Origin of the sequence: Hyphomonas sp. (assembly GCF_036964145.1) — a bacterium.
In the GTDB taxonomy this organism is placed as follows: Bacteria; Pseudomonadota; Alphaproteobacteria; order Caulobacterales; family Hyphomonadaceae; genus Hyphomonas.
This window is the reverse complement of record NZ_JBALUC010000003.1, coordinates 113,829-165,999: the sequence shown is the minus strand read 5'-3', so window position 1 is coordinate 165,999 and position 52,171 is coordinate 113,829. Positions and strand designations below refer to the sequence as shown.

Genomic DNA, 52,171 nt, shown 5'->3' with positions numbered 1-52,171 from the left:
GCGCGGGAATAGGCTTCCGTGCCGATCCCGACGCCCTGGTTGGCCAATTGCGTGCGCAGGCCCTCCATGTCCCGGTCGCGCTGCTCGTTGATCTGGCCCATCAGGGCCTTCTGGACTTCATCCTTCTGGGCGCCGAAATCATTTTCATAGCCGGTCGCTAGGTCCGTGACCTGCGGCATGGCCGTGCCTTGCGTGGAGTATTGCGGGGCATTCGGGCCGGCGCTGTAATTGACCGGGGCCATGCCGCTGCGATCCGCCGCTGCGGGCAGGCCGTTCAGGCTCATCGGGGAGGACAGCAAGTCATCTGCCCGGCCGGACTGGTTCGAAGCCAGCGTGGCAAGGTTGAGGTCGGCCTGGTTGGTCTGGTCGCGGATTGCCTGCGCTTCCGGGGACAGCGTCGTCGTCGCGGTGTATTGCGGCACCGTGTAATATTGCCCGGTCGAGGGATCGCGCCAGCTATGGCTTCCGCTCTGGCTGTAGGTCAGGGAGCCGTCAGGGCCTTGCTGGTTGACCATGCCCATTTGCGAGTTTGCAATGGCCGTGGACACATTGGTCCCGGTCTGCGCCGCCGCTGTGGCTTGGGGATCAGGCGGCTTCGGCGCTTTTGGTTTCGACATGCTTTGCCTCTTTCGTGTAGAATTTCCCCGACCGCCATTGCTCTTCGGTCAGGGTCCAGACCACCGCGTCTTCATCCCGGCCAAACAGGCGGGGAATGTCGAAACGGTCGAACCCGAACACTTTGAGTTGCCTGTGAAGGCGGGTGTTGTGGATGCTGTTGCGGGTGACGATCATCTGGCAGCCAGCGACCTCGAACGCATATGCGAACAGCTCGTGCAGGATATGACGGGTCATCCAGCGGGGGGTAATCGCGGCCCCGCTGAACTCGATAATTCCGGCAGGCCGGTCCCAATTGTGCCAGACCCAGCCCGCTACCAGCTGGCCATCGCCGGTGATGACCCCGATCGCCTGACAGGGGCCGAACCCTTCAGCGCAGCGCGGCACCTGCCGGGCCACGAACCGCTCGACCTCCGCCGAATGGCCATACAGCAGTTTCACACCACCACCTCGCCAATCTCATACATCACATCGATGCTCATCAGTTCCGCATCCGGCTTGGGCGTCACACCGCTGGTGATCTGGACCTGTGGGGCGACCACGAACCCGGCCGTTGCAACCGCGCGCCACTGACTGCGGATGACTGTTGAGCCTGTTGCGTCCCAAACCGCTTCATCCCAAAGCCCGCTATCCCATTCATCATCGCTGGAATCCGCAACGGAGGACGGCGCAGGGGGAAGGCTGATTGTGTAGTTCACCGACATGGACACCTTGTCGATGAACGCCTTTGCGCCGCGATAGGTCGGGCGCACGAGATTGACCGATTTGATGGGGCCGCGCACGCCGAGATGAGAGAAATGCGGAACGCAGACGCTCGTATAGTTTGAGCCATTGTCGGAGCCTGTGCTTTCGGTCTGGTAGATCACGCCATCGGCCCCGCCGACATAATGCACCCCTTCCAGAACGGTCTGGCTGCGCACATCCCATGTCGCGCCGGTGAACCGGCACCATCCCCCGGTCTCCAGATTGGCAACGAAGGTCCGCGACTCGATGCCGGGGCCGGGAGACGGCATGCCCACGACAAGCATGTTCTGCCGGGGCCATTTCTTGAGGGTCCACGGCAGGGTGCGCCGGTCGCGCACCTCGTCCAGCCAGTCCGGTTCGATGGTACGTGTCACAGCCGACAGGGACAGCGCCGCCGGGTCCTTCGAGACCGCCATCGAAATCGGGATGATCCCCTCTTCCGTGGCAATCAGCAGGTCCCCGCCCGCCTTTTCCACAGCGCGCTTGCCCAGTGGCGGGGCAATGTCATAGCGGCCCACAAGCGACCATGTGCTGGCATTCGAGGGATCGGTGCCCTGATAGACGGCAACTTCGCCGAGCGTGCTGACAAGGACGCAGAGATCATCCACGCCGTCCCCGGCATCGAGCGACCATGTGCCGCCAAACATCAGCGAGCCGCCCTTGTTGAAGACGCCCGCCAGGGAAAACTCTACCGGCGTTCCGGTGATCGCGCCGGTGCTCAGATACCAGAACGACATGGTGCCGTCCTCGACAAAGTAGAGGCGCTCCTTGAACGTCCAGACATGGCTGAGATTGGAGGTCGTGAGCCCGGAGGCTGACATGGTGGATGAAGCCCAGCTTGATCCGTCATATTGCCGGGGCGTGTCCATTCCGTTGACGCCGACAAGATAATCCCCGCCTGCCGTCTCGAACTGCACGAAGGTCCAGTCTCCGCCGCTCAGGCCGGTCACATCCGCCGTGGGCGCCACTTCGGGGTCCGCCGGGGCCGTCACATCGAAGATGTTGCCCGCATCCGCCGCAAACAGCTTGTCGACATTGCCGGAGACATAATTCCACATCGACAGGACCGGGTCCGTGCCAATCGTGGCATGCCTCAAGGTGCCGCCCCGCAGGCGAATGCCTGTCTGTGTCGGGAACCAGTTGTCGAGAACCAGCGCCGCCTGATCGAGCCCGACAGACAAATTCTGATTGGTGACAAGGCCCCGGACAGGCGCTGCAAACGTCTTGGCCCGTGCCCGCCGGGGCCGGGGGTCCATTGCGCCTCTCGATTTCGGCTGCAGGGCAACCCTCATCCGGTGATGCTCTGCGGATAGGCGACTGTCAGGTCCTGCGAGAAGCGGCTTCTCCCGATCCGGATCATGCGGCTGCCCTTGTCGTCGGAGGCCAGTTGCTCAAGCCGCCGTCCATAGGTCGCAAGGTCTTCGGCATAAGGCAGGCCCTTCATGGACCGCCAGCGCCAGATCAGGCCGTATTTCAGCAATTGCTCATCGAGGCGGAACACGTCCGAATCCGCCGTGAAACTTGCCTTGGTGGTCGTGCCGTCGGTCGCAACCACCTTCTTGTTCGACTGATACCAGTATTTCGCGGTCACTCCGGTGGCAAGCGCAGGCTTTACATGGATCTGGCCGCCATAGATGATCCACGCATTGATGACGAAATCGAAGCTCTGAACGTCCAGACCCAGCCATTTGTCCCGGCCACTGATCGGGCTCAGCGGGGTCTCCAGAGACGAGGACCAGAGCTGTGACTTCTTCAGCATCCGGTCATAGTCTGCCGGCAGGTCAAAATCCTCGGTCGCGCCATCTCCCGTGATCGTCGCAATCGCATTCAGCTCCTGCCACTCGAAACTCCGGGCGATCATGTCCGCCACATCCTGCACGAGCCCGGCCAGCTCCACCACTTCGCGCGTGGTGGAGCCGATCAGCAAGGTGGGCTGCTCAAGGGCGATGCCCTGAGTGCAGGCCTCGCGCGTGACGGACAGGACGGTCATGCGTCAACCCGGCCCTTGGCGTCCGAGACTTCCTGAGCCATACCCAGAAGGGTCTGGAGGGACGGATTGCCTTTCGGGGGCTGGTCATTCTCCTTCAGGTATTGTCGCAGCATGGCCCGGTCGAAGCCGTCGAACTCGCCGCCCTGAACGGTGTCTTCCTCCTTGGCAGGAGCATCCGGCTTGCCGGTCGACAGGGCGTCCAGCTTTGCCTTCATCTCTTCAAGCCGGGCCTTCAGGTCGGCGTTCTCCTTTGCCGCCTGTCCGGGTGCGCCGGAGCGGGCATTGTCGAGCCATGCCTGAGCCTGGTTCTTCATTTCACGGGCGCCCATGCCGAGCCCTTTCAGGGCTTCACCATCCAGCATGGCGAGAGATTCGATGGAGTGGACATTGCGGGCCTTGAAATTGGCGATGCGGGAGGCCGTGATGCCCGGCAATTCAGCCAGCGGCGTACCGTCAATCGTCTCCTGACCGGCCTTGAACGCCTCGTAATGGCGCGGGAACCGATCCTTGTAGGTCATGCGCTGGCGGGTTTCCGGATCGGTCGTCGGGTCATTGGCCGGGGCGACCAGTTCGGTCTTCGGGTCTCCCACGATCTTGATCCGGACGAACTCGACGTCCTTGAAGATCGGGATGCCGTCCCATGCTCCGGCTTCCTGAGCGGCGGTCATGGCGGCGGGGTCTTCCTGCTCTTTCGAGAAGAAGGTGACGTGCAAATGAGGGCGATGGTCGTCTGACATTGAGGTCTCCGTCTGAGGGAATGTGAAAGGGGAACCGGGGCGAGATCAGTCCCGCCCCGGTCAGTGCGGCTAGTTATCCTTGCCGTCAGCGACCTGGGGCCGCCACAATTCGACTTCCGCGAGCCCTGTGGACGGCGTGTCGATGGCAGAGGCGCCTTTCATGCCGCGGATGTAATCCCCGGCGACGTCTGCATCATCAATGGAGCCAGCCGTGGCCGTCAGGTAGCAGTCCGCATTGTCAGCGAAGCTGGCGAGCACCTTGGCCACGCCCTTGCCGCCAATCTGATACCACCCGTAGGAGTCGGTCACATTGGCGGACATGGAAGTCGCCACCGGCCCGACCGCATTGGCAACCGCCAGCGTGGTCGAATAGTCGTCGGAATTGTAGGTGACAACCGAGCCGACCGCCGTTGTGTCGAGCCCCTTGAGATAGATGAACTCACCCACCCCATAGGTCGCGTGCTTCATTTTCACGATGTCGCCCAGCACGTGCTTTTGCGTGGTCGACGTCTCATCGATGTTCTGTCCGATAAGGATGTTATCGGCAGGGGTCCAATCAGCCATGATCAAATCTCCTTATGAGCCAGTGTTGGAGTCATAGAGTTTGGCCATGTGCAGCGGATTGTTCAGCGTCAGGTTTCCGTAGAAACCGATGTGCTGGACCATTGCATCCTGGTTGATCGGGCGTTGCTTCCCGCCAAACTTCACGAAATTGCGATCCGGGTGATACCGGAACCGGAGCGCGGACGTGTCGATGAAGTAGGACACATTGTCCGGCATGGCCGATCCGATCCCGCCCTCAAGCACAACGTCCACAGACTTGCCGCCGCCATAGTATTTGAGCGACGTGAAGCCCAGCTTGCCCATGCCGTTCTCGTCATTGATCCGCTGGATCGAGTCGAGGGCGCCGGTATAGGCAATGTAGTGCTGCTGGGACGCACAGATCAGGTTCGGCCCCTTGTTGCCGCGAGACCGTTCGATCATGATGTTGTCGAAGATGGTCTTCACGGTCGAGGACGTGACCTGCGTGATGCCGCTGAACGCAGAATGGGCATCATAGCTCGACGTCTGCCACACGGCATTTGCAGAACGGTCAATGCCGCCATAAATGCCGGAGTTTACCGTCGTCGGAATGGCCAGCTGGAGCCCGCCAATCTGGTTGGACGCCGTACCATCGGAGTGCAGATCTTCGACAAACCGGTCGACCAGTTCGGTCTCGGCTGCGGAGATATGCTCCTCCATGATGTCCTTGAGCTGGTTCTTGCCGGAGTTCTTGAGGATGTCCTCACCCGAGAGCGTGACCGAAACGGCGGCCAGCTTTGCGGTGAACTCGGCGTCGTTGAACAGCTCGGCCGGCGCAGGGTTGAGGTACTGATATCCGCTATAGCGGGTGTAAGTCCCTCCTTCATTGTACAGCAGGCGCTCACGAATGCTCGGCCCGGAAAAGGGCTTGAACTGGTTGCGCTGACGCATGGTGTACAGGATGGCGTTCGAGTTCGATACGAGGTCTGCATACCCCTTTGACCGATCCTCAAGCGCCAGGGAAAAGGCTTCCTGGAGCCTTTCGTCTGATACGAGTGCCATCTAGTGGACTCCCTGATTTGTGTGGATGTCAGAGACCCGCCACATCGAACGCACGGTCCAATGCATCACGGGTCGAAGCGGCCGGCTTGCGGGTGGCAGGGTTTGAGCCTGCACCGGGCGCGCCGGTTACGGAAAGGTTGCCAATGGTGGTCTGAGCACTCTTGGCGGGGGTGGGAACGTCCGGAGCTTTCGGCGCGGGGTTGAGCCGGTCCGCCTTCTCATAGGCGTCTTTCAGACGCGCTTCCGGTGTGTCGCCCTTTGCAAACCCGGTCTGGATCATCTCCGCGATGACCGGCTGCAATTCTGTGAACCTCGGGTTTTCCGAGGCAAATCCTGTGACCATGCTGTCAATGCTGGTCCGCTGATGGGTGGCAAAATTCTCGTTGACGCCGGAGACCTGCTGCTTCAGCTGCCCTATCTCGGCGCGAAGCTCCCGGATCACCTGATCCTGCTGGCCTTGCTGCTGGTCAACGGGCTGGCCCAGAACATGTTCGGCAATCTGCCGCAGGGAATAGCCGTATTGCTGGGCGATGTGATCGAGACCGCCAACCAGATCCTTCCCCAGCCGCTGATCGGCCGTGACATAATTGGTCATCATGTCCTTCATGTTCACGCCATGCTGGTCGGCAAGCGTCTTGAACTCGGAAATCTCGTTCCAGTTGTCGGAATCGGCCTTGTACTTGTCGAGGCCCTGCTGAAGCTCGGTGACGGCGCGGTGAACTTCGGCGCGGACCGTTTCCGGGGCCTGCGCCCATGCCTCCTTCGCGGCCGGGGAAAAGCGCTCTGGCGGGGCTTCATGGCCCTGCACGGCGGCTGGCTCCGCTTCCGGCTTGTCGGCGTCCTCCGCGACTTCCGGCGCGTTATCTGCGGTCTCCTTCGCCTTGAACCTGCCTTGCGCGTCCCGGCCATCCTCACGGGGCGCAGCGGCTTCTGTTAATTCAGCCGCCTCTCCCTCCGGGGCAGGCGTGTCTTCATCGCCTTCGCTGCCAAAAACACTATCAAAGGCGCTGTCGATCGATCCGCGTGCCGTGGATGGCTCCGCGACTTCAATCGTTTCGGCAATGGGCTCGGCATCCGCCGTGGCGGTTTCATCAGTCATGCGTGTCTCCGTCTGAGGGAATGTGGATTCTAGGCGCCGAGACCGGCCCGGCTGAGCGCTTTGCCAACAGCGGCTTCGCGGTCTTTCTTGATGGCCTGTTTCAAGGCCTTCTCACTGGCAGCCGTGCGCGGTTTGATCGCGTCGGGCTGGGTGTAGGAGCTGTCATTGCCCACCTCGACCACGCCTGCCTGCTTGTAGGTGGCGCGAAGGGTGGATTTGGAATCGTAGAGCTGGCCGTCGAGCATCGACCGCACAGGCTCGATATTGTCACGGATCAGCATCGGGGCCGCGAGATCAGACCGCTGGCCAAGCCGCTCCGGCATGCAGTTGTGCGGCCAGGCGTCGAGTTCATGCCAGCCCTTGCAGCACTTGCAGAAGCGTTCACGCACGCCCATCCCCTCCACGCGCCTTGCGGGCGACTTCCACAATCGCCTCCCGTGCGCCCTTGAGATCAGACGGCGTGGCCGCAGCCAGACGCATTTCCTGCTTCATGGCCTCACCCCACGGATAATCGAGCAGGCCCATGCGTTTGCGCTCTTCCTCGTCAATCACGAGATTGATGCCCGCAACGGTCAGGCCGCACCGGAAACGAAGCAAGGCAGGCTCTGTGACCGGCACATCCTCCACCGGCAACACACCCTCCGCATTCACGTCCTCGATGGGCACAACTTCGTCCGGGTTGAAATCATCAGTCTCAGGTTCGTCGCTCATGGCTCGCACTCCCATTCGGTTTCGGTTTGGCCCTGGCGGCCTCTACGGCCAGTTCCTTGATGGTAATGTCCATTTCCTTCAGGCGCTCGGTCATCCCGGCCATCTGCTGCTCATGCGCCATCCGCATCTGGTCCATTGCGCCCTGCATCTGCATTTCACGCTGCTTGTTGGCGGCTTCCATCTGCGCGGTCTTGGCCTCCATCATCATCTTCTGGCCCTCAACCTGCGCCTTCTGGCCGTCGATCTGCTGCTGCATTTCCATGCGCTTCGTCTCGGCCTGCGCCTTGATCTGCTCCGGGCTCGGCCCTTCATCCTTCGGTGCTTTCGCCATCTCCATCATCTGGTCGGTGAAGTCGTCGATGACGCTCTCCATCTCCCGACCGGCCCGATAGGCACCGGATACGAATTTCAGCATTTCGCCAAACAGGGCGCCGGCTGGCGGGAAGGACTGAACCACAGGCCCGGCCTGCGCGAACAGGCCGCCAACCGCTTGCGCGTACTCGTTGCGGCGTTGCTTCTCGGCGTCCTCATTCGGCTGCACCGTGGAATCCGAAGCCGTCTGGAGGATGAACGGACGCATCTTCTCGTTACGCAGCAGCGCAAACACTTCCTCCTGGCTCACAGCGTCGCGTGGAAGCGGCGGAGGGGGCGGCGGCACCTGCGGGGCTGGCTGAGGCGGCTGGCCCGGCTGTGGGGGCTGCTGCTGGCCTTGCTGCGCCATCTGTGCGGCCTGCTGGTGCTGCATGGTCATCTGCTTGTGCTGCTCAAGCACCTGCATCGGCAAGACGTTCTCCATCTGCGACATGGACATCAGCGTCTCGGGCTGGAAGTTCTCCGACATGATCTCGCCGTCGATGCGCATCATCTGGTCCGCCAGCCGGATCATCTCGTTCTGGCGTTCCTTGACCCGGACCGAGCCATATTGCGCCTTGATGTTCTGCGCCGTGGCCGTCTCGCTGGCCTGCGTTTCTCCGCGCATGATGTCGGAAATGCCGCTGATTTGGTAAATGTCCTCGATCACCTGCTTGCGCAACTGGATCAGGGAGGTGATTGTCTCGGCCACCTCACGGATCGGCATCCAGACAATCGAGTCCTTCATGCCCTGACCCATCGCCGCAACGCTCGGCACCGGGATCATGACCGCATTATTGTCCGTCTGCTGTAGCGCCGTCTCGACCGCGTTGCCTATGTCTTCGCCGCCTGCCGAGTAGAAGCCCTTGAGCCGCAGCCCCTCTGCCAGGGCAGAAATCCGCTCGGTATACTCGTTTACTTCCTCGATCTGGTCCTTGTAGAACAGGAAGTCCGGAACCGGGATCAGGCTTTCAGGCTCTCGCGTCGCATAGGCAGGCTTCGGGCACGGGAAGAAGCCCTCAAGGTTCAGCCACGGCTCGCGCTCGTCCAGCACATGATCGCAGCCCTCATGCACCCAGACCACCGTATTGCGGCCCTTGTGCCAGATCTCCCAGACCTTCGCCTTCTTGTCGACCTTGTACTCTTCGGCCGTGTCCTTGTTGTCCTTGGTGTAGGTGATGCCCGTCCACTGCTTGCCGAACCGGCGCTTGCCTTCCTTTGCCGTCAGCCAGCTTGCCCGTGCCACCCAGCCGACTTCCCGCCATGTCCTGACAGGCTCGTGCAGGAACTCCTTGCGGTTCACATGATCGTAGCAGGTGTATTCCTCGAAGCCCTCGACTTCCGGCTCGTCCTGCCCTTCCCCGTCCTGCAATGTGTTCGGATCAGGCTCAACGACCTGTCCTTCGGTCTTGTAGCGCACCCATGTTGCGCCCCGTCCGAACAGGGCCAGATCATCCCGCGCCTCCAGCAGGGTCGAGTGAATGTCCCGCAGGTCGAAATTGGTTGCCAGGCAGCGCTCGACCATGATCGCAGCAGCACGGGGCACAGGCTTGCGGATCGAATGGCGCACCTTCACCACAGGCTGCGGCGGACGGGCGTAGATCGTGGGCTTCAGCACCTCGACATTCGCCCAGAACAGCTTCATTTCCCGCTCGGTCGTCTCTCCGGCAAGCCGCTTCAGGTCCGCATACAGCTTGGCGATGTTGTCGCACTTGTCATGCCAGGTCGAAAACGACTTCTCGGCATCCTTGAGCATGTCGCACCAATCCTTGGCACTCGCTTCAAGTTCGCCGGTCGGTTCTTCCGCCTTGTTCATATCGCCGTGGTCTTGTTGCATTACACCCTTATGCGCTTGCGGCTCGGCGGCTTCGGTGCACCCTCAAGCACAACCGTTCCCCGTGGCTGTTTCGGCTTCTCTTCCGGCTTGGCGACGATGTGGGCACCGCGATTGACCGCGTATTCCCCAAAAGCGTCCGCACCGTGCGAATTGTCATCATGCAGCGGCCCCATATAGATCGGGGTCACGCCGGTTTCGTTCAGTTTGCGCGCGTAACGGCGCAGTCTTTGCACCCCCAGCATCACGCGGCTCGTCCGGTTGAAGCGCAGGAACGGCAACAAGGCCCGCGTCGCATTGATCCGCTCTTCCGGCCCGACCGCCGCGCCCTTCTGGATCGGCTTCACGCCAAGGCCGGCAAGGATTTCCACCCGCGACCTTGCACCAGCGCCCCATTCCCGGTTCTTCACATCATGCGGCAGGTAATGCACCGCGTACTTGTAAGGATCAGCCCGGCCCAGCGCCATGCGTGTCTCGACCCGCTCCTGAAGGTCAGGCACAAGCTCCGGCATCGAATTGCGCACTATGTCCTCAGCCCCCAATCCGCTCACCTCGTAATAGTCCACGACCGTGTGCCAGAGTCCGTCATCCTGAATGAACCAGATCGCCGTGTAGTCATCGACGCCAATGTCCCACGCCGTCCGGACGGGAAGCTTCGGATCATGCGGGAAGTCGCCAATCCGCCCTTCATCGTCTGCCTTGGCCAGCAGGCGCGCATAATAGGCGCCCTCACTGACGATCTCGTAATCACCGCCCCAGACATGCCGCGCCATTTCGGGATCACGAGCAAAGTCCTCATCCCGCTCATCTCGCAGCACCTTTGTGGCCCAGGGATTGTCATCCAGTCCGACGCTGACGAGAATGCTGTCCTTCGGAGGCATGGCGCCCCGGAACAGCGCATCCACAGGATCTGTCTCGTAGCGCGGGTTCCATGTGAACCAGAGTTCAGAGCCTTCCTTGCGAAGCGTCGGGCGCAACAGCCTGAGCGATTTCTCACTGAGTGTCTGCGCCTCTTCCACCCATGCCACATCGAAGTCTTCAAGGGATTTGATGTTCTCCGCATTGTAGGCCTGCATGCCCCGGAACACGATCAGCGATCCATTGGCGCCGCGGATCTCCGTGTTGGTGACCTCAAAGAAATTGCCGAGGTGGAATTTCCGTATCTTGTCGATCAGGAGCTGGCGGACCGAATCCCGGATCGAGTTCTGAACCTCACGAATACACACGGCGCGCGTCCGCTTGGCACGGCAGACGAGGATAAGTGCCTCGGCCCTGTCATGGCTCTTGCCGCCACCGCGTCCACCATGCGCGGCCTTGTAACGAGCGGGCTGGTAAAGCGGGCGGAAAGCCTCAGCTAGGGTTACTTCCAGAACCGACAAAGCTGACCCTGATCTCCTGGTAATTGCCTTCGTCGTCTTCCGGGCCAGTCACCTGCATTGGCATCACCCTGCCGAGCATGCTCATGAAAGCCACCGGCTGGTCCTTGGCACGCTCAGTCAGATAGCCCACGAGCTTGCCCTTGCCTTTGTCATCGCTCCCGACAGCTGCGGCCGCCTCGAGAATGGCGTCCTTCAAAAGCTTGGTGGCAGGTGCAACAGATCCCTTCTTGCGGCCTGCGCCTTCACGTTTTCCGCCTCTAGGCATGAGGCCGCCATGCATTTTGAATGGTTTGATTATTATTCATTGAGAATCCTCCCCGGTTTGAGCGGTGTTGGATGATAATCATTACTTGGGGTTGTGTTTTGCAGGGCGCGAAAGTCTCCGCCCGTGAATATCGCTATTCGTTTCTAGTGTGAGTTGTGTTTCAGGCTTTGGACGAACCCGCTGCGCTATGCATCTACCTGAAATCCTCCCACGCCCACCTGATGGCAGACAGGGCAATACAAAGCGCTTCAGCGGCAATGAGGGTTAGAGCGGTGTGTTGGGCGATGCTAGTCACCGATATTGCCCCTTGAGAGGACAAGCCACATGGCGAGGCAGAGGAAGGCCGTGAAGGCCAGACCGACAACGCCCCAGAGCATCAGTCCCAGCCTTCAGCGAGGCGCTGCATTCGCGCAGCAGCCTTAGCCGAGCGGATCATGGATCTACAGCCAACGGCGTTCATGACCACATGAGCCCCGCAGATGAGGATGCCTACAATTAGCCAGAGCATCAGTTCAGCTTCTTGGCCTGCTTGTAGCCATAGAGCGCGACGCCGGCAAAGATGACGAAGCCGACAAAGCCGACCACCACATCAGGGAGCGCACTGGTGACAACGCCATCAAGAGCGATGTTGTCTACCAGGAAAGCGGCCGCGAGGCCGAACAGGACATTGCCCACGCCAGTGAGCGAAATGTCGGGGGTTTTGATTTCAGCCATTAGTCAGTCTCCTGTGGGGCGTGTCCGTTGGTGAGGGTGATTTCCTCAAGCGTCGTGTAGGAGGCATTCAGATCAGCCTGGGCTTGTACGCGATCCGGGTTCGAGGCGGCGTTGCCCAGACACCATGCCGGGTCGGAAGCTTTGGCCCCCAAAGGGGGACGTGGCGTGTGATCCACACCGGGAACGCGCTCGGGCTCCACGCTGCGATATGCGGACAATACCGCCTCATCCACGCGCCCCGCCTCTTCATTCAGCGCCTCAGCGACAAGCGTGGCCGTCTTTTCGTTTTCATAGGTCGTGAGCAGACGGTCGCCATCGTAGACGCCGTAGCTGGTCAGGCCTTTGACTTCGTATTTCATGAGGGGCCACCCAGCACACGACCGGCCCTTGGGCCAGCATATCCGCCACCGAGACCCGCATAGCGTTCGAGACCGCTTTCACTCGATCCACGAAGCAGGCCGATCACTACGGCCTGGGCGGCCATGTAGTCACGGTTCGCTTGATCGTATTTTTCCGTTGCGGCCTTCAGCGCATCGTAAAGGGCGCGGGCCTTAGTGACCGCCTCCAGAATCTCCGCATCAGCGGGGACGCTTTGGCCATCCAGTTCCATATCATCTGTCATGTCGACTTCCTTTCATTTCCGCATGGGAATCCAGCCAGTATGCCGCCTCATTTGAACGTACATTGCTAAGCAGTGTGTCGGCTGTCCGGCTGGATACCAATGGGGAAAAAGAGCCTGCGACACAGGGTATGGTCTGGAAGTGCCGCAGGCAGTTTATGGTAAGACGCCACGAGAGTAACGCCTCACCCTATGAGAAAGCCCGCCACTCGTGAAAGTGACGGGCCGTGCTCCAAACACCTGATGGTCTCACATTCGAACTCAAGTACCGTCAGGCGCAACCGCCGAAGCAACTGGATTCTACTCTACGCGACTTCCACGAGCAAGGCCCGCCAAATCGGCAGAGTGATCGACGACGCGGGATGTTTCTGGGTGCATCGGGTACTGGAAGTTCGGATCATCCGGCGGCGTACCAGCTCGTCCGTGTTCTTCCTTGCAGAGGGCATAAGCCACGTCATATGCTGTCTGCTCGTTGTCGTAGGTGCCCTTGGATTCAACGCTACCCACATCCTCTATCTCGTGATAGCGGGTAATGATGAAGCGCTTGATCTCGCGCACTCTGTATTCGACCTTCATGATAGTCTCCTTGGTCAAAAGCGACCGCCGCAGCGGCCTATCTGCACCATGCAGATTCAGGTCAGAGACGCCCCCGACACAATCAAGGAGATCAGCGCCGGGGGCTCGCTTGCAACGGGCATGGAATCGGGGGGACGAACCGGAGGCGCCGCTGCTTGCTCTGATTTCAGGAATGGCTTCGCACTTGGGGTCTGGTGATCGCGCTCGCGGTGTTCCAGCCCCTCGCACCGGGCGAAGCATCTAGCACGTCCTCGGTGAACTGGTTCCCTTATCAGGTGATTTGGTGTGGCTGTCAACGCTTGGCCCGGCGACGTTTCCGCATCCTCGACCGGCGCCCCATCCCATCGTCAGGCCACTCAAAGAACCGCTTGCCGAGGTAAGGGCGGTCTCGCAAAGTCATGCGGTAGATGACGCTGTTTTGCTCCTGCACGAGCCGTAGCAGTTCCATCGAGTATTCGTCCGGAAAATTCACGCCACCCTCCGCAAAGCCAACTGCGCATCCTCTGCCCGCATTATCACCGGACGGCCCAGCAACCGCAAGGCAAGACGCAGATGATTGCCGTCAACGGATTCAACCTCGACCTGACCGATGTTCTCCACCTCGACATGATCGCCCGCGGTCCATGTGTGCTGGCCTCTCAGGCGGGGAATGTCGTAGTGGCGATGCAAGGGCTTCGGAAGCTGGCCCGTGATCCATTTCAGATCCGCCATGCCATTCAGCGGCTTGATTGCGCCGGCAAAGCTGATCGGGTAAATTCGGGGGCCGGGCATGTGCTCGATCGCCAGGAAGTTCGGCGCTTCGTCAAAGCCTGCGAAGATGTAGGACTTCAACACGCACTCTGTCACCGTGCGGGCTGGCTTGCGAGGGGGGCGCTTGCGAAGCGTCTGGCACACAGCGAAGGCGTCACAGTCCATGAGTTCCCCGAGACGATTGGCAGCCGCTTCTGTGCGGTCGGCGCGGCAAGAAAATGCATACCAATGTTTCATTGGGGATTCTCCATTCCAAGTTTTGCGCGCAGTTCACGGATATGGGCGATCATTTGCTCTGGAATCTCCGGCTGATGTCCGTCGTAGATGAGCGGCGCGAATGCGTCCGACGCCTGCTGGCGAGCCATCGAAACGGAGAAGTTCTCTCCGTCTAGAACCCCGCTTCTTGCTCGGCTCAACAGCGCTTCAATTTTGGCAAGTTCATCAACTGTCATGCTGCAGTCTCCATCAGCTTAAGCAGGGGGGCCTGTGCGGCAGAGCGGATTTCTGCGAGGGTGAACTTCATGTCCGTCCCTAGCGCTTCAGCGGCATACCGGCGAAGGCCGTACAGAACCGTCGTGTGATCGTACTTCACCCGCCGGGCAGCACGCGGAAGGCTCCAGCCCTCAACAATCACCAGGTGATACCAGAACGCCCAGCGCGCCCGGACCCAAGGCTTACGCTTGCACGGCGTCATGATGGTCTCCAGCGGTACGCCAGCGAACTCGCAGGCCCTTGTGATCGGTGTTGATAGGATCGTCATGGTTTAGTCCCCCTGTTGGTTCAGGCGCTCCTGCACCCGGTCGATGATCTGCGGGCGGATGCCCTCCAGACGCTCAATTTCAGATTTCAGCTCCGCCCACGTCGGAAACCACTTGTTCTTGTCCGGCCACATCGCCAGCACATGGCGCACAATGTCGCCGGGATACTTGGCAAGTTGGGCCTCAAAGGCTTTCAGCTTCAGGTCGCTGGTCATGTCGTCATCACGCGGGCTGGCTGTCAGGACAGCGCACACGGTCAGCCATTCAGTGATCTTTCCAGCCGGCGCCGGACCAGACAGGCCAGCAAGGATGGACTTGGCGCGGTCGCTGTCGATCTGGTCAGCTAGCTTCACGGTCAATGACATAACCGGCTCCCATCCCCCGTTCTTCGGAAAGCGGCTCCCCGTAACCTCGTGACTCACCGACACGCCGCAGGCCTGCAGCCGCGAGACCGCCGCCGCGAGATTGTCCTGCGGTGTGCGGGCGATGATTTCCTTTGGCTGCACGCTCAGCCCGCCATTTGACGGTGTTTCGGATCCAGGTGCGCCACGCGGCTGACCAGTCTCGCTTGGCAGAATTTTTGCCAGTGGCCGAAACCCAGTGGTCCCGGAATTGTCCATGCTCATGATTGATCTCCTGACGATCAAGGCCCTGCCCGGAGGCAAAGGCGTAGTCTGCGGGGGATGGTGCCCAGTTTTCAGAAATGCGTTGTCCACGAGCCGCGCCCCTAGGGGCAGCTTTGCGTTTTGGCTGTTCGGGTGTGTCGATGGGGAGCGCACCTTGCGCGCCAACAACGGTGTTAGAAACGGTGTTAGAGAACGGTGTTCCTATTGGATTTGCCGTCTCAGCAACTGTGATTTGCTCATCTGGCAACTGTGATTTGCTCTCTTGGCAATCAATGTGATTTGCCGTCTCAGCAAAACACTCTTCATCCGGCATCGGAATTGCTACATCAATTTTCCGGTCCATGATGACCTGGTAGACGTTCGCCTTCATCTTCCCGATGCGCTTCTTGTTCACCCATCCCCATTTGGCCAGATCAGAGATCGAGCTGGACACGCGCGCCTTGTTTGTCCGGGCCCTGAGTGCGATCTTGTCTTGCCCGACCCGACACCAGCCATCCTTGTCTGCAAAGCTGCAAAGCGAGGTCAGGACGCGAATATGCATGGCCTCGATGCGCGGATCATCGAGAGCCGCTGTTGGTACTGCTGCAAAACGGCTCATCCCTGCCCCCTTTCCAGCTCTGCCTGCATGTCAGCGAGGGCGCGCTTTGGGTTGGATGGGAGGCGGAGATTGCCTTCACCGAACTTCACAGCATCGACCAGAGGGGCGTATGTTTTCTCGTGCCAGGTAATCCCGCGCATAATGTCCAGTCGGGCTTCCCAGACTTCGTCTTCGTGGTTTTTGGCCCAGTTATGGATCGCGACACCCGACACGCCCTCCAGCCGCGCTACTGAGGCCATTGTGCGCTTGAATATCTTCGCCTCAGCGATGCGATATGCGCGCCGCATGGCCTTTTCTTCCGGCAAGGAGCGCTTGTGCGGAACAGAGAGGAATGCCGCGTGCAGATCTGGGTATTCTTTCAGCCAGACAGATGCGCGAGCCTGTGAGATACCCTCAGAGCGGGCAAAGGCGCGGATCGTGTTGCCGGCCTCCGCAGACGCCCAAGCTCGGCGGACGCGGGCGCGCTTTTCTTCGATGCTGTGATAGGCCATCAGCAATATACCCCCTGTTTGTTTTTGAGAGTTGGGTGGCGATGGTTGGGGCGGGTGCAGCGGGTCATGAGAGGCCTCGCTCAGATTCCCATTTCGCATAGACAGCGCGCTTGTCGTCGGGCTCAGGCATGGCGCAACCGCGCTTGACCATGATATTCCCGCACCAATTGCCACCACCGTCAGGGTCAATGCGGTTGTTGCAGATCGTGCAGACCGGGGCGGGCGGATACCGCATATGCTGCTGCCAATGGTAGCTCAGCACCCATAGGCGCAGGAACGCAAACTGGATTTTCCCGCTGCCATTGAGATGTTCGTCTCGATAAAAGGCAAACCATCGCCGCCGGAAATACCTGTATTTTTGCGGCTCAATCTGAGTGAAGCGCCTCCAGGTGATCGACCACGGCTCATGGTGTGAAAACAGGCTAAGCCGCCGCCCGCGCTCGTCTCTGAAAATGCTGGGCCCGCGCCAGCCTCTGCCCTTTGGTGGCGTCCAGTCCTCAACATTGAACGTTTCTTTGAACGTACTCATGCCGCTTCTCCTTGTTGCTGAGTGACGGCCGGTGATGCTGTGTGCTCGCAGTTAGGGCGGGTGCAGCGGGTCATGGGTTACTCCGACAGGTCGAGCGAAGTGGTTCCGGGCGGCATATCGGGCGCGACTTTCGGGTTTCCACTATTGCAAAGCTTGCAAGGGGCGCCAGCACCACATGTGCAGCCATCCTCATCACGCCACGGTTTGCGGGGGTGGTTTTCACAAACCCAGCCCTCACCTCGACAAATTGGGCAATTCGTATCTATCACGCTACTTCTCCTTCTATCGTCTGAGTGACGGCCCGCCCGGCTGGGGTCAGGCCGTAATAATGGGCTGAGTTCTTGAGCTTGGATTTCGCGTCAGCGGCCAGTTTCTCGACATGGCCACGCGCCTTGCACCGGCTGAAAATCGGGCGGGCATTCAGGACGTCGAGACCCTTGATCTTGGCGTAATCATCTGGCGCGACAGGGCCATTTGCGCTAAGGTACAGGAGCAGTTGATAGTCCAGCGTTTGGGCAAACCGCTCCATCTTGCGGGCCGCCTCAGCAGACGCGCCGCCGGTCTTTGATCCGGGAACGTCTGGATATCGGGTCGGGGCATTCAACCGCGCACAGCACGCCTTGCACGCGCACTGCTTTCCATTGAACCGCTGGCGGAGAATGCCCCACTGGTCAGATCCTATCGGATAGATCGCAGGACAGGCCGGGCAACGGCGCTCGTCAGCAGAAGGTATCCGGTCTGTCTCTGTCCCCCGGTTCATGTCAGTGGCCTGCCGTTTCGAGGGGCGGGACGGACTCATCGAACAGGGACGCCGGGGAAACGCGGGTCTCCCCAAGCACGGCGACATCGGTTACAATAATCTCGATTGCAGCGAGCTTGCTGATGTCGAAATTCGCGTACCGCTTGAAGCCATACACGTCTTCATCATCAGCCCACGGGCCATCACTGTACGACGTTTCGCCCCTGTATTCGCTGCCAAGGCGAAGGAGGTTTTTCTTGATGCCGTCGATGGTTTGCCAATAGCGGGGAGTGCCGGACCAATAGTGCCGACCATTCCAGTCATCGCCCTTGTAGAACTTCTGAAGTTCTGTGTGCCAGATCGAATAAAGCCGCATCACGCCCCTCCCATGAACCGCAGGACGGCCCAGCACAGGGCGGAAATCCCGATCCAGAGCGCAACCATCAGATCCCAGCCATCGCCAAGCAGCTCCGTCACGTCGCCCTGGTGGTGGGGTCCGGCAACTTCGGTTGGCAGAAGGTCACAGGACAGGGCGTCATGGCCGGCGCGAATGAAGGCATCCCGCACGCGCCCGGAATACTCGCAGGCAACCAGGACTCTCAGCGGTGTCTCTGTCCCCCGGTTCATGTCAGTGGCCTGCCGTTTCGAGCCAGTCTTCCAGATCGATCTGATCGGACTTCCGGCGGCGGGTTTTGGCGGCATTCTTCTGACGCTGAGGCGCATCCCACTTATTGTGGCAGCGCTGGCAGAGGGCCTTCAGATTGTCGTGATCGTTATTGGTTTCGTCCCAGTCCATGTGCGCTATGGTGAGAATGACCTTGGAGCCGGTCTCAGGATGCGGCTCGTAGTTCACGGCTTCGCAATCCGGATGCTGCGGTGTTCCCTCACAGGCGTGATCAGCGCGGTCGAGAATGTCCTCCCTGATAGCCTTCCATTCCTTCGAGTGAATGGAGCCACCGGGATAGAGCTTCATGCGTTCGGGATTGATCGGCATCACGCCCCTCCCATGAACCGCAGGACGGCCCAGCACAGGGCGGAAATCCCGATCCAGAGCGCCGCTGACAGGACCAGGATCAAGAGAGACTTGCGCAGCTGTTCAGAGGGGAAGGTGAAGCGGAGGAAATGGAGGAGGGTCATCGGTTCGACACCCCGCATTTCCGGCATATCTCTTTCTCGATCACTGAGCCGTTTGAGTATTCACCCTTCCACCTTCCCCACTCATGATCGCAGCGTTCGATGATCTTGCGCTTGTGCCAGAGCGTGGCGGTCACACAGATGCAGAGCAGCGCGAGAACCGCACAGACCCCAAGGCCAACGATGACAGCTGCCGTATACGGTCCCATCACCCCCTCCCCCGCATACGTAGTTTCCCGTATTGACGGGCGGGATTGAGAGTGCGTGTCAGTACGGCGAATTTCGCGTACCAATGGTATGTCAAGCCTTGAACTTGGTTAATTATTACGGTTTCGTGACGGCTCGCCACGGGGGCGATGGGAAACTTCCGATTTACAAAATAGGAAACTACTCCTAAAGAACAAATACGGAACAAGAAGTGAGGGACGCAATGGAGTACATCGAAACGGCTGGGAACGTTAGGGCTGAGCGTGGTATGGTGCGCGTCAGCACTACGGCTTACGGATCGGATGGCATGACCATCGTGGAGACGGGGAAAAGCTACGCTCTCACACCCGCTGCGGCGAAGGTTGTTGCGCTGCGAATCCTTCAGGCAGTTGCTGATATCGAAGAGGCCGCCCAAGATGTGAGCAATGCGGACCCCTGTCCCAATGTGACACGCTTGAGGGCCTGACATTATGCGACCCCCTTCTCTTCTTCTGGCCTGACGGTAACTGTCGCCAGCAAGTCCTTCAGGGTTGCGTCTGGATGAGCATCAGCAACCGGCTGCAGCCACTCGCGGGGAATGCCTTTGCGGCGCACCCAATCGCGGACCTGATGGTCTTTGCACCCAAAGCCAATAGCGGTAGCCTGTTCGGCATAGGTCTTGCCTAAATCGGCGAGTATCTCTGCATGTGTCCGGTGTGTCATAATCATTGCATAGCAAATAGCTATCTTTGAGGCAATAGCGCACCGCTATGTTTTTTGGTGGTAATGGGGCGGCATGGCAGAGAAAGAGTTCGACCGCATCATTGGCGCGCGCTTGAGAGAGGCGCGTATTGCCGCCGGGTATGAGTCCGCGCAAAGCGCAGCAGACGCACGGCCCAAGGTGCACGTCCAGAGCGTGCGGGATCAGGAAGCCGGAAGAAGGGGCGTCAACCCAGAGCAGTTGCTGCTATACTCTAAAAAGTACGCAGTAAGCGTTCAGTGGCTCCTGACCGGCGAAGGCCCGATGACTTCCATCGAAGGCATTGTCGATGACGTCACCTTGAAGCGCCTCACCCCAGAGAAGCGGCGCGAGGTTGCCGACTTCGCCAGGTTCGTAGCCGAGCGCAAGTAACACCCGCAATCTGTACAATTTGCTATGAAAGCGCACTCTTACGCAAAAAAATAGCAATTCGCTATGGACAGCATAATAGCAATTCGCTATGGTCTCCTCATCGAACAGAGGAAGACGCACATGATCAACTCCATCGCCCCAGCCACCGCCCAGCCCGGAGACTACGTCCTGAAGGACATCACGGGCCGGGTCATTCGCATCTCCAAAAGCTACATGAGTGCAGGTCCCGCCAAACTTTACCGCGTCAACAATGACCGGACGCTTGAGCGTCTGTTTTGGGCATAGGGGGGGCAGCAATGCGCACGAAGACTGCGACAACCGACGCCCTGCAAAGCGCGCAAGAGGCATTTGCCGACGCATTCGCGGAGCTTTTGCTTCTAGCTGGTGTGCCGACTTCGCAAGAGTCGTTTCTGGTGGAGGCCGCCTGCAAGGTCATTGACCCGTACGACCCGGAAGACGCCATACGGCAGGCACTCTGGCGCAGCGTTTCGCACGTCCATGATGCGCGCGGCAACGATCCGGATACCTGCCAGCGCTGCGGGTGCAACTTCCGCCATTTAATGCACCGGAGGGCCGCCTGATGCCCTCCCACGCCCACGACACCCTTATGGCTCACGCTCGGAGAGAGCCCAGCGAGCAAGAGCGGTTCAACGAGATTGCAGACGGTGAGCTTCGGATGGTCCTTGATGGGCTGTTCAGAAGCTACTCGAAGCGCGGGGTCCTGCATCTGCTGTACCCGAACCTTCAGGTCATGCTGGGCGACGATCTCGGCGCGGTCATTCCCGACGCAACCGACATGCTGACAGAGGACGCCCGGAAGGTGCGCGAAATCCTCCGGCTGACAGAAGCATACCACGACCAACACTATCGGAAAGGGGAAGCGGCATGAGCTACGACGTCAAGGCCGACCTGAAGAAAAAGCCGTCTGACTGGCTCGCATACTTTCCAGAGGACGGCGAGACCAAGGACGATGCGCGCCCAATCTATCTGCACAAGTGGGAGCGAATTTTTGACGCCGAGACCGCCGCCGACTTCGTCTGTCAGTACGACTACCATGAACGGGACGGCTGGGAGCGTGGCGAAGACGAGTTTGAAATCGTCATCATCAGTCCTGAGGGCGAAGAGTCAAAATTCCTTGGCTGCCACGAGCCGTCAATTCATCACAGTGTTCGGGAGGCTGACGATGCTTGAGCTCTCCCGCCACATAGCCCGCCACCCCATGCGCTGCCCTGTCCAGACACGGGCCATAGAGGGCGCCTTTGCCGCTGAGCGCCTTGAGGGCGTCAAGCAAGCCTTCGAGAGCTACCGGCCTTACTGGCAGGACCTGGAACGCGAATATGCCGAGGCAGGCGACAATTACCGATCCGCTCTTGAACCGGAAATGCAACTCGCACGGACGATCATGGAGGGGCTGTTCAGGGCCTATGAGGGGCCGGTCACCGCAGAACACATCAGCATAGATCTGGAAAGGAACGCAGCATGAGTGAGAAGAAAAACACTGACGAGACCAAGGCTGACAAGGCGCCGACGCGAGTTTTCCTGCGCAGCGTCGAGCAGCTCAAGGGCGCGGTCATTGATAGGCAGCCCGTCTCTGCTGAAGCCAACGCCATTACGATTGTGGCTGAAGCGCTGGACGCGCTGGACGCCGGAGGGAAGCAACGTGTCCTGAACTATATGCGCGAGCGTGTGCAGGATGAGCGGCCGACCCGTGAGCAACTTGAGGCGCTTCTGAAGGACGCCCCCAATGACTAACCCAGAGAAGACAGACCTCGTGGAAAGACTGAGGGAATTGCGCGCAAAGGCGACGCAGGGGAAGTGGAAGACGCACAGGGATTACCCTGAGTGTATCATTGCTCCCGACGATGCCAACAACTGGGCAGTTGCGCGATGCGATGATGATGCTGGCTTCAATGTGCTTGGTGATGACGTCAGCGATAAGTCAAACGCCGCCCTGATCGTTGAAGCCATCAACGCCCTCCCCGCCCTACTGGAGGCAGTGGAGGCGCTGGCGAAGATCAAGGCGCTGTCTGACAAAGAGGGGGCCTGCAGGATGACCGCTACCGACCGCTCAGACATGAACACCCGCACACTTGATTGGATGAACATCTTGGAGCGCACGTTGCACGAGTGTGACCGCACCGCCACCGCCGCCCTCGCTACCCTGAAAGGAGAAGGATGATGGTCGCCTCCTTCTCCGAATACGAACACCTGAAAGCCCTGTGCCACAGCGACCCTGACTATTGCGCCGCACGGGAACGGTTCAGGGCTTCCGAGACAGGCTCTCGGGAAGAAGCAATCGCAAGCAACGACATGTGCAAGGCGGCCTCCAGGATTCATTTTCCTGACCTGTCTGCCCGTGTCCGGGAGAAAGTGAAAGGACTGAACGATGGCTGATGGCGTTGACACAAAGATCAACCGTGAGATCGAGGCCGCCCGCGCACTGAAGCTGGCACTTGGTGCCGATGCGGATGATGAGGAATTGCTGGCTGGGATGGTCGAGGGGGAAACCTCCCTCTTCGAGATGGCGAGCGTTGTCGTGGACAGCATCGCCAGGGACCAGGAACTCATCGACGGCATCGTCAGCCGGGAGGGCCAACTGAAAGAGCGCAAGGAAAGAATACGCCACCGCCAGAACGGCCGCAAGGCAAAACTGGAGCAGGCGCTCATGGTCTTTGGTCAGCGGAAAATGGAGTTGGCAGAAGCCACCCTTTCCTTGTCCGCCCGCGCCGACAAGATGGTGATCACGGACGAGTCCCAGATCCCCTCACAATTCTGGAAGCGCGGCGATCCTGTCCTCGATAAGGCGGGCCTGAAGGCGCACCTTAAGGCGCTCGGCCCAGACGATGGCGATGTTCCCGGCGTGATGCTGGAACCGTCCCCAGACACAATCACCATTCGGAGAAAGTGACATGACTGCCCTTGTTCAACACCACCAAGGCTTCACCCCAGCGCAGTTGGATATCATCCGCAAGACCTGCGCGCCTGAGACCAACAATGACGAGTTCAACCTGTTTATCGAATCCGCCAAGGGCTATGGCCTGAACCCAATGAAGCGCCAGATCATGGCGATGGTCTTCAGCCCGAAGGACCCGAAAAAGCGCCGCATGTCACTGATCGTTGAGATTGGCGGCCTGCGAGCCATTGCTTCCCGGTCCGGTCGATACCGCCCGGCGGGCGATCCAACTGCGTTCGAGATGGACGCGGAGAAAACAGCCACCAATCCGCTTGGCATCAGCCGCGCGGTCGTCACCGTCTTCAAGCAGGATGATCGTGGGCAATGGCACCCTGTTGTTGGGGAGGCATGGTGGGATGAGCACGCAGACGTTACGGATGAATGGGCGTGGAACGATCAGGCCGGCAAGCGGCAACCTACGGGAAAGAAGACTCTGTCCAATACCTGGGGAAAGATGCCCCGCCTGATGATCGCCAAGTGCGCCGAGGCACAAGCTTTGCGCAAGGGTTGGCCGGAGGATATTGGTGGCCTTTACGAGCAAGCCGAAAGCGGCGGGGTGTGGGATGAGAACATGCTGCCGACCGAAGCCATTGAGGCCCATGCAACCGAAGTCCGTCAGCAGATGATCGGAAAACGTGCGGGTGAGTATGCCATCCAGTTTGCGATGGGTGAGCCGATCCAGATGATCGCCCCCGGACAGATTTATGACCGGATTGCAGAATATGTGCGAGGTCTGGATACCACGATGGAGGTGAGGGACTTCCGGGCGCGCAATAAGGAGGCGCTACGCCGCTTGTGGGGCGACGACAAGGATGCCGGACTCTCCATTAGCGAGATGATGGATGCGCGCACAGAGGAACTTGAGCGTGAGGCGGAGAATGAGGCTGCCTGATGAGCACCTACCGCGTCACCTCCGAAGCCCAACGCCAGACCGCCCTGCACGATATTCGCCGGGCTCCGCTGGGCTTCACCCTGACGGCCAAGCGCAACAAGCGCAGCATACCCCAGAACGCAAGGATGTGGGCCATGCTGACCATCGTGGCGCGGGAGGTGAAATGGCACGGGCTGACGCTCTCACCGGAGGACTGGAAACTGATGTTCCTGGAGGCGCTTGGCCACGAAATGCGGATGGTGCCGAACATCAACGGAAACGGGCTGGTGAATCTCGGCCGGTCCTCGTCAGCGCTCAGCAAGGAACAGATGACGGCGCTGATGGATCTGATCGACGCATTTGCCGCAGAGCGCGGCGTAACCCTTAACACGAAGGATGAAGTGGGATGAGTGACAGCGAACAAGAACTTTTCGACGACATGGAAAAGCGCATCAGGAAGTTGGAGTTCAATCTCCGCCACGCTGCCAAGCAACTTGATTCATGCGCAGAGTACATGCCGACCTTTGAGGCCACAATTATCCGATCAGAGGCCAGAATGATGAGGGGTATCGCCAACTGGAAGCAGGACATGGCCGAACTCGCCAACAAAGGACCCGACCAATGAGCGTTGATAAAGTAGACTGGGAGTTGCTGAGTAAGCTGGATGCGGATTGGAGGGAAAGCTTCGCCGCCCGTCGTGACTACTGTGGAGCGGGGTTTAAGCTAAGCACATTCCTATCAACACCCGAAGGCGTGGCGTTTGTTGGTAACCGTCAACGGTTCAGCCAAGCCCTTCGTCTCGCCTTCCCCGCCATAAAGGCAGAGCGGGAGGCTTTGGTGGCGGAGAATGAGCGGCTTCTGGACGGCATCAACGCGATTTGCGCCTGTCTGTACCGCGCAGAGGGGCTGGCCCCAAAGGATATGGCTGATCTGCGTATTGAGATCAAGGAAGCCATCCACCGCGCCAGAAGAGCTTACAAGTTCGGCCCAGCCCTCAAGGAGCAAAGCCATGACGGATAGGGTGGAAGACACGTTACGGGCGCAGTGGGGCGCCATCGAAACCGAAGCCTACGAGAGGCATCGCAAAGCCAACTCAGGCGCAATAGGGCAGATTCTGGAGCCATCAAACTCTGTTGAGTATTGGTTTGTTGTTGTAGCCCTGGAGCGCTTCTTTCCAGAGCGCGGTGCAAAGGACGCCACCATCCGCGCCCTACAGGCAGAGGTGGGGGAGCTGAGGGAACGCTTGGCGGGTCAAGCAAAACTCGTGGCTGCGGGCGCTCACCTTGGTCTGGCAGGATCGGATATTCGCAACGACGATATGTCTCCCTCACCAGAGACCAACGACTGGCACATGAGCGAGGCCAAGCGCTTAGCTTCCGAGGCATTCAATGAGAGCGAGCAGGCAGAAATGGACCGGATGCTTCGTGATCTGGAAACCACCCCGGAGGCCCAGTCTCATGACCTATAGTGCCCTCATAGAGAGATTAGAGAAAGAAGGCGGGTCAAGGGAGTTGGTGGACAAAAACGGTAGGCCAATCTGTGTCGGTGATATCCTCAAGGTTTTCCATTTCTTCGGTCCACGCCGCAAACGCTACTACATGTATAAGCAGGTTGTGGAAATCGTACAGCTCGGCTGCGTTCCGTATGACTACCTGAAGATCAGCCACCTGAATATGGGCTCAAGCGACTACTATACCGAGTTGCTGGATGGTCGACAACTTTTGGATGTGGAGATCGTACAGTCCATCGATGCCGCTTTCGAGAACCGCCCCATCCGCGCTCTACAGGAGACCGGGGAGGACGGGAAGTGAGCAGACAGACAACCATTACTGCGGATCAGCTTGCCTTGATCGCTGAAGCCCTCAGTGCGTGGCAGGCTACATGGCTGGCGAGAAATCCAGACCTATCGCACATGAACGAAGAGGAGTTCTTCCGGGCACGCAGGCAAGCGTATGAGAAGGGCTTACCCGCGCTAGATCTTCTCACCGAGTTGCATTCTCTATGCTTCAGGATTTCGGAGGACGGGAAGTGAGCAGGCCGCAAGAGATTATTCGAGTTTGTGACGAGTTCGGCCTGCGCATCGAGGACGTGCAAATCCTGCCGAACGGCGCTGTCAGCGTGAAGGTGAAGGACGGCTATATGCCGGACGACCTGCACGACCAGATGGATGCTTTCGGCGTTCCTCCTGTCGGCCAGAAGCGCCAATGCGTCTATTTCCTGAAAGGATTGACCACGGGCAATATCAAGATTGGATATTCGCACGACCTCCGCAACCGGATGGTCAGCATCAGAACTTCATGCGCCGAACGCCTCCAGCTGCTGCTCATCATCGACGGCGATCAATCCACAGAGGCGGCCATCCATCGCATCCTGCACCCTTGGCGGCAGACTGGCGAATGGTTTTCCGATAGTGAAGATGTGCTGCACCTGATCGATCGGTGCCGCCAGACGCCCGGTCAATTCATCCAGTATATGGACGAGACGAGGCACTGATGAAGTCCCGCCCACTCATCCCACGGCTCCTGAAAGCCTCTGATGCCGCCTACTATGTCGGCATGGGTGAAACCAAGTTTCGCCAGCTTGTCGGCGAGGGGCGTATTGCCCCGCCGCGGGAAGAGGACGGGCTTGTCCTTTGGGATGTGAGGGACCTGGACGACTATGCCGATGGGTTGCCCTATCGCGGCGAGCGCGCCAATGATGCGTGGGATGGAGCCGCGGCATGAGGGACGACATGGCTGACATCCACTTGGAGTACACCTGCTCGGACACCGATGCCCGCGGCAATACGCGCTGGTACTTCCGCCGCGGAGGACAGAAGATTCGTCTTAATCCCCGCGGCGTAGAGATCGGATCGGCCGAGTTTTTCGATAGATACAACCGGGCGCTGTCCGGCGCACTGAAGGCCAAGCCGAAACGCACGGGCCTTCAGGAGGGCACGCTTGGCCACCTGATCGAGCAGTACCTTGCGTCGCCTGAGTTCAATACACTGGCGATCCGGACGCAGGCAGCGCGCCGCGGCGTCCTCCTGGACCTGCAGGCCGAGCATGGGTCAAAGCCCGCCCTCATGTCCGCAGAGGCGGTCCGGGCCGGACGCGACAAGCGCAGCGCCACACCCGCGGCGGCAAACAACCGGGTCAAGGTGATTTCAGCGCTCTATGGCTGGGCAATGGGCCGCAAGCTGGCGGATAGCAACCCGGCCAAAGGCATAGGGCGGCTCAGAGAGGGCGACGGCTTCCAGTGCTGGACGCATGAAGAGATCAAGCAATACCGCGACCACTGGCCGCTGGGGACGCGTCAAAGGCTTGCAATGGAGCTTTTGTACTGCACAGCCCAGCGCCGCGGAGACGTCGCCCGTATGGGCCCTCAGCACGTCCGCGGCCCAAAGATGCATATTCAGCAGGAAAAGACCGGCACTCGCCTTGTTCTTCCGATCATTCAGGAGCTTGCCGCGGCGATGCGGGCAACACCGACCAACGGCCTGACCTTCCTTGGCTTCAAGAATGGCGACAGTTTCGGCAACCAGTTTGCTCTCTGGTGTGACAAGGCCGGGCTCCCGAAGGAATGCCGCGCTCACGGGCTCAGGAAGGCCCGCGCAACGCACATGGCAGAGGCAGGCAGGTCTGTGCACGAGATTCGCGCGGTGACAGGTCACAAGACGCTGGAAGAGATCGAACGCTACACCGAAGCCGCCAACCAGGAGCGGCTTGCCGAGAGGGCATTCGGGGAACAAAGCGTCCCATCCGTGCAGTCCCATTCCAGAACTGGGACAATGGGCGCTCCCGGTCCTGCAACAGATACTACAGAAGGAGAATAGCGATGGCAGTCCCTAGGGGAATCGAACCCCTCTTTCCAGGTTGAAAACCTGGCGTCCTAACCGATAGACGAAGGGACCGCACCGGCTCGAAGACAGGCGATATAGCTGCTCATCTTGGACTCGTAAAGCGGTTTAAACGGGGTTTCTGCAGATAAATCATGCTTCAGCTGCATCACTTACATCCAGTTGCACCCGGCGCCGGCCATTCCACTCATCCGCTTTCAATTTTCCAATCACATGCAGCCGCGCATTGGGACGGATCACCTCGCCCAGAGGCTGGTCGGCGCTGCGCCAGGCGATGCAATCCAGACGGCCGCTGGAATCCTCGGCAGTGAACTTCAAATGGTTTGCGCCCACCTGCCGAACGCCGGTGACGTGCACGGATTGCAGCGCGAAGACAGGTTCGGGAGAGCCAACCCCAAACGGCCCGATACCGGCGATCTGGTCCACCAGCGCCGGAGACGCCGCACCCGGCGACAGAACCGCATCCACCGGCAGCTCCAGCGCCGCAGCACGCTCCGCTGTAAACTGCGCCATATGGCTGACCATCCACTCGTCGAACGCCGGGATCTGTTCGGGTTCGAGACTCAGTCCGCCCGCCATTGCATGGCCCCCGCCGGAGAGAATGATTCCTTCGCGCGCGGCCGCGGAAATCGCGTCGCCAATATTCACCCCGGTCACCGACCGGCCGGACCCCTTGGCGACGGGGCCCAGCCCCTGCCCCCAGCCAATGACTATGCAGGGCAGGTGGAACCGTTCCTTCAGGCGTCCGGCCACAATGCCGATTACGCCGGGATGCCAGCCTTCGCCACCCGCGACCAGGATACCGCGATCCGGGTTACGCTGCAGGGCCTGTTCGGCCTGTGCGGTGGCCTGATCAAGGATCGCCGCCTCGACGGCCTTGCGCTCATCATTGAGGGCATGCAGGCGCTCTGCGAGGGCAATCGCTTCGGCGCGATCATCCGTAGCCAGAAGTTTCGCCGCAATCCATGGATCGCCGACCCGCCCGCCCGCATTTAGGCGGGGGCCAAGCATGAACGTCGCATGATAGACGCTATCCACCTTGCTGATACCGGAGACTTCCGCCAGTGCGCGCAGGCCTTCATTCTGGCCGCGCGACAGAATGCTGAGTCCCTGCCTGACAAAGGCGCGGTTCACGCCGCGCAAGGGAGACATGTCGCACAAGGTTCCGAGCGCGGCGAGGTCCAGAAAGGACATGATGTCCGGCAGGCCATCTGGAGGCGCGATGCCGCGCTCCCGTGCCAGACGGTTCAGCGCCGCCGCAAACACAAACACGACGCCTGCCGCAGCAAGATGTCCGCACCCGGAATTACAGTCCGGCCGGTTTGGGTTGACGAGCGCCGCTGCGGGCGGATGGTGCCCGGCCATCAAATGGTGATCGATCACGACAATGGGCAGACCAATCGTTTCGGCCTCTTCCAGCGCGCTGACTGCCGCCGCGCCACAATCCACCGTGATGACGAGTTCGGCGCCCTTATCCTTCAAGTGCCGGAACGCTGCGGGCGACGGGCCATAGCCCTCCTCCAGCCGGTCAGGCACGTAGAGGCCGAGATCTTCGCCCCATGCGCGGAAGTATCGCGCAAGGATGGCGGAGCTCGTGCCGCCATCGACATCGTAATCTGCAAAGACCGTGACGCGCTTCTTCTCAAGGATGGCGTCGAGGACAATTTTCGCCGCCTTGTCCATGTCGGAAAAGCTGGAAGGGTCCGGGAATGTCTCCCGCAGGGTGGGAGACAGATAGGCAGGGGCCTCTTCCGGGGCGACATCGCGCGTGGCCAGCAAGCGGGCCAGCAAGTCCGATCCACCCACACTGGGCTGAAGGCGGCGCACCAGGGCCTCATCCACAGACGCAAGCGTCCAGAACCGGCCCGTGGCCGATCTCTGCACGTCGAACAGCGTATTGTCTTGCTTGAGGGCAGGATCAGCCATGAGGTCTCCGGGAATCGCTTCCCGGAGATTCTAACGCATCTGCGCTGTCACGGGAAACGCCCGGCTCAGACTTTCCGGTCGGACCGCACATAGCGGACCATGCCGTCGATCGACGTCATCACGAGCGTATGCGTGTGCACACGGCCATCGGAAGACTTCACACCGCTCAACATGGATCCATCCGTCACACCGGTGGCACAGAACACCGTGTCCCCGGAGGCCAGTTCATTCAGTGCGTAGGTGCGGCCGAAATCGGTAATGCCTGTTTTCTCGGCGCGCTTGCGTTCGTCATCATTGCGGAACACGAGGCGTCCAAGCATCTGGCCACCGACGCACTTCAAGGCTGCCGCTGCGAGCACGCCTTCAGGGGCGCCGCCTTGGCCAACATAGAGATCGATGCCGGTGTGCGGGTTCGTGGTGGCGATCACGCCAGCCACGTCACCATCCGTGATCAGGGCAACCCGGGCGCCAACGGAACGCAGGCTCTCGATGATCCCCTCATGGCGCGGGCGGTCCAGTACGCAAGCGGTCATGTCGGTGACATCCACGCCCTTGTGCCTGGCCAGCGCCTGAATGTTCTCAGCGGGCGTTGCATCGAGACTGATGATGCCTTCCGGATACCCCGGCCCAACGGCAATCTTGTCCATATAGGTGTCGGGCGCATACAGCAGGCCCCCGCGCGGCGCGATGGCCAGAACCGCGAGCGCATTCGACATGGCTTTTGCGGTGAGGGTTGTGCCTTCAAGAGGATCGAGTGCAATGTCGATTTCCGCGCCTTTGCCGGTCCCGACTTCCTCGCCAATATATAGCATGGGCGCTTCATCGCGCTCACCTTCGCCGATCACGACACGGCCCTTGAAATCAACTTCGTTGAACGCCGTGCGCATCGCATCAACTGCGGCAGCATCGGCCTTCTTTTCATCTCCGCGACCAACCAGTTTGGCAGCCGCGATGGCAGCAGACTCCGTAACACGGACCATGGAATCGGCGAGGCTGGGCGTCAGAACGCTATTTTTCATGAATTCTCAATTCTCCGAACGCGCAAAACTTAAGGGCTCTGCGCCAGACTAAAGCAATTAGCTTGCCGACTCGATCCTGATCAGGCGCGGCGGATCGACAGCAATTGCAAATTTTTCCAATCGCGCCAAGGCCGCGTCCATATTTGACCGTTCGCACCGGTGTGTGACAATGGCAATCGGGCTGGCGCCAGTCTCATCTGCTGAATCCTGAAGCAGCTTATCGACAGATACACCCTCGGCTGCGAGAGACTCTGAAAGTGCGGCCAGCGCGCCAGGCTTGTCGGCCAGTCGTACCCGCAGGAAGAAGTGGGCCACCTCATCCTTGCGCCCGGTCGTGAACGGCCGTGCCATATGGTGTTCTGCGCGCCCGAAGGCCGGGCGGATCGCCGGCCGGAAAAGCTTTGCGACATCTCCCATAACGGCGCTCGCAGTGGGTCCCGCGCCTGCACCGGGGCCTGTCAGCGTCACGGCGCCCACTGGGTCACCTTCGATGCGGACCGTATTCAGGGACCCGTCAATGCGGGCCAGCGGGTGCGCGATGGGCAACGCCATCGGCTCAACCCGGCACACAACCCCGTCATCGGTCAGGACGCCTTCTGCGATCAGCTTGATGCGCAGGCCGAGCCGGTCGGCCAGGCGCAGATCGAGCAACTCGATCCCGTCCACGCCCGAGACTTCAACCTTCGAGAAGTCGAGATCCGCGGAGAACGCAATGGCAGAAAGAATGGCGGCCTTGTGCGCCGCGTCCATGCCGGACACGTCCAGCGTCGGGTCCGCCTCGGCATAACCGAGCTTCTGGGCCTCGGCGAGCACCTCTTCATAAGCCCGGCCTGTGGCGAGCATTTCGGTCGTCAGGAAGTTGCAGGTTCCGTTCAGGATGCCGGCAACGCGCTTGATCTCGACGCCGGCAAGACTGTCGCGCAACACGCGCACAACCGGGATGCCACCCGCGACGGCCGCTTCGAACAGCAGGTCGACCTGTTTCTCTTCCGCCAGCTTGGCCAGCGCCATACCGTGCTTCGCCATCAGCGCCTTGTTGGCCGTGACGACCGGCTTGCCGGCTTTCAGGGCTTCCTCGACGGCAAATTTCGCCGGGCCGTCGGAGCCGCCGATCAATTCCACGAAGACGTCGACATCCGGGTCTTCAGCCAGAGTCGCCGCGTCGTCGAACCAGCGATATTTGCTGGTGTCGACGGGCCGGTTGCGAGACTGGCTGCGAGCGCTCACGCCGGTAATCTCAATCTGCCCTGGAATGCGCAGGCGCTCCTGCCGCTCAACCAGTTCGATGAGACCACATCCGACGTGGCCCAAACCTGCAATACCTATTCTCAACGGCCCCAATTGGTTACCCTCTCAGCTTGAGTGTCTGACGTTCAGGGGCAGCGCATAGCGGGTTTGGACGTATGCGTCGAGAGCGCGCGCTACTCTGCCGCGGCGGACTGTATATCCTTGATCCCGCGAGTCTGCAGGAATTTGCGGATATTACGTGCAGCCTGTCGAATACGTTGCTCATTCTCGACCAGCGCGATGCGGACATGCCCATCGCCCTGCTCACCAAAGCCCGCGCCCGGCGCGACGGCCACATGCGCCTCATTGATCAGCTGCAGCGAGAATTCGAGGCTGCCCATGTCCTTGAGCGGTTCCGGAATGGGGGCCCAGGCAAACATCGAAGCTTTGGGAGATGGGATGGGCCAGCCCGCGCGGGTGAAGCTCTCGACCAGCACGTCGCGCCGCGAGCGGTAGATCTGACGGAATTCATCAACGCAATCCTGTGGGCCGTCCAGCGCTGCGGCAGCCGCGACCTGGATTGGCGTGTAGGCGCCATAGTCGAGATAGGATTTCACACGGCCCAGCGCGCCAACCAGTTTCTCATTGCCGGCCACAAATCCGATCCGCCAGCCTGCCATGGAATAGGTCTTCGACATGGTGGTGAATTCGACCGCAATGTCCTTCGCGCCCTCCACCTGAAGGATCGAAGGGGTGGGCTCATCAAAATAGATTTCGTTGTAGGCAAGATCCGACAGGACGATCAAATCATGCTTGCGTGCAAACTTCACGGCTTCCTTGTAGAAGTCGAGATCGCACACTTCGGCCGTTGGGTTCGACGGGAAGCACAGCACCATCGCTGTCGGCGGTGGCACGCAATACTTTACGGCCTTGCCGAGATTGGACAAATATTCTTCCGGCGTGTGCGCGGGCACACTGCGGATGGACGCCCCGGCAATGATGAAGCCGAAGGAATGAAGCGGGTAGGACGGGTCCGGCGACAGTATGACATCGCCTGGCGCAGAGATGGCCTGGGCGAGATTCGCAAACCCTTCCTTCGAGCCGAGCGTCACGATGACTTCCCGGTCCATGTCGAGCGAGACGTCGAAGCGGCGCTGGTAGTAATTGGTCACGGCGCGGCGCAGGCCCTTGATGCCGCGTGAGGCGGAATAGCCGTTCACATCTGGCCGGCGCGCTGTTTCGCACAGCTTGTCGACGATGTGTTCTGGCGTCGGCATGTCGGGATTGCCCATGCCGAGATCGATAATGTCCGCACCTTGCGCGCGCAGGGCAGCTTTGGTGCGGTTCACCTGTTCAAAGACGTAAGGGGGTAGTCGGCGGATCTTGTGGAAATCTGTATTCATCTGCTGGCGGCCCGAAGGCCCCTCGTAACTCGTGGAACATCGAAAGCGGATCGAATGGCCGCGATCTCCTCATCCGTCAGGAAGTCGGAGCTGGCCTCAAAGCCCGCAAATTCGCGCCGGACGGTCTCTTGGAGATCCTCTATCTCGGCAGCGATATTTGCGGGCGGAACCGCTCGCGCGCTGTCCGCAAATATCGCGCGTAGCTCTGCTCCGCGTGATTTCGATGCCGGCAGGGTCTGTCCGGGCGTCGCCCCTTCGGCGATGACCGGAACGTCGATGATTTCAGGATAGCCTTCGCCACGTATCTCCACACGGCGCGCATCATACCAGTCCGGCGCTTGGTCGATGGCAGTCCTGACCTTTGAAAACGACCCCGTACATGCTGCCAATAGCAGACAGCACACACTTATGAGGGGAATCGCCGTGTTTTTCATGGTTAAACTCATTAAATCACAATTATTCAGTAGAATAGTTAGAGGCGGCTAAACAAGGCGATATTGGGACGAATGGTCGACCGCAAGAACAATAAAGACAGCCAGCCATTGCTCGCCGAGATCCTCGCCCAGCAAAACCCCGTGCAAATGCAGTCCCTGCTGACCACGCTGGCGCTGGCCAATACAGAATCTCACGCCCTGTTGCTAGACGTCCTGTCAGGATCAGGGCCTCTCGGCACTGTGACGAATGGCGACCCAATGGGTGTAGGCGAAGCTTTCCGCGCCGTGGGCCAGAGCTTTGCGAAGAACCCCGCTGCGTTGATGAACGCCAACATGCAGCTCATGCAGGGCTGGATGGAGCTCTGGCAGGAAATGGCACTGGAAGGCATGACCGGCGCTGCCAATGCGGTCAGGGACAAACGCTTTTCCGATCCGGAATGGGATCGCAATCCCGGCTTCAAATTCATCCGCAAGGCCTATGATCTCAACGCCAAGTGGCTGATGGGCCTGGCCGACCATGTGAAGGACGACCTGCCGGACAACATTCATCTGCGCGCAAAATTCTTCAGCCAACAACTGGCCGACAGTCTCGCGCCGACCAACCATCTCGGCAGTAATCCGCAAGCTCTGCGCAACTTCTTCGAAAGCGGCGGCGAGAGTGTGCTGGCCGGTATTCGCATGGCCCGAGATGACGTCAAAAAGGGCAATGGCAAACTCTACATCACCCAGACCGATGAGACCCCGTTCAAGCTCGGTAAGAATATCGCGACCGCGCCCGGTGAAGTCGTGTTCCGGAACGACCTCATCGAGCTGATCCAGTACAAGCCACCCGGCGAGCAGACTTATTCCCGTCCGTTGCTGATCTTCCCGCCCTGGATCAACAAATTCTACATCCTCGATCTGCGCGAGGAGAATTCGATGATCCGCTGGTTACTCGACAAGGGCCTTTCGGTCTTTGTCGTGTCATGGCGTTCAGCAGATGAAGTCACGTGTGACTACACCTGGAACGACTATGTGAAGAAGGGCGTCTATGCCGCCGTCGAGGCCACGCTTCAGGCCACCGGCCAGAAAGGTCTCAACGCGGTCGGGTATTGCATTGGTGGCACCCTGCTCTCCTCCGCGCTCGGCCATATGGCGGCGACCGGCGATGACCGCATCAAATCCGTGACCTTCTTTGCGTCCCAGTCCGATTTCAGCCTGGCCGGAGACCTGAAAGTCTTCACCGACGACAATGGCCGCGCCTATATCGACTCCATCATCGAGGAAAATGATGGCATCATGCCCGGCTCGATGATGTATGAGACGTTCAACTGGCTGCGCCCGATCGACCTCGTCTGGCGCTATGTCATTGACCAGTACATGTTGGGCAAGGAACCGCGCCCGTTCGACCTGCTCTACTGGAATGCGGACCAGACCAATATTCCCGGCAAGGTACACCGGAAATATCTGAAAGACTGCTACGCAGAGAACAAGCTCGCACGTGGCAAGTTCAAGGTGCTCGGCGAAACCGTGGACCTGAAACAAGTCGACATCCCGATCATGGTACAGGCCAGCCGCGACGATCACATCTGTCCGATGGAAAGCGTCTATCGCACGGCCAAAGTGTTTGGCGGCAAGACGAACTTCATCCTCGCCGCCTCAGGCCATATTGCCGGCGTCGTGAACCATCCGGATTCGGGAAAATATTGCCATTGGACCAATAATGGCGCCCTACCAGACTCCGGCGAAGAATGGCTCGAAGGGGCCGAGGAGCACGCAGGCTCCTGGTGGCCAACCTGGTGGGAATGGTTGCGTCCGAAATCTGGCCGCAAGGTTGTTGCCAAGCAGCCGAAGGACATGGGCCTCGGAGCCGCGCCGGGCACTTATGCCAGAGTACGTCTGGAAGACATCAAACTCGGTTAGACTCAGGCAATCAGCCCGGCATCCTCATCAAGACCGAGAGCGATGTTGAGGTTCTGGACGGCCGCGCCGGATGCACCCTTGCCGAGATTGTCGAACCGCGCCACCAGGCGTGCCTCTTCGTCCGAGCCGAACACGAACAGATCGATCCGGTTTGTCCCGTTGCAGGCCTCCGGCTCGACGCCTTTCAATGCATCGCACTCAGCTAGGGACGGGACATTCACGAAGCGCTCACCTAGATAGGCGTCTGCCAGCGCCGCATGGATCTGCGCGCGGCGCGGCTTGCCAGTAATTGCCCAGAGCGGCAGGCCGATCTCAACGATCATACCCTGGGCGTACCGTCCCACGGACGGCATGAAGACCGGCATATGTTCCAGCCGGGAGAATTTCTTCATCTCGGGCGGATGCTTGTGCTTCTGCCCAAGCGCATAGATCCTGTGATTGTCTTCCGAATAGGTGTTTGATGCGGCGTCCTCGAACTCCGCGATCATGGCCTTGCCGCCACCTGTGTATCCGGAGACAGCTGAGACCACGATGGGCCAGGACGTCGGCACGAGCCATTTCGACACGAGTGGACGCAGGAGCGCGATCACGCCGGTCGGATAACAGCCCGGATTTGAAATGCGCCGGGAGGCCTGGATCGCCGCGCGCTGACCCTTGTCCATCTCCGGGAAGCCATAGGTCCAGCCATTGGCCACGCGGTGCGCGGTGGAGGCATCAATGATGACCGTGTTCGGATTGGTGACGAGCGACACACCGAGCCGCGCCGCATCATCCGGCAGGCACAGGATGACCGCATCAGAAGCATTCATCAGGCGTGCACGCTCGGTATTGTCCTTGCGCTTGTCTGGATCGATCGACACCAGTTCGAGGTCGGTACGAGCCCGCAGGCGCTCGGCAATCTGAAGACCAGTCGTCCCGGCTTCGCCATCGATGAATACCTTGGGCAGCATAGCGAGTGTGTTCCAAATTCTGGACAAAATAAAACGGGCGCTCCGTCTCCGAAGCGCCCGCCTGAATAATCGTATTCGGTGTGCGGCCTAGCGCTTCGAGAACTGGAAGCTGCGGCGTGCTTTTGCACGGCCATACTTCTTGCGCTCGACGACGCGTGGGTCACGGGTCATGAAGCCGAACGGCTTGAGGACCGCGCGCAGGCCTGGCTCGTAATTGACGAGGGCGCGCGACAGGCCGTGACGCACAGCGCCTGCCTGACCGGAGAGGCCGGAGCCCTTCACGGTTGCGATGATGTCAAACTCGCCTTCGCGACCGGCTTCAACCAGCGGCTGGGCAATCACCATGCGCAGCACAGGGCGCGCAAAATACTGTTCCTGGTCACGGCCGTTAATCGTGATCTTGCCGGTGCCCGGCTTGATCCAGACGCGGGCGACAGCCTCTTTCCGGCGGCCCGTGCCATAGGCGCGGCCCTGAGCGTCGATCTTCGGCTCAATAGGTGCGGCCGGAGCTTCAGCTTCCGTTGCGCCGGACATGGCGCCAAGATCCTGGAGGGAGTTTGCAGTGTCAGTCATGTTGATCAGGCCGCCTTGATGTTCTTGCGGTTCATGGCTTTGAAGTCGACAGCGTCGGGCTTCTGGGCCTCGTGTGGGTGATCCGCGCCGCCATAGACGTGCAGTTTCGAGAACTGCTTGCGGGCCAGCGGGCTTTCTTTCGGCATCATCCGCTTCACGGCGAGTTCAAGCGCGCGCTCAGGGAAACGACCGTTGAGGATTTTTTCCGGCGTCGTGGACTTGATGCCGCCCGGATAACCGGTGTGGCGGTAGTACACTTTGTCCGTCATCTTGCGACCGGTGAATTTCACCTTGTCGGCATTGATAATGACGACGTGATCGCCCGTATCGATATGGGGTGTAAAGTCAGCACGGTGCTTGCCGCGCAGGCGCTTGGCGACATATGAAGCAAGGCGTCCGACGACGACATCGGTCGCGTCGATCACGACCCAGTTGTGCTCTACGTTGGCTGGTGCGTTATAGGTTTTCATCGCTCTACTAAGAGCCTCTCGCTTTCGGAGTTCATGGAATGCAATTCAAGCGCTGGCGTTTAAGCGCCACTTCCCCGGTTGTCAACGCAGGGCTTGGCCTCACCCTGCTTTTTACAGCAGTTGGATGCTCGAAGAAAGCCGAAGCCCCCGAAGAGCCGGCGGCAGCCCCTGAAATTGCTGTAGGCGTGGAGCTTCCGGCCGTGTGGTCAACCCGCCCACTTCAGGGCAAAGTCAACGCTGTGGCGCTGTCTGGCGGCCTCGGAGGCCTGCTGGCGATCGCTTATGAGCGCGGCGGCCTGCAATTATTCAACATGAATGGCGAGATTCTCGGCGAACCGGCCAATTTCCGGCTGACCGACCTTGCCAGCGGCCAAAGCACCACCCTTGCGGGCAGCACGGTCACGATTTTCCCCGGAATCACCCGTGAGGGACAGTTGAAGGCCTATCTCTATGGAGAGGGCCTGCTCGCCCCGGCACAGGTCGACCTGCCCGTCCCGGATACAAGTTCGGTTGTCGGCGTGTGCTCAGGCCCGCTGCGTGCCAGTGGCATCATGCGGCTCGCCTACTGGACCTCCACAAATGACCGCGTGCTCCAGACTGGCGTTGTGCGGGAAGAGAATGGTGAGTTCTCATGGGATGCTGGCGAATCGACCTTCACCGATTTTGGCATCAAATCGTGCGCCTATACGAGCGACACGCTGGTCGCCTCCCCGCGTGCGACCAGTGCCGCCTCGCTGTCGCGTGGAGACTTCGATGCCCTGCTCTCTATAGAGGATGGCAGCGGCCTTCAGATTTCAACCGATCTCGGCATGACAAACAAGGATGTCAGCGTGCGTGATGGAATTACCGTTATCGCACCGGACACGCCCGATGCCATGGCAGCCATGGGCACGATGATGAATGGCGGCTATCCCGGCGGCGTGATCGTGATCGCGGGCGAGACAGGCCCCGACCAGCACCAGGCCGTCTTTGTCGATCCGAGCGCGCTTACGCTGGCAGGCTCACGCTAGGCGCGCCGCGCGACCGCCAGACCAGCCGCACCGCTGCCAAAGTCACAATCACGCCAAGACCCTGATGAACCAGAGCAAGGTTCATCGGGGCGGCATGCACCAGTGTGAGGATTCCCCACACGGCCTGCAGGGTGACGAGTATGGCGAGCCAGCGGAAATCCTGGCGAAGCGGCGTGCTCCGGAACGCCCATGCTGACGCGAGCGATCCCGCCCAGATCAGGTATGCGAGGAGACGGTGGTTGAATTGCGTTGCGGCGCGTCCTTCAAACAGGCTGCGCCCGCCCAGCCCGTCTTCCAGATAGTGTGAAGGGACAATTTCCCCCGCCATCAGCGGCCAGTCATTGTAGGACCGGCCCGCATCAAGACCGGCGACCAGAGCCCCGGCAGCCATCTGGAGGAAAATCGCGACCAGAAGCACCACGGCCACGGTTCGGGCCAGGTCCGGCACCATCGGACGCGCTTTTGCGCCCAGATCGTGCCAGAGCCAGGCGACATAGGCGATGATCAGCAGGGCTAACATGAAATGCGTCATCAGCCGGTATGGCGCCACATCAACGCGGGTCGTTTCGCCAATGCCGCTCGCAACCATCCACCAGCCGATGGCTCCTTGCAGGCCGCCCAGTCCGATCAGCGCGACCAGATGCCAGGTGAGGCGCTTTGTCAGCCAGCGACGAATGGCAAAGAAGGCAAAACCTGCGACAGCGACCAGCCCGATCATGCGGCCAAAGAATCGATGTCCCCACTCCCACCAGAAGATCTTCTGGAACTCGGCCAGCGACATGCCCTGATTCACGAACTGGTATTCGGCGGTCTGCTGGTATTTCGCAAACTCTACCTGCCATGCGCTTTCGGAAAGCGGCGGCAGAGCGCCACTGACGGGATTCCATTCGGTAATGGACAGACCGGAATCGGTCAGGCGTGTGGCTCCGCCAATCAGGATCATGGCGTAGACCATCAGGCCTACAAGGATCAGCCAGCGACGGATCCAGATTGCGGACGGACTGATTTTTGACGTTTCACTCATGCGCGATACATGATCCAAGCAGACGCCCGTGCAAGAGGCGGCAAAGTCGCATGTGCAGCTGAGAGATCGAGCCATGAGCTATCCGACCAAGAAAATCATCGCCAGCCTGATCCTGCTGGGCTTCATGGTCTGCTGGATAATCATGGTCGGCTCTGTCGCGCCAATGGTCTCGACCTGGCCCAAATGGGCGATGATGCTGTTCTACGTGTTCGCGGGAATCGGCTGGATCATCCCGTTCAAACCGATCTTCGCCTGGATGAATCGCGGCGCGCCGCCACAGGAAGACTAGTCTTCCGGCTTGTTCTTGGTGGCTTCCTTGAGGCGCGCAAGCATGACGGCCGGATCATCCGGCGTGTCCGCCTCATCGGGCTCCGGATAATCATCCTCTTCAATCTCTTCGTCATCAGTGACGCCGAGCGGGAGCTCACCCGCCTCGCCTGACATACTTTCAAATTCGTCTTCATCCATCCCGGATTTGAGGCGGCCCAGAACTGTTTCGCCGCCCACAAGGGTCTGACCCGGCCAGATCAGCTGGCCTGCATTCGCGGGGACATAGACATCGCACCAGCCGCCGAGCCGCCGCTTTCCGAACACACGTCCAAGGCGCATGATATCGCCTGTTTCGGCCTCCAGTTCCTGACGCGGCCCCAGACCGCCGGTGGCAATCCTGACCCCGACCTGCTGGGCGCGGCTTTCAAACAACAAATATGAGACCGCGAGCCCGTCTGCATCGGGCCGCATGGCAAATGGGACAGAATGTTCGCCGTCTTCCGTTATCAGGCTTTCGAGACTGCCGGCAATCGGCGCGTAGAGCCTGTTGGTGGCGGCAGGAGACGAAGAAATCCGGATACGGGTCGTCGCCGAATCCGTCATCCGCATCTCACCCGGCGCATCCGTGCGGGTCACCGAGACGACCACGCCATCGCAGGGCGCCACAATGCCATTGGCGAGATCCGGCGCGACCCGGTTGGACCAGCGCGCGGCCATCAGCGCGGCGATCATGGCCGCAAAGCCGACCCAGAACAGCGGATCCCAGACCCAGCTCAACAACAGGCCAACCAGAAGACAGGCCAGCGCTGCTGCGACGCCTTCCCAATCCAGTCCGCCCGTCAACCAGGGGGTCGTTTTTCGCTCAAGGTCTTCTGTCATGCCCGCCAGCTTTCTCTATTCCGCCGCGAGCGCGATCTCCGCGCTCTTGGCCTGCCTTTCCCACATATCAGCATATTTGCCGCCTTTTGCCAGCAAGTCTGCATGCGTGCCACGTTCGATGATCCGGCCGGCCTCAAGGACGATGATCTCGTCGGCGGATTTCACCGTCGACAAGCGGTGCGCCACCATGAGGGTGGTTCGGCCCTCAGAGGCATCTTCAAGTGCGTCCTGCACGGCCTCTTCCGTTGCACTGTCGAGCGCCGATGTCGCCTCATCAAGCACGAGAATGGCGGGATCAGCCAGGATCACCCGCGCAATTCCTACCCGCTGCTTTTCCCCGCCGGACAGTTTCAGCCCGCGCTCTCCCACGCGGGTCGACCAGCCTTCGGGAAGCGATTCGATGAAATCGAGCAATTGCGCCCGGCGCGCAGCATCCCGCAGCTCTTCATCACTCGCATCAGGACGAGCGTAAGCGATGTTGGACCGGATCGTGTCATTGAACAGGACGACATCCTGAGGCACCAGTCCCAGCGCCTTGCGCAGGGATTCCTGTGTCAGCGATCTGACATCCTGCCCATCGACCAGCACACTGCCCTGATCGACATCATAGAAGCGGAACAGGAGCTTGAGCAGCGTCGACTTGCCGGCACCGGATGTGCCAACGAAGGCGATCTTGCGGCCGGGGGACAAGTCAAAGCTGACATCCTGCACGCCGACGGCGCGGCCTTCATGGTTGAAGCCGACATTGCGAAACTCGACATGACCGGCAGGCTTCGAGAGCGGCATGGCATCTGGCGCATCGGCCACTTCGGTTTTCATGGCGAGCAGCCCGTAGAGCTTTTCAAGGTCCACCGCGCCCTGCTTGATCTCCCGCCAGGCCCAGCCGAGGATGTTCAGCGGCGCATAGAGCGACAGAAGCATCAGCATCACGGCCGTCAGGTCGCCGACACGCATTGTGCCCTGAATGACATTCCACGCGGACAGGACGAGCACCGCCAGCAAGCCGGCATTCATGACCACGGCCTGGGTCGCGTTCAGCACATACATGGACCGCACGGCATCGACGTAGCGATGATTGTAATTGCGCATGGCATCATTGAAGCGGCCCGTCTCACGGCGTTCCGCAGCGAAGGACTTCACCGTCTCGAAATTGGTCAGGATGTCGACCGATGTTGCCCGGAAATGCGTGTCGGCTTCATTCATGCGCCGGCGCTGGCGCACGCGCCATTCGGTGATGATGACCGTTGCAATGACATAGATGATGATCGTGAACACCGCGATCAGGGACAGGCGATAATCATACGCCACGCCGAGCGCAATGGAGGCGAGCACCAGCCGCACGAAGGTCGGGCCGATATTGAAGGCGAGGAACCGGATCAGATAGTCGATGGCACTCGCGCCGCGTTCGATCACGCGGTTCAGCGCGCCGGTGCGCCGCGTCTGGTGAAAATTCAGGGACAGCGATTGCGCATGGCCGAAGGCGTCGACGCTGGCAATGCGTTGCGCGTCCTGGCTGACGGGCGAGAACAGCCAGTCCCGCGCCTGAGGCAGCGCCGCTGCAAGAAAACGCACCCCGATCCCGATGGCCAGCCAGTAAGCCGCCGCGCCAAAAGCCGCAGCTTCCCCGCCTTCGGGGACAGCGCGGTTGATCGCATGGCCCAGCAACAAAGGCGACACAACTTCCAGAACAGACGCAGCCAGCGTCACCAGAATGGCAATGACCATGATCGGCCGCCATTTCGACAGTTCCGGCCGTGCCAGAAGCTTCAGGATACGCACGATGGAAACACCGATCCCGCCATCGGCGCTCTCGATCTTGTCATGGTCTGCGGCGGCGGTGTGGGGATTCGTCATCGCCCGCATATGGTAACAAAATGACAGATCAGCAAACCCTGCGTGTTGCGCTGGACCGCGAAACGTCCTGAAATTGTCACTGGTGGAGTATTGGAAGCCCTCATATAGGGCACACGACGCTCCCGAGGGATGCAAGCTGGAAAGGCGAAACCCGCATGACGAAAATCAAGTCCATCTGCGTTTATTGCGGCGCGTCCGATAATGTCCTGCCGGGCTATATCAAGCTGGCAGAGGAACTCGGCCGCGAACTCGCGAAACGTGACATCCGCCTTGTGTATGGCGGCGGCGGCGTTGGCCTGATGGGCGCCTGCGCCCGCGCCGCGCATGAAGCAGCTGGGGATGTGCTTGGGGTCATGCCACGCTTCCTGCTCAGCAAAGAGCGCATCTACGAGGAAGTCGAGCATCGCATCGTTGATGACATGCACACACGCAAGCAGATGATGTACGAGGAGGCTGACGCTTTCATCGTGCTGCCGGGCGGTATTGGTACGCTGGAAGAAGCCGTCGAGATCCTGTCCTGGGCTCGGCTCGGCCTTCATGCCAAGCCGATGGCATTCCTTGACGAAGATGGCTTCTGGTCACCCTTCTTCGAGCTGATGGAACACATCATTGACGGCAAGTTCACGCCGGAATCCTTCCGAGCCTCCCTGGTTCATAGCGACACGCCGAAAAAGGCCATCGATGCCTTGAGGGACAAGATCATAGTCCTCGACAGCTAGGTCGCGAGGCGGCCCCTCAGCCCTGAAAGCCCTGGACGTCTTCCAGTGGCTTCTTGTTGAGGTCCATGCCCAGCGCCAGAACGATGGTCGAGGCGATGAAGATGGACGAATACGTCCCGATCAGCACACCCCAGATCAGCGCAAAGCTCATCCCGCGCAGGACAGGCCCGCCGAGGAAGAAGATGGCCAACAGGGCCAGCAGGGTCGTGCCGGACGTCAGCAAGGTACGCGACAGCGTGCCGTTCAGGGCGAGGTCGATGACCTCCTTGTCGGGCATCTTCTTGTATTTGCGCTTCTCTTCCCGCACGCGGTCGAACACGACCACCGTGTCGTTCATCGAGTAACCGATGATGGTCAGCAGGGCCGCGATGGTGGTCAGGTTGAATTCCATCTGCAGGAACGCAAACACGCCCAGCGTGATGATCACGTCATGTGCGAGCGCTGCCACGGCGCCAATCGAGAACTGCCACTCGAACCGGAACCAGATATAGACCAGCATGAGGACCAGTGCGGCGACCAGCGCCGTGATCCCGTCGCGGAATAGCTCCTGCGAGACTTTCGGTCCGACGGAATCATTGCGGAGGATCTGGTCATCTGTGATGCCCAGGGTCTCTTTCAGCGTGTCCGTCACCAATTCATTGGTAGCCCCGGTGGCGCGTTCCGCCTGCTCGCTGACCGGCAAGGCCTGAAAGGCTTCGCCCAGCACGGACGCATCCGCTTCGCCATATTTCACCACGACGATGCTGCGCGCATCGGTCCCGACCGCGCTGTTCACATCCGCATTGAGCGGCATGGCCTGACGCACAGCCTCGACGGTGACCGTGTCCGTCTGCTCCAGCTCCATCACGGTGCCGCCGGCAAAGTCGACGCCGAAATTGAGGCCACGGGTCGACAGGAAGAACACCGACGCCGCAATCAACAGCGACGACACGACCGCGCCGATCAGGCGAAGATTCATGAAGCTCAGATTAGTCTTCTGGGGCCAGAATTTGAGTAGCATATCGTATCTCCTCCCGGGCCTAGACCGCGAGCTTCTTGGGACGGAAGGTTTTCAGCCACATGACCGTGAACCAGCGGGTCACGACGAAGGCGGTGAACACCGATGTGACAATACCGATGGCAAGGGTCACAGCGAAGCCCTTCACCGGACCGGAGCCCAGAAGGTAAAGGATGATGGCCGCGATCAGTGTGGTGACGTTGGCATCGAGAATGGTCGAGAAGGCGCGCTCGTAACCGGCTTGTACCGCCGTCATCGGGGAGCGCCCGTTGCGTTGCTCCTCGCGGATACGCTCGAAGACAAGCACGTTGGCATCCACCGCCATACCGATGGTCAGGATGATGCCCGCAATCCCCGGCAGGGTCAGCGTGGCGCCAAGGCCTGACAATGCGCCCAGGATCAGCACGATATTGGCCGCGAGCGACCCGACGGCGAAGCCACCCATCAGCCCGTAGGCAATGATCATGAAGATCGCAACCAGGGCGAGGCCGATCATGGAGGCGCGCGTGCCGGCGCGAATGGAGTCATGCCCCAGCGTCGCGCTGACGGTGCGCTGGTCGAGGAACTGAACCTTGGCTGGCATCTCACCGGCCTCGATGATGGCGGCGAGATCCTGGGCCTCTTCCTGCGTGAATGAGCCGGTGATGCGGACGTTGCCGCCCGGGATCGGCTCATTGATACGGGGCGCGGACATGATCACATCGTCCAGAACGATGGCGAAGGGCTTGCCGGAATTGTTGCGGGTGGTCTCATAGAATTTCCGCGCACCATTGCTGTTCAGGCGGAAATTGATCTGAGGCCGGTTGCCTTCGTCGAAGCCTTGCGCGGCATTCGCGATATCGGCGCCCGTCACTTCTGGAATGTTGCGCACGAGAAGCGGCCCGGTCTCAGGGCCTTCCAGCAGGCGATACCCTGCGCGCGGCACACCGGCCTGCGCCGAGGTAATGGCAGACGGGCTGTCATCCACGAGGTTGAACGTCATCTTGCCGTCACGGCTGAGCAGATCCTTCAGGCGCTGCGGGTCAGGCTCGCCGGGCGCCTCCAGGATGATGCGGTCATTGCCCTGCGGCGTGATCGCGATTTCGGAAACGCCATCCGGGTCGACCCGGCGGCGGACAATGGTCATCGTCTTGCCGAGCGCGTCCTTCATCAGCGCTTCTTCCGACGCCGCCGGAACCGTCACGATGATGCGGTCATTGCCGCGCTGTTCGATGTCATAGGTCTTCGCGCCGCCAATGGCGCCTTCCACATTGCTGTTCAGCTTGCGCATGCGGCGCAGGGCTTCATCCATCGGGAAATTGCCATCGGCGTCAGGGCGCGTCAGCGTGATTTCCAGTTGGCGACCCTTGACGTCCGGCAAATGGCCGATGCGTTCGGAGGGGGCCACATTGGTGAGCGCGCTGCGCACATCGCCGGCAAACACTTCCAGACGGTTGGCAATCACCTCGTCCGGATTGATTTCCATCATCAGGTAGACGCCGCCCTGAAGGTCGAGCCCCAGATTGACGCCTTTCTTGGGCATGAAGCCCGGCGCATCGTCCATGTTCACGACATTCGGCAGCGCCATCACGACGCCCCACGCCAATGTCAGCAGAACGAGCGCAACCTTCCAGGGTGGAAATTGAAGCATGCGGGAATCCTTGTCATCCGAAGGGCCGCAAGCGGGCCCTGCAGGCCCTTAATCGTTGGCGGCAACCGGCTGGTTCTTGCCACGGACGTCAATCACCATCTGCTTGATGATCTGCACGCGCACGCCTTCGGCCAGTTCGACCGTGAGTTCCTCGTCACCGGGCTTGGTGACCTTGCCGACGATACCGCCGGAGGTGACAATCGTGTCGCCCTTCTTGATATTCTCGATCAGGGCCTTGTGCTTCTTCGAGCGCTGTTGCTGCGGACGGATCAGCAGGAAGTAGAATATCAGGATCAGCGGCAGGAACAGGAGCACCTGGCTCATGATGCTGGGGCCCGAGGCGCTCGGCGCGGCCTGCGCCAGAGCTGGCAGTGTTACAACAGCAGCGGCTGTCGTCAGCGTGGCTAGTCTGGTCAGCATTTGGTTATCTCCCGTAGACCCCTGAAAATGTGATGCTCCTATAGCTGTGGGCAGGGACATTGGCAAACAAGCCCTGCAGATGAAACAAGTCAGCCTAAAGCGCCGCCGAGCGTCCGGCGATCAGGGGCGGCAGGTCATGGGTCAGGCCGAGCCATTCAGTCGCGCCATCCGCCGTGATACGGGCGATCTGTTGCCGGCCCTCACGCATCAACGGGGCGATGACCGATCCGCCGGCCCGTAGCTGGTCGAACAGGACTTGCGGCACTTCGTCCACCAGACCCGTGAGGAGGATGCGGTCATAGGGGCCACGCTCTGGCCAGCCGAGCAGGCCGTCGCCATGCCGGACGGCGACATTGCCCAGCCCGAGCTTCACGATTCGCTGGCGCGCATGATCGGTCAGCCGGTCGTAGCGCTCCACGCCAAACACATCGGCGGCGAGCCTGGCGGCCAGTGCGGCCGTATATCCGGCCCCCATGCCGATGATCAGGATACGCGCCTCACGCTGGCGGCCGAGGTCAAGGGCCTGGAGCAATTGCCCGGTCGCCACAGGGCGCGGAATGATCTGACCGCACGGGATCGGCAGCACGCAATCGGCGAAGGCAAGTTCCTTCAGTGCCGGATCGTCCACAAAGGCGCCGCGATCGACGGTTTCCATCGCCCGGAGCACCCCATCATCCGTGACCCCTTCCTGGCGCAGGCGCAGGACAAGTCGGGCAGCACGGAACGGGTCGGCGATCAGGTCTTCCATAACTCCCGCAGCGTCCGGAGGAATACTTCATGCGTCAAGTCCACATGAAGCGGGGAGATGGAGACATAGCCGTCATAGATGGCGCGCAAATCGGTGCCCTCATCCGGTTTGGAGAGTTTGCTCTTGTACCCGACCCAGTAATAATCGTTGCCGCGCAAGTCTTCGCGGCGGTCGGTATGGATGATCGATTCGTCGCGGAAGCCCTGACGGGTGATCTGGATTCCCTTCACGTCTTCCGGGTCGACGTCCGGAAAGTTCACGTTCATCACCGCGTCGCCGGGCCAGCCATGCTCGATAAGTGGCTTGATGGCCTTGCTGCCCCAGGCGCGGGCGGTGTCCCAAGGCAGGGAGCCGCGCTCGCGGAAGCTCTGAGACTGGCTGAGGGCGATGGACGGGATACCGAGCTGCATACCGAACAGCGCCGCCGCGATGGTTCCGGAGAAGCTGGTGTCCTCGGCAATGTTCTGGCCGCGATTGACGCCGGACAGCACAAGGTCCGGCTTTTCCGGCATCAGATTATGTGTCGCCAGCAGCACGCAGTCGGACGGCGTACCGGCAACAGCCCAGGCCTTGTCGCCCACTTCGCGCGTGCGGATCGGATGGGTCAGCGAAATCGCGCGGCCCTTGCCGGACTGTTCCTCTTCCGGCGCGGCGATCCAGACATCGTCGGAAATTTCCCGCGCAATGTCTTCCAGCACCGCAAGGCCCGGCGCGTTGATGCCATCATCATTGGTCAGCAGGATTCTCATGCAGAAATTACCTTCAGCCCGCCCATGTATCCGCGCAGGGCTTCTGGCACGGTGATGGAGCCGTCTTCATTCTGGTAGTTCTCGAGGATGGCCACTAGCGTGCGGCCGACCGCAAGGCCAGAGCCGTTCAGCGTGTGGACGAATTCGGGCTTCGCGCCCGCTTCCGGGCGATAGCGCGCGCTCATGCGGCGGGCCTGATAGTCACCGCAATAAGAACACGAGCTGATCTCGCGATACGTGTCCTGGCTCGGCAACCAGACTTCGAGGTCATAGGTCTTGCGCGCCCCTGCCCCCATATCGCCCGCGCAGAGCAGCATCCGGCGGAATGGCAGGTCGAGTTTTTTCAGGATCGCTTCGGCGCATTCGGTCATGCGCTCCAGTTCGGCCAGCCCCTCTTCCTCATTCGCAACGACCGAGACCATCTCGACCTTGTTGAACTGGTGCAACCGGATCATGCCCTTGGTGTCACGGCCCGCACTGCCCGCTTCCGACCTGAAGCAGGGCGTGTGTGCGGTGAAGCGCTTCGGCAGCTCGCCGGGCTCGATGATGCTGTCGCGGACAATGTTCGTCAGCGGAACTTCGGCGGTTGGGATGAGGAAAGCGCGCTTCAACTTGTCCATATTGTAGGATTCCAGCGCCTTTTGCCGGTCCTTGTCTATTTGGTCAGCAAACGCTTTATACTCCTCGCCGAGCTTGGCTTGAAAAGCATTGATGATATCCCAAACTCTTAGCTCCAACGCCTTAGAGGTGCTTTCCGAGGAACTTTCCTCAAGCCCGCTCACAATTGCTTCGATCAAATCCTGACGGCGCTGTCTCTGCAGAACGGATTCGTGTGCAACCAGAGCTTTTGCTCTGGTTTGTTGGTAGTCCCCGAAGACTTCGAATAAATCTTCGTCGAACTTCGGCAACTGTCCCGTACCTACCAACGCCTGGTCTTTCACCAGCAAGGGCGGGGAGCATTCCGTGTACCCATGCTCTTCGGTCTGCACATCCAGCATGAAGGCCGCGAGTGCGCGCTCGAACCGGGCGAGTTTGCCCTTGAGCAGCACAAAGCGCGCACCGCTCATCTTGGCGGCAGTCTCGAAATCCATCATGCCGAGGGCTTCGCCGAGATCGGCGTGGTCCTTGACCTCGAAATCATAGGCTTTCGGCTCGCCCCAGCGGCCCTGCTCGACATTGCCATCTTCATCCTGGCCTTCCGGCACTTCGGCCAGCGGGATGTTCGGCAAGCCATAGAGGATTTCGTCGAGTAGCTTGCGGGCCGCTTCTTCCTGCTCGCCGGCAGCCTCAATCGTATCCTTGGCGTCGGCAACGATCTGGCGCAGGCGCTCGAACTCCGCCTCATCACCCGAGGCTTTGGCCCGGCCAATCAGCTTGGAGGTCTCATTGCGCAGCTTTTCCGCTTCCTGCTTGTCGGTCACAGCCGTGCGCAGGGCCGCGTCATGCGCGTGAATATCATCGACGGAATCGCCAAGGCCCGGCTTCTTCCGGTTCCAGGCGGCGCGGAAAGCCTCGGGGTTTTCGCGGATGGCGCGGATGTCGAACATGTCTGATGGTCCTGTGTGGTCAGTCGGTCCTTGCTCTAATCCGCGCCGGGCCTGCCTGCAACCGGGGGATATGCTTAGTCATTTTGGGAATCAGACCTTGGGGCCGCGCCCTGCGCGTGCGCTTGGCCCTGCTCGGGGAAATCGCAGGGCGATTTCTTACTCCCTCGCAGCATCCTCTTCGGCCTGCTTCTTCTCGATCAGTTTCACGCACCAGATGGAGATTTCGTAGAGCATCAGTACCGGCACAGTCAGCAGGATCTGCGAGATCACATCCGGCGGGGTGAAGAAGGCCGCAAAGCAGAGAATGGCCACGATGGCGTATTTCCGGCCCTTCGCCAGCGCCTCGGACGAGACGATCCCGATCCGCCCCAGCAGGCTGAGGATCACCGGCAACTGGAACGACAGACCAAAGGCCAGCATCAGCGCCATCACCAGCGAGAGATATTCCGACACGCGCGGCAACAATTTGATCGTCGCGACCGTACTCTCGATGTTCTCCTGAGAGATTGAGAAGCGTGCCAGCATGGGCAGCATCAGGAAATAGACAAAGGCCGCGCCCAGCGTGAACAACAGCGGCGCAAAGACCAGATACGGCCAGAACGCCCCCCGTTCACTCTTGTAGAGACCCGGCGCCACGAACTGGTAGACCTGCCAGGCGACAACCGGGAAGGACAGGAAGATGCCTGCAAACACGGCCAGTTTCAGCTTGGCGAAGAAGAATTCCATCGGGCCGGTAAAGATCAGTTCCAGCGGCGCGCCGCGAATGCCTTCGGCCACACGGGCAAACGGCGCAAGCAGGAAGTCATAGATCGGCTCGGCAAAGAAGAAACAGACGATTGAGGCCACCGAAAGCGCCAGCAGAGCCTTGATCAGGCGCGCACGCAGCTCCACCAGATGCTCCAGCAATGGGGCCCGGCTCGACTCGACCTCATCATCAGTGAAGTTCGGCTGTTCATCCTTTGGCGGTACGGTATTCACGCGGCATCATCCCCGGGTTTCGGCGAGGCCGGCTGGGTGTCTGGTTCGGCCTGAGGCTCAGGGGCGGTGTCCGGCTTCCGCGCGGCAGGTTTGGGCGTGGGATGCTTCTCCATGACCGCAGAGTTCACGTCTGCTTCAAAGGCCGCCAGATCGTCCTGCGCCTTCTTCATCGTGTTGTCTTTCTTGAGGTCCTCGATTTCCTTGCGGAGTTCATCGAGTTCGCTCTGGCGGGCAATATCCTCGAACGCGGCCTGGAACTCACGCGCCATGGCGCGGCCCTTGCCGACGAACTGGCCGACCCGGCGCATCATCATGGGTAGGTCCTTCGGGCCGACAATAATCAGCGCCGCAAGACCCAACAGCAAGAGCTCGGAAAACCCGATTCCGGGCAGCATGCTAAGCGCCCTCCACTCGGCAGCTTATGACGAGGCCTTCGTCTCGTCTTTTTGGGGGGTGACGTTGACCATCTCGTCATTGTCGACGGATTTGGTCTCTTCCTCGTCCTTCAGGCCCTTGCGAAAGGCCCCGATGCCCTTGGCCATGTCGCCCATGATGGAAGAAATACGGCCACGGCCACCGAACAGGAGGAGCGCAACGACCACAACGATCAGCAATTGAATCCAGCTTGGCGACATGCCTCTCTCCTCGAAGAATTCCCTGAATATATACAGCAGCTCACGCTGGAACAATGGAACGAAGCTGCTAAAGAACAGCCATGCGTATCGCCACATGGAATGTCAACTCGATCAAGGCACGGCTTCCCACAGTGTTGGAAGTCCTCGACGCCATCAATTGCGACGTCGTCTGCCTCCAGGAAATCAAGTGCGAAACCGACGCGTTTCCCTATCTGGAACTGGAGGAACGCGGCTGGAACTGTGCCGTGCTGGGCCAGAAAAGCTACAACGGCGTCGCCCTCCTTTCCAAGCACGAAATCGAGGATGTCACCAAGGGCCTGCCCACGATCGCGGACGACCAGGCGCGCTATATCGAGGCACTGGTGCTCAGCGAACACCCAATACGCGTGGGCGGTCTGTACCTGCCGAATGGCAATCCGGCCCCCGGTCCGAAATACGACTACAAGATGGAATGGATGGACGCGCTGGAACAGCATGCGCGCAATCTGCTCAAGCAGGACGAGGCGTTCGTGCTGTGCGGCGACTATAATTGCATCCCCACGCCGGAAGATTGCTGGGACGAAACTGTCTGGCAGAATGACGCCCTCGCCCTGCCCCAGACCCGCTCGGAATTCCGGAAACTGAAATATCTCGGCCTGGCAGATTCTTTTGAACTGACCGATGGACGAGCACATCAGTACACATTCTGGGATTATCAGGGCGGCGCCTTCAAGAAGGATCGCGGCATCCGGATCGATCATCTGCTCTGCTCGCCGCAAGCTTGCGACAGGCTCCAATCTGTGGAGATCTATCGCAAGGCCCGCGAGCTGGACAAACCGTCAGACCATGTGCCGGTCATCGGCGTCTTCGAAGACTAGAGCCTAATTGGCCCGGTCGATGTCATCGGCCCATGCGGCCAGCCAGAATGTCGCCGCCTGCCAGTTGATCGCAACCTCGTTCAGCTCATACGCATCGACGTGGTCAATATAGCATATCTGAGCATGG

At 60.2% G+C, this 52,171-nt stretch carries 75 protein-coding genes, 1 tRNA gene and 1 pseudogene (2 of these 77 only partly in view); 24 read left to right on the top strand and 53 right to left on the bottom strand.

What is annotated here, in order from left to right; translation table 11 throughout:
• The 31 genes and pseudogenes from V7660_RS10635 to V7660_RS10485 all read right to left on the bottom strand — a co-directional run.
• Nucleotides 1-617, bottom strand: partial view of a hypothetical protein gene (locus V7660_RS10635; protein WP_335603020.1) — the 5' portion only. 565 nt of this gene lie to the left of the window's left edge; 617 of the gene's 1,182 nt are visible here — the first part of the coding sequence; it begins with the start codon at nt 615-617; its stop codon lies beyond the left edge, outside the window.
• Nucleotides 586-1,056, bottom strand: a complete 471-nt coding sequence (locus tag V7660_RS10630; protein WP_335603019.1) for a GNAT family protein — start codon at nt 1,054-1,056, stop codon at nt 586-588. Before V7660_RS10630 ends, V7660_RS10635 begins: the two co-directional genes overlap by 32 nt.
• Entirely contained in the window at nt 1,053-2,615 is a 1,563-nt protein-coding gene (locus tag V7660_RS10625) for a hypothetical protein (protein WP_335603018.1), read from the bottom strand. The genes V7660_RS10630 and V7660_RS10625 overlap by 4 nt, the downstream gene beginning before the upstream one ends.
• A 32-nt stretch (nt 2,616-2,647) precedes the next feature.
• On the bottom strand, nt 2,648-3,349 hold the full coding sequence (locus tag V7660_RS10620) for a phage adaptor protein (protein WP_335603017.1): 702 nt from the start codon (nt 3,347-3,349) through the stop codon (nt 2,648-2,650).
• On the bottom strand, nt 3,346-4,086 hold the full coding sequence (locus V7660_RS10615; RefSeq protein ID WP_335603016.1) for a hypothetical protein: 741 nt from the start codon (nt 4,084-4,086) through the stop codon (nt 3,346-3,348). The genes V7660_RS10620 and V7660_RS10615 overlap by 4 nt, the downstream gene beginning before the upstream one ends.
• A 69-nt stretch (nt 4,087-4,155) precedes the next feature.
• On the bottom strand, nt 4,156-4,650 hold the full coding sequence (locus V7660_RS10610) for a hypothetical protein (RefSeq protein WP_335603015.1): 495 nt from the start codon (nt 4,648-4,650) through the stop codon (nt 4,156-4,158).
• Between the two features lie 12 nt (nt 4,651-4,662).
• Nucleotides 4,663-5,670 (bottom strand): phage major capsid protein, encoded by a 1,008-nt coding sequence (locus V7660_RS10605; protein ID WP_335603014.1) that lies wholly within the window; start codon nt 5,668-5,670, stop codon nt 4,663-4,665.
• A 28-nt stretch (nt 5,671-5,698) separates the two neighbouring features.
• Complete coding sequence (locus V7660_RS10600; RefSeq protein ID WP_335603013.1) at nt 5,699-6,769, bottom strand: hypothetical protein; 1,071 nt, start codon at nt 6,767-6,769, stop codon at nt 5,699-5,701.
• Between the two features lie 29 nt (nt 6,770-6,798).
• Nucleotides 6,799-7,158 carry a hypothetical protein gene (locus V7660_RS10595; RefSeq protein WP_335603012.1) on the bottom strand — a complete coding sequence of 120 codons (360 nt, stop codon included), beginning with the start codon at nt 7,156-7,158 and terminating at the stop codon, nt 6,799-6,801.
• Complete coding sequence (locus V7660_RS10590) at nt 7,151-7,480, bottom strand: hypothetical protein (RefSeq protein ID WP_335603011.1); 330 nt, start codon at nt 7,478-7,480, stop codon at nt 7,151-7,153. The genes V7660_RS10595 and V7660_RS10590 overlap by 8 nt, the downstream gene beginning before the upstream one ends.
• On the bottom strand, nt 7,464-9,668 hold the full coding sequence (locus V7660_RS10585) for a hypothetical protein (RefSeq protein ID WP_335603010.1): 2,205 nt from the start codon (nt 9,666-9,668) through the stop codon (nt 7,464-7,466). Before V7660_RS10585 ends, V7660_RS10590 begins: the two co-directional genes overlap by 17 nt.
• Nucleotides 9,668-11,044, bottom strand: coding sequence for a PBSX family phage terminase large subunit (locus V7660_RS10580; protein ID WP_335603009.1), 1,377 nt, complete (start codon nt 11,042-11,044; stop codon nt 9,668-9,670). The genes V7660_RS10585 and V7660_RS10580 overlap by 1 nt, the downstream gene beginning before the upstream one ends.
• The gene (locus V7660_RS10575) at nt 11,016-11,309 is read right to left on the bottom strand and encodes a hypothetical protein (RefSeq protein ID WP_335603008.1); all 294 of its coding nucleotides are present in this window, start codon (nt 11,307-11,309) and stop codon (nt 11,016-11,018) included. The genes V7660_RS10580 and V7660_RS10575 overlap by 29 nt, the downstream gene beginning before the upstream one ends.
• A gap of 507 nt (nt 11,310-11,816) precedes the next feature.
• Nucleotides 11,817-12,023: a hypothetical protein gene (locus V7660_RS10570; RefSeq protein ID WP_335603007.1), complete on the bottom strand. Its 207-nt coding sequence runs from the start codon at nt 12,021-12,023 to the stop codon at nt 11,817-11,819.
• Nucleotides 12,023-12,382, bottom strand: coding sequence for a hypothetical protein (locus V7660_RS10565; protein WP_335603006.1), 360 nt, complete (start codon nt 12,380-12,382; stop codon nt 12,023-12,025). The genes V7660_RS10570 and V7660_RS10565 overlap by 1 nt, the downstream gene beginning before the upstream one ends.
• Nucleotides 12,379-12,645 (bottom strand): hypothetical protein, encoded by a 267-nt coding sequence (locus V7660_RS10560; RefSeq protein WP_335603005.1) that lies wholly within the window; start codon nt 12,643-12,645, stop codon nt 12,379-12,381. The genes V7660_RS10565 and V7660_RS10560 overlap by 4 nt, the downstream gene beginning before the upstream one ends.
• A gap of 297 nt (nt 12,646-12,942) precedes the next feature.
• Complete coding sequence (locus V7660_RS10555) at nt 12,943-13,218, bottom strand: hypothetical protein (protein ID WP_335603004.1); 276 nt, start codon at nt 13,216-13,218, stop codon at nt 12,943-12,945.
• 468 nt (nt 13,219-13,686) lie between these two features.
• A complete protein-coding gene (locus V7660_RS10550) occupies nt 13,687-14,205 on the bottom strand; it encodes a hypothetical protein (protein WP_335603003.1) in 519 nt (172 codons plus the stop codon).
• Nucleotides 14,202-14,420 carry a hypothetical protein gene (locus V7660_RS10545; protein ID WP_335603002.1) on the bottom strand — a complete coding sequence of 73 codons (219 nt, stop codon included), beginning with the start codon at nt 14,418-14,420 and terminating at the stop codon, nt 14,202-14,204. The genes V7660_RS10550 and V7660_RS10545 overlap by 4 nt, the downstream gene beginning before the upstream one ends.
• Nucleotides 14,417-14,728 (bottom strand): hypothetical protein, encoded by a 312-nt coding sequence (locus V7660_RS10540; RefSeq protein WP_335603001.1) that lies wholly within the window; start codon nt 14,726-14,728, stop codon nt 14,417-14,419. The genes V7660_RS10545 and V7660_RS10540 overlap by 4 nt, the downstream gene beginning before the upstream one ends.
• A gap of 3 nt (nt 14,729-14,731) precedes the next feature.
• Nucleotides 14,732-15,091 (bottom strand): hypothetical protein, encoded by a 360-nt coding sequence (locus V7660_RS10535; protein ID WP_335603000.1) that lies wholly within the window; start codon nt 15,089-15,091, stop codon nt 14,732-14,734.
• Nucleotides 15,066-15,950, bottom strand: coding sequence for a hypothetical protein (locus V7660_RS10530; RefSeq protein ID WP_335602999.1), 885 nt, complete (start codon nt 15,948-15,950; stop codon nt 15,066-15,068). Before V7660_RS10530 ends, V7660_RS10535 begins: the two co-directional genes overlap by 26 nt.
• Nucleotides 15,947-16,441, bottom strand: a complete 495-nt coding sequence (locus V7660_RS10525; RefSeq protein ID WP_335602998.1) for a hypothetical protein — start codon at nt 16,439-16,441, stop codon at nt 15,947-15,949. Before V7660_RS10525 ends, V7660_RS10530 begins: the two co-directional genes overlap by 4 nt.
• Before the next feature lie 64 nt (nt 16,442-16,505).
• Complete coding sequence (locus V7660_RS10520; RefSeq protein WP_335602997.1) at nt 16,506-16,970, bottom strand: hypothetical protein; 465 nt, start codon at nt 16,968-16,970, stop codon at nt 16,506-16,508.
• A 265-nt stretch (nt 16,971-17,235) separates the two neighbouring features.
• Entirely contained in the window at nt 17,236-17,730 is a 495-nt protein-coding gene (locus V7660_RS10515) for a hypothetical protein (protein WP_335602996.1), read from the bottom strand.
• Nucleotide 17,731: 1 nt separating this feature from the next.
• Nucleotides 17,732-18,085, bottom strand: a complete 354-nt coding sequence (locus V7660_RS10510) for a hypothetical protein (protein WP_335602995.1) — start codon at nt 18,083-18,085, stop codon at nt 17,732-17,734.
• A 59-nt stretch (nt 18,086-18,144) separates the two neighbouring features.
• Nucleotides 18,145-18,336, bottom strand: a pseudogene (locus V7660_RS10505) (DNA cytosine methyltransferase); the annotation flags it as partial.
• Nucleotide 18,337: 1 nt separating this feature from the next.
• Nucleotides 18,338-18,703 carry a hypothetical protein gene (locus V7660_RS10500; RefSeq protein ID WP_335602993.1) on the bottom strand — a complete coding sequence of 122 codons (366 nt, stop codon included), beginning with the start codon at nt 18,701-18,703 and terminating at the stop codon, nt 18,338-18,340.
• Nucleotides 18,703-18,846 carry a hypothetical protein gene (locus V7660_RS10495; RefSeq protein WP_335602992.1) on the bottom strand — a complete coding sequence of 48 codons (144 nt, stop codon included), beginning with the start codon at nt 18,844-18,846 and terminating at the stop codon, nt 18,703-18,705. Before V7660_RS10495 ends, V7660_RS10500 begins: the two co-directional genes overlap by 1 nt.
• Nucleotides 18,843-19,052 carry a hypothetical protein gene (locus V7660_RS10490; RefSeq protein ID WP_335602991.1) on the bottom strand — a complete coding sequence of 70 codons (210 nt, stop codon included), beginning with the start codon at nt 19,050-19,052 and terminating at the stop codon, nt 18,843-18,845. The genes V7660_RS10495 and V7660_RS10490 overlap by 4 nt, the downstream gene beginning before the upstream one ends.
• Before the next feature lie 466 nt (nt 19,053-19,518).
• Nucleotides 19,519-19,752: a hypothetical protein gene (locus V7660_RS10485; RefSeq protein ID WP_335602990.1), complete on the bottom strand. Its 234-nt coding sequence runs from the start codon at nt 19,750-19,752 to the stop codon at nt 19,519-19,521.
• 73 nt (nt 19,753-19,825) lie between these two features.
• Between V7660_RS10485 and V7660_RS10480 the strand changes: the two genes are divergently transcribed.
• The 19 genes from V7660_RS10480 to V7660_RS10390 all read left to right on the top strand — a co-directional run bounded on the left by V7660_RS10480 (nt 19,826) and on the right by V7660_RS10390 (nt 27,799).
• Nucleotides 19,826-20,161 carry a hypothetical protein gene (locus V7660_RS10480; RefSeq protein ID WP_335602989.1) on the top strand — a complete coding sequence of 112 codons (336 nt, stop codon included), beginning with the start codon at nt 19,826-19,828 and terminating at the stop codon, nt 20,159-20,161.
• Nucleotides 20,162-20,281: 120 nt separating this feature from the next.
• On the top strand, nt 20,282-20,446 hold the full coding sequence (locus V7660_RS10475) for a hypothetical protein (protein WP_335602988.1): 165 nt from the start codon (nt 20,282-20,284) through the stop codon (nt 20,444-20,446).
• An 11-nt stretch (nt 20,447-20,457) separates the two neighbouring features.
• A complete protein-coding gene (locus V7660_RS10470; protein WP_335602987.1) occupies nt 20,458-20,742 on the top strand; it encodes a hypothetical protein in 285 nt (94 codons plus the stop codon).
• Entirely contained in the window at nt 20,742-21,050 is a 309-nt protein-coding gene (locus tag V7660_RS10465) for a hypothetical protein (RefSeq protein WP_335602986.1), read from the top strand. The genes V7660_RS10470 and V7660_RS10465 overlap by 1 nt, the downstream gene beginning before the upstream one ends.
• On the top strand, nt 21,047-21,352 hold the full coding sequence (locus V7660_RS10460) for a hypothetical protein (RefSeq protein WP_335602985.1): 306 nt from the start codon (nt 21,047-21,049) through the stop codon (nt 21,350-21,352). Before V7660_RS10465 ends, V7660_RS10460 begins: the two co-directional genes overlap by 4 nt.
• Nucleotides 21,345-21,644 carry a hypothetical protein gene (locus tag V7660_RS10455; protein ID WP_335602984.1) on the top strand — a complete coding sequence of 100 codons (300 nt, stop codon included), beginning with the start codon at nt 21,345-21,347 and terminating at the stop codon, nt 21,642-21,644. The genes V7660_RS10460 and V7660_RS10455 overlap by 8 nt, the downstream gene beginning before the upstream one ends.
• Nucleotides 21,641-21,913: a hypothetical protein gene (locus V7660_RS10450; protein ID WP_335602983.1), complete on the top strand. Its 273-nt coding sequence runs from the start codon at nt 21,641-21,643 to the stop codon at nt 21,911-21,913. Before V7660_RS10455 ends, V7660_RS10450 begins: the two co-directional genes overlap by 4 nt.
• Complete coding sequence (locus tag V7660_RS10445; RefSeq protein ID WP_335602982.1) at nt 21,906-22,340, top strand: hypothetical protein; 435 nt, start codon at nt 21,906-21,908, stop codon at nt 22,338-22,340. Before V7660_RS10450 ends, V7660_RS10445 begins: the two co-directional genes overlap by 8 nt.
• Nucleotides 22,340-22,555, top strand: a complete 216-nt coding sequence (locus tag V7660_RS10440) for a hypothetical protein (RefSeq protein ID WP_335602981.1) — start codon at nt 22,340-22,342, stop codon at nt 22,553-22,555. Before V7660_RS10445 ends, V7660_RS10440 begins: the two co-directional genes overlap by 1 nt.
• Entirely contained in the window at nt 22,548-23,069 is a 522-nt protein-coding gene (locus tag V7660_RS10435) for a siphovirus Gp157 family protein (protein ID WP_335602980.1), read from the top strand. Before V7660_RS10440 ends, V7660_RS10435 begins: the two co-directional genes overlap by 8 nt.
• A gap of 1 nt (nt 23,070) precedes the next feature.
• On the top strand, nt 23,071-24,006 hold the full coding sequence (bet, locus tag V7660_RS10430; RefSeq protein WP_335602979.1) for a phage recombination protein Bet: 936 nt from the start codon (nt 23,071-23,073) through the stop codon (nt 24,004-24,006).
• Nucleotides 24,006-24,395, top strand: coding sequence for a recombination protein NinB (locus tag V7660_RS10425; protein ID WP_335602978.1), 390 nt, complete (start codon nt 24,006-24,008; stop codon nt 24,393-24,395). Before bet ends, V7660_RS10425 begins: the two co-directional genes overlap by 1 nt.
• Nucleotides 24,392-24,610 (top strand): hypothetical protein, encoded by a 219-nt coding sequence (locus V7660_RS10420; protein WP_335602977.1) that lies wholly within the window; start codon nt 24,392-24,394, stop codon nt 24,608-24,610. Before V7660_RS10425 ends, V7660_RS10420 begins: the two co-directional genes overlap by 4 nt.
• Nucleotides 24,607-25,005 carry a hypothetical protein gene (locus tag V7660_RS10415; RefSeq protein ID WP_335602976.1) on the top strand — a complete coding sequence of 133 codons (399 nt, stop codon included), beginning with the start codon at nt 24,607-24,609 and terminating at the stop codon, nt 25,003-25,005. The genes V7660_RS10420 and V7660_RS10415 overlap by 4 nt, the downstream gene beginning before the upstream one ends.
• Entirely contained in the window at nt 24,995-25,453 is a 459-nt protein-coding gene (locus V7660_RS10410; protein WP_335602975.1) for a hypothetical protein, read from the top strand. Before V7660_RS10415 ends, V7660_RS10410 begins: the two co-directional genes overlap by 11 nt.
• Nucleotides 25,443-25,796 carry a hypothetical protein gene (locus V7660_RS10405; protein ID WP_335602974.1) on the top strand — a complete coding sequence of 118 codons (354 nt, stop codon included), beginning with the start codon at nt 25,443-25,445 and terminating at the stop codon, nt 25,794-25,796. Before V7660_RS10410 ends, V7660_RS10405 begins: the two co-directional genes overlap by 11 nt.
• 217 nt (nt 25,797-26,013) lie before the next feature.
• Nucleotides 26,014-26,478, top strand: a complete 465-nt coding sequence (locus V7660_RS10400; RefSeq protein WP_335602973.1) for a GIY-YIG nuclease family protein — start codon at nt 26,014-26,016, stop codon at nt 26,476-26,478.
• A complete protein-coding gene (locus tag V7660_RS10395) occupies nt 26,478-26,708 on the top strand; it encodes a hypothetical protein (RefSeq protein ID WP_335602972.1) in 231 nt (76 codons plus the stop codon). The genes V7660_RS10400 and V7660_RS10395 overlap by 1 nt, the downstream gene beginning before the upstream one ends.
• 8 nt (nt 26,709-26,716) lie before the next feature.
• Entirely contained in the window at nt 26,717-27,799 is a 1,083-nt protein-coding gene (locus V7660_RS10390; protein WP_335602971.1) for a site-specific integrase, read from the top strand.
• A gap of 3 nt (nt 27,800-27,802) precedes the next feature.
• Here V7660_RS10390 and V7660_RS10385 read toward each other — a convergent pair.
• The 6 genes from V7660_RS10385 to V7660_RS10360 all read right to left on the bottom strand — a co-directional run bounded on the left by V7660_RS10385 (nt 27,803) and on the right by V7660_RS10360 (nt 33,832).
• A tRNA-Glu gene (locus V7660_RS10385) sits at nt 27,803-27,877 on the bottom strand.
• Nucleotides 27,878-27,955: 78 nt separating this feature from the next.
• A complete protein-coding gene (gene recJ / locus V7660_RS10380; RefSeq protein ID WP_335602970.1) occupies nt 27,956-29,749 on the bottom strand; it encodes a single-stranded-DNA-specific exonuclease RecJ in 1,794 nt (597 codons plus the stop codon).
• Nucleotides 29,750-29,814: 65 nt separating this feature from the next.
• Entirely contained in the window at nt 29,815-30,768 is a 954-nt protein-coding gene (gene glpX, locus V7660_RS10375; protein ID WP_335602969.1) for a class II fructose-bisphosphatase, read from the bottom strand.
• Nucleotides 30,769-30,825: 57 nt separating this feature from the next.
• The gene (locus V7660_RS10370; protein WP_442910043.1) at nt 30,826-32,079 is read right to left on the bottom strand and encodes a homoserine dehydrogenase; all 1,254 of its coding nucleotides are present in this window, start codon (nt 32,077-32,079) and stop codon (nt 30,826-30,828) included.
• Nucleotides 32,080-32,189: 110 nt separating this feature from the next.
• Entirely contained in the window at nt 32,190-33,398 is a 1,209-nt protein-coding gene (locus tag V7660_RS10365) for an LL-diaminopimelate aminotransferase (protein WP_335602967.1), read from the bottom strand.
• The gene (locus V7660_RS10360; protein ID WP_335602966.1) at nt 33,395-33,832 is read right to left on the bottom strand and encodes a hypothetical protein; all 438 of its coding nucleotides are present in this window, start codon (nt 33,830-33,832) and stop codon (nt 33,395-33,397) included. The genes V7660_RS10365 and V7660_RS10360 overlap by 4 nt, the downstream gene beginning before the upstream one ends.
• Nucleotides 33,833-33,904: 72 nt before the next feature.
• On the opposite strand from V7660_RS10360, the gene V7660_RS10355 reads away from it, so the two are divergent.
• Nucleotides 33,905-35,734: a PHA/PHB synthase family protein gene (locus tag V7660_RS10355; protein ID WP_335602965.1), complete on the top strand. Its 1,830-nt coding sequence runs from the start codon at nt 33,905-33,907 to the stop codon at nt 35,732-35,734.
• A gap of 2 nt (nt 35,735-35,736) precedes the next feature.
• On the opposite strand, the gene argC is transcribed toward V7660_RS10355, so the two are convergent.
• The 3 genes from argC to rplM all read right to left on the bottom strand — a co-directional run bounded on the left by argC (nt 35,737) and on the right by rplM (nt 37,727).
• Nucleotides 35,737-36,684, bottom strand: a complete 948-nt coding sequence (argC, locus tag V7660_RS10350; protein WP_335602964.1) for an N-acetyl-gamma-glutamyl-phosphate reductase — start codon at nt 36,682-36,684, stop codon at nt 35,737-35,739.
• An 87-nt stretch (nt 36,685-36,771) separates the two neighbouring features.
• Nucleotides 36,772-37,218 carry a 30S ribosomal protein S9 gene (gene rpsI / locus V7660_RS10345; protein WP_233347546.1) on the bottom strand — a complete coding sequence of 149 codons (447 nt, stop codon included), beginning with the start codon at nt 37,216-37,218 and terminating at the stop codon, nt 36,772-36,774.
• Between the two features lie 44 nt (nt 37,219-37,262).
• Nucleotides 37,263-37,727, bottom strand: coding sequence for a 50S ribosomal protein L13 (rplM, locus tag V7660_RS10340; RefSeq protein ID WP_335602963.1), 465 nt, complete (start codon nt 37,725-37,727; stop codon nt 37,263-37,265).
• A gap of 200 nt (nt 37,728-37,927) precedes the next feature.
• Between rplM and V7660_RS10335 the strand changes: the two genes are divergently transcribed.
• Nucleotides 37,928-38,737, top strand: coding sequence for a hypothetical protein (locus V7660_RS10335; protein WP_335602962.1), 810 nt, complete (start codon nt 37,928-37,930; stop codon nt 38,735-38,737).
• Here the strand turns inward: V7660_RS10335 and V7660_RS10330 are convergent.
• Entirely contained in the window at nt 38,715-39,761 is a 1,047-nt protein-coding gene (locus V7660_RS10330; protein WP_335602961.1) for a COX15/CtaA family protein, read from the bottom strand. The genes V7660_RS10335 and V7660_RS10330 overlap by 23 nt on opposite strands.
• 73 nt (nt 39,762-39,834) lie before the next feature.
• Between V7660_RS10330 and V7660_RS10325 the strand changes: the two genes are divergently transcribed.
• Complete coding sequence (locus V7660_RS10325; RefSeq protein ID WP_335602960.1) at nt 39,835-40,050, top strand: DUF2842 domain-containing protein; 216 nt, start codon at nt 39,835-39,837, stop codon at nt 40,048-40,050.
• On the opposite strand, the gene V7660_RS10320 is transcribed toward V7660_RS10325, so the two are convergent.
• Nucleotides 40,047-40,910: a phosphatidylserine decarboxylase gene (locus V7660_RS10320; protein ID WP_335602959.1), complete on the bottom strand. Its 864-nt coding sequence runs from the start codon at nt 40,908-40,910 to the stop codon at nt 40,047-40,049. The genes V7660_RS10325 and V7660_RS10320 overlap by 4 nt on opposite strands.
• Before the next feature lie 15 nt (nt 40,911-40,925).
• Complete coding sequence (locus tag V7660_RS10315; RefSeq protein WP_442910042.1) at nt 40,926-42,773, bottom strand: ABCB family ABC transporter ATP-binding protein/permease; 1,848 nt, start codon at nt 42,771-42,773, stop codon at nt 40,926-40,928.
• Nucleotides 42,774-42,919: 146 nt separating this feature from the next.
• Here V7660_RS10315 and V7660_RS10310 point away from each other — a divergent pair, with 146 nt between their 5' ends.
• A complete protein-coding gene (locus V7660_RS10310; protein WP_335602957.1) occupies nt 42,920-43,483 on the top strand; it encodes a TIGR00730 family Rossman fold protein in 564 nt (187 codons plus the stop codon).
• Nucleotides 43,484-43,499: 16 nt separating this feature from the next.
• Here V7660_RS10310 and secF read toward each other — a convergent pair whose 3' ends face one another.
• The 9 genes from secF to tatA form a co-directional block, all read right to left on the bottom strand.
• A complete protein-coding gene (gene secF / locus V7660_RS10305) occupies nt 43,500-44,483 on the bottom strand; it encodes a protein translocase subunit SecF (protein WP_335602956.1) in 984 nt (327 codons plus the stop codon).
• A 19-nt stretch (nt 44,484-44,502) separates the two neighbouring features.
• Complete coding sequence (gene secD, locus V7660_RS10300) at nt 44,503-46,110, bottom strand: protein translocase subunit SecD (RefSeq protein ID WP_335602955.1); 1,608 nt, start codon at nt 46,108-46,110, stop codon at nt 44,503-44,505.
• Between the two features lie 48 nt (nt 46,111-46,158).
• The gene (yajC, locus tag V7660_RS10295; RefSeq protein WP_335602954.1) at nt 46,159-46,530 is read right to left on the bottom strand and encodes a preprotein translocase subunit YajC; all 372 of its coding nucleotides are present in this window, start codon (nt 46,528-46,530) and stop codon (nt 46,159-46,161) included.
• Between the two features lie 94 nt (nt 46,531-46,624).
• On the bottom strand, nt 46,625-47,278 hold the full coding sequence (locus tag V7660_RS10290) for a protein-L-isoaspartate(D-aspartate) O-methyltransferase (protein ID WP_335602953.1): 654 nt from the start codon (nt 47,276-47,278) through the stop codon (nt 46,625-46,627).
• A complete protein-coding gene (surE, locus tag V7660_RS10285) occupies nt 47,266-48,027 on the bottom strand; it encodes a 5'/3'-nucleotidase SurE (RefSeq protein WP_335602952.1) in 762 nt (253 codons plus the stop codon). The genes V7660_RS10290 and surE overlap by 13 nt, the downstream gene beginning before the upstream one ends.
• Nucleotides 48,024-49,574 carry a serine--tRNA ligase gene (gene serS, locus V7660_RS10280; RefSeq protein WP_335602951.1) on the bottom strand — a complete coding sequence of 517 codons (1,551 nt, stop codon included), beginning with the start codon at nt 49,572-49,574 and terminating at the stop codon, nt 48,024-48,026. The genes surE and serS overlap by 4 nt, the downstream gene beginning before the upstream one ends.
• A gap of 156 nt (nt 49,575-49,730) precedes the next feature.
• On the bottom strand, nt 49,731-50,552 hold the full coding sequence (tatC, locus tag V7660_RS10275; protein ID WP_335602950.1) for a twin-arginine translocase subunit TatC: 822 nt from the start codon (nt 50,550-50,552) through the stop codon (nt 49,731-49,733).
• Nucleotides 50,549-50,947: a Sec-independent protein translocase protein TatB gene (gene tatB / locus V7660_RS10270; protein ID WP_335602949.1), complete on the bottom strand. Its 399-nt coding sequence runs from the start codon at nt 50,945-50,947 to the stop codon at nt 50,549-50,551. Before tatB ends, tatC begins: the two co-directional genes overlap by 4 nt.
• 24 nt (nt 50,948-50,971) lie before the next feature.
• Nucleotides 50,972-51,187 (bottom strand): twin-arginine translocase TatA/TatE family subunit, encoded by a 216-nt coding sequence (gene tatA / locus V7660_RS10265; protein ID WP_335602948.1) that lies wholly within the window; start codon nt 51,185-51,187, stop codon nt 50,972-50,974.
• An 80-nt stretch (nt 51,188-51,267) separates the two neighbouring features.
• Between tatA and V7660_RS10260 the strand changes: the two genes are divergently transcribed.
• Nucleotides 51,268-52,044 carry an exodeoxyribonuclease III gene (locus V7660_RS10260; RefSeq protein ID WP_335602947.1) on the top strand — a complete coding sequence of 259 codons (777 nt, stop codon included), beginning with the start codon at nt 51,268-51,270 and terminating at the stop codon, nt 52,042-52,044.
• 3 nt (nt 52,045-52,047) lie between these two features.
• Here V7660_RS10260 and V7660_RS10255 read toward each other — a convergent pair whose 3' ends face one another.
• Nucleotides 52,048-52,171 carry the end of a glycoside hydrolase family 9 protein gene (locus V7660_RS10255; protein ID WP_335602946.1) on the bottom strand. It continues 1,712 nt past the right edge of the window, so 124 of the gene's 1,836 nt are visible here — the last part of the coding sequence; its start codon lies beyond the right edge, outside the window — the gene reads right to left on this strand; its stop codon occupies nt 52,048-52,050.

Coding starts and splice junctions, on each gene's coding strand:
- serS (WP_335602951.1), bottom strand. CDS start 49,574: ATGTTCGACATCCGCGCCATCCGCGAAAACCCCGAGGCTTTCCGCGCC.
- secF (WP_335602956.1), bottom strand. CDS start 44,483: ATGCTACTCAAATTCTGGCCCCAGAAGACTAATCTGAGCTTCATGAAT.
- V7660_RS10365 (WP_335602967.1), bottom strand. CDS start 33,398: ATGAATACAGATTTCCACAAGATCCGCCGACTACCCCCTTACGTCTTT.
- V7660_RS10440 (WP_335602981.1), top strand. CDS start 22,340: ATGGTCGCCTCCTTCTCCGAATACGAACACCTGAAAGCCCTGTGCCAC.
- V7660_RS10320 (WP_335602959.1), bottom strand. CDS start 40,910: ATGACAGAAGACCTTGAGCGAAAAACGACCCCCTGGTTGACGGGCGGA.
- V7660_RS10540 (WP_335603001.1), bottom strand. CDS start 14,728: ATGACGATCCTATCAACACCGATCACAAGGGCCTGCGAGTTCGCTGGC.
- V7660_RS10450 (WP_335602983.1), top strand. CDS start 21,641: ATGAGTGAGAAGAAAAACACTGACGAGACCAAGGCTGACAAGGCGCCG.
- V7660_RS10455 (WP_335602984.1), top strand. CDS start 21,345: ATGCTTGAGCTCTCCCGCCACATAGCCCGCCACCCCATGCGCTGCCCT.
- V7660_RS10405 (WP_335602974.1), top strand. CDS start 25,443: ATGACCTATAGTGCCCTCATAGAGAGATTAGAGAAAGAAGGCGGGTCA.
- V7660_RS10520 (WP_335602997.1), bottom strand. CDS start 16,970: ATGAGTACGTTCAAAGAAACGTTCAATGTTGAGGACTGGACGCCACCA.
- tatB (WP_335602949.1), bottom strand. CDS start 50,947: ATGCTGCCCGGAATCGGGTTTTCCGAGCTCTTGCTGTTGGGTCTTGCG.
- recJ (WP_335602970.1), bottom strand. CDS start 29,749: ATGGCTGATCCTGCCCTCAAGCAAGACAATACGCTGTTCGACGTGCAG.
- V7660_RS10310 (WP_335602957.1), top strand. CDS start 42,920: ATGACGAAAATCAAGTCCATCTGCGTTTATTGCGGCGCGTCCGATAAT.
- V7660_RS10525 (WP_335602998.1), bottom strand. CDS start 16,441: ATGGCCTATCACAGCATCGAAGAAAAGCGCGCCCGCGTCCGCCGAGCT.
- V7660_RS10620 (WP_335603017.1), bottom strand. CDS start 3,349: ATGACCGTCCTGTCCGTCACGCGCGAGGCCTGCACTCAGGGCATCGCC.
- V7660_RS10460 (WP_335602985.1), top strand. CDS start 21,047: ATGAGCTACGACGTCAAGGCCGACCTGAAGAAAAAGCCGTCTGACTGG.
- rpsI (WP_233347546.1), bottom strand. CDS start 37,218: ATGTCCGGCGCAACGGAAGCTGAAGCTCCGGCCGCACCTATTGAGCCG.
- V7660_RS10325 (WP_335602960.1), top strand. CDS start 39,835: ATGAGCTATCCGACCAAGAAAATCATCGCCAGCCTGATCCTGCTGGGC.
- V7660_RS10625 (WP_335603018.1), bottom strand. CDS start 2,615: ATGGACCCCCGGCCCCGGCGGGCACGGGCCAAGACGTTTGCAGCGCCT.
- V7660_RS10535 (WP_335603000.1), bottom strand. CDS start 15,091: ATGTCATTGACCGTGAAGCTAGCTGACCAGATCGACAGCGACCGCGCC.
- V7660_RS10605 (WP_335603014.1), bottom strand. CDS start 5,670: ATGGCACTCGTATCAGACGAAAGGCTCCAGGAAGCCTTTTCCCTGGCG.
- V7660_RS10550 (WP_335603003.1), bottom strand. CDS start 14,205: ATGAAACATTGGTATGCATTTTCTTGCCGCGCCGACCGCACAGAAGCG.
- V7660_RS10445 (WP_335602982.1), top strand. CDS start 21,906: ATGACTAACCCAGAGAAGACAGACCTCGTGGAAAGACTGAGGGAATTG.
- V7660_RS10475 (WP_335602988.1), top strand. CDS start 20,282: ATGATCAACTCCATCGCCCCAGCCACCGCCCAGCCCGGAGACTACGTC.
- V7660_RS10420 (WP_335602977.1), top strand. CDS start 24,392: ATGAGTGACAGCGAACAAGAACTTTTCGACGACATGGAAAAGCGCATC.
- V7660_RS10495 (WP_335602992.1), bottom strand. CDS start 18,846: ATGACCCTCCTCCATTTCCTCCGCTTCACCTTCCCCTCTGAACAGCTG.
- V7660_RS10465 (WP_335602986.1), top strand. CDS start 20,742: ATGCCCTCCCACGCCCACGACACCCTTATGGCTCACGCTCGGAGAGAG.
- V7660_RS10435 (WP_335602980.1), top strand. CDS start 22,548: ATGGCTGATGGCGTTGACACAAAGATCAACCGTGAGATCGAGGCCGCC.
- V7660_RS10425 (WP_335602978.1), top strand. CDS start 24,006: ATGAGCACCTACCGCGTCACCTCCGAAGCCCAACGCCAGACCGCCCTG.
- bet (WP_335602979.1), top strand. CDS start 23,071: ATGACTGCCCTTGTTCAACACCACCAAGGCTTCACCCCAGCGCAGTTG.
- secD (WP_335602955.1), bottom strand. CDS start 46,110: ATGCTTCAATTTCCACCCTGGAAGGTTGCGCTCGTTCTGCTGACATTG.
- V7660_RS10615 (WP_335603016.1), bottom strand. CDS start 4,086: ATGTCAGACGACCATCGCCCTCATTTGCACGTCACCTTCTTCTCGAAA.
- V7660_RS10485 (WP_335602990.1), bottom strand. CDS start 19,752: ATGACACACCGGACACATGCAGAGATACTCGCCGATTTAGGCAAGACC.
- V7660_RS10545 (WP_335603002.1), bottom strand. CDS start 14,420: ATGACAGTTGATGAACTTGCCAAAATTGAAGCGCTGTTGAGCCGAGCA.
- V7660_RS10330 (WP_335602961.1), bottom strand. CDS start 39,761: ATGAGTGAAACGTCAAAAATCAGTCCGTCCGCAATCTGGATCCGTCGC.
- tatA (WP_335602948.1), bottom strand. CDS start 51,187: ATGTCGCCAAGCTGGATTCAATTGCTGATCGTTGTGGTCGTTGCGCTC.
- argC (WP_335602964.1), bottom strand. CDS start 36,684: ATGCTGCCCAAGGTATTCATCGATGGCGAAGCCGGGACGACTGGTCTT.
- V7660_RS10570 (WP_335603007.1), bottom strand. CDS start 12,023: ATGGCTGAAATCAAAACCCCCGACATTTCGCTCACTGGCGTGGGCAAT.
- V7660_RS10515 (WP_335602996.1), bottom strand. CDS start 17,730: ATGAACCGGGGGACAGAGACAGACCGGATACCTTCTGCTGACGAGCGC.
- V7660_RS10415 (WP_335602976.1), top strand. CDS start 24,607: ATGAGCGTTGATAAAGTAGACTGGGAGTTGCTGAGTAAGCTGGATGCG.
- V7660_RS10355 (WP_335602965.1), top strand. CDS start 33,905: ATGGTCGACCGCAAGAACAATAAAGACAGCCAGCCATTGCTCGCCGAG.
- V7660_RS10610 (WP_335603015.1), bottom strand. CDS start 4,650: ATGGCTGATTGGACCCCTGCCGATAACATCCTTATCGGACAGAACATC.
- V7660_RS10575 (WP_335603008.1), bottom strand. CDS start 11,309: ATGCCTAGAGGCGGAAAACGTGAAGGCGCAGGCCGCAAGAAGGGATCT.
- V7660_RS10290 (WP_335602953.1), bottom strand. CDS start 47,278: ATGGAAGACCTGATCGCCGACCCGTTCCGTGCTGCCCGACTTGTCCTG.
- V7660_RS10360 (WP_335602966.1), bottom strand. CDS start 33,832: ATGAAAAACACGGCGATTCCCCTCATAAGTGTGTGCTGTCTGCTATTG.
- V7660_RS10530 (WP_335602999.1), bottom strand. CDS start 15,950: ATGAGCCGTTTTGCAGCAGTACCAACAGCGGCTCTCGATGATCCGCGC.
- glpX (WP_335602969.1), bottom strand. CDS start 30,768: ATGAAAAATAGCGTTCTGACGCCCAGCCTCGCCGATTCCATGGTCCGT.
- V7660_RS10565 (WP_335603006.1), bottom strand. CDS start 12,382: ATGAAATACGAAGTCAAAGGCCTGACCAGCTACGGCGTCTACGATGGC.
- V7660_RS10510 (WP_335602995.1), bottom strand. CDS start 18,085: ATGCGGCTTTATTCGATCTGGCACACAGAACTTCAGAAGTTCTACAAG.
- V7660_RS10480 (WP_335602989.1), top strand. CDS start 19,826: ATGGCAGAGAAAGAGTTCGACCGCATCATTGGCGCGCGCTTGAGAGAG.
- V7660_RS10590 (WP_335603011.1), bottom strand. CDS start 7,480: ATGAGCGACGAACCTGAGACTGATGATTTCAACCCGGACGAAGTTGTG.
- yajC (WP_335602954.1), bottom strand. CDS start 46,530: ATGCTGACCAGACTAGCCACGCTGACGACAGCCGCTGCTGTTGTAACA.
- V7660_RS10260 (WP_335602947.1), top strand. CDS start 51,268: ATGCGTATCGCCACATGGAATGTCAACTCGATCAAGGCACGGCTTCCC.
- V7660_RS10315 (WP_442910042.1), bottom strand. CDS start 42,773: ATGCGGGCGATGACGAATCCCCACACCGCCGCCGCAGACCATGACAAG.
- V7660_RS10395 (WP_335602972.1), top strand. CDS start 26,478: ATGAAGTCCCGCCCACTCATCCCACGGCTCCTGAAAGCCTCTGATGCC.
- V7660_RS10390 (WP_335602971.1), top strand. CDS start 26,717: ATGGCTGACATCCACTTGGAGTACACCTGCTCGGACACCGATGCCCGC.
- surE (WP_335602952.1), bottom strand. CDS start 48,027: ATGAGAATCCTGCTGACCAATGATGATGGCATCAACGCGCCGGGCCTT.
- V7660_RS10490 (WP_335602991.1), bottom strand. CDS start 19,052: ATGGGACCGTATACGGCAGCTGTCATCGTTGGCCTTGGGGTCTGTGCG.
- V7660_RS10410 (WP_335602975.1), top strand. CDS start 24,995: ATGACGGATAGGGTGGAAGACACGTTACGGGCGCAGTGGGGCGCCATC.
- V7660_RS10600 (WP_335603013.1), bottom strand. CDS start 6,769: ATGACTGATGAAACCGCCACGGCGGATGCCGAGCCCATTGCCGAAACG.
- V7660_RS10555 (WP_335603004.1), bottom strand. CDS start 13,218: ATGAAGGTCGAATACAGAGTGCGCGAGATCAAGCGCTTCATCATTACC.
- V7660_RS10500 (WP_335602993.1), bottom strand. CDS start 18,703: ATGCCGATCAATCCCGAACGCATGAAGCTCTATCCCGGTGGCTCCATT.
- V7660_RS10560 (WP_335603005.1), bottom strand. CDS start 12,645: ATGACAGATGATATGGAACTGGATGGCCAAAGCGTCCCCGCTGATGCG.
- rplM (WP_335602963.1), bottom strand. CDS start 37,727: ATGAAAACCTATAACGCACCAGCCAACGTAGAGCACAACTGGGTCGTG.
- V7660_RS10470 (WP_335602987.1), top strand. CDS start 20,458: ATGCGCACGAAGACTGCGACAACCGACGCCCTGCAAAGCGCGCAAGAG.
- V7660_RS10585 (WP_335603010.1), bottom strand. CDS start 9,668: ATGCAACAAGACCACGGCGATATGAACAAGGCGGAAGAACCGACCGGC.